At 43.6% G+C, this 57,671-nt stretch carries 53 protein-coding genes and 1 tRNA gene (2 of these 54 running past the window's edge); 47 read left to right on the top strand and 7 right to left on the bottom strand.

Features of this window, described 5'->3' with window-relative positions; genetic code table 11:
* The 13 genes from BN3282_RS13265 to BN3282_RS13210 all read left to right on the top strand — a co-directional run.
* Positions 1–673: the 3' portion of a PucR family transcriptional regulator gene (locus BN3282_RS13265; protein WP_059069872.1), read on the top strand. It extends 506 nt beyond the left edge of the window; the window shows 673 of its 1,179 coding nt (coding positions 507–1,179); the start codon falls outside the window, past its left edge; its stop codon occupies positions 671–673.
* Between the two features lie 211 nt (positions 674–884).
* Complete coding sequence (locus BN3282_RS13260) at positions 885–2,099, top strand: M20 family metallo-hydrolase (protein WP_059069870.1); 1,215 nt, start codon at positions 885–887, stop codon at positions 2,097–2,099.
* On the top strand, positions 2,096–3,367 hold the full coding sequence (locus BN3282_RS13255; RefSeq protein ID WP_118977233.1) for a dihydroorotase: 1,272 nt from the start codon (positions 2,096–2,098) through the stop codon (positions 3,365–3,367). Before BN3282_RS13260 ends, BN3282_RS13255 begins: the two co-directional genes overlap by 4 nt.
* 16 nt (positions 3,368–3,383) lie before the next feature.
* The gene (locus BN3282_RS13250) at positions 3,384–4,094 is read left to right on the top strand and encodes a dihydroorotate dehydrogenase electron transfer subunit (protein ID WP_059069868.1); all 711 of its coding nucleotides are present in this window, start codon (positions 3,384–3,386) and stop codon (positions 4,092–4,094) included.
* Positions 4,095–4,997 (top strand): dihydroorotate dehydrogenase, encoded by a 903-nt coding sequence (locus BN3282_RS13245; protein ID WP_059069866.1) that lies wholly within the window; start codon positions 4,095–4,097, stop codon positions 4,995–4,997.
* Between the two features lie 142 nt (positions 4,998–5,139).
* The gene (locus tag BN3282_RS13240) at positions 5,140–6,321 is read left to right on the top strand and encodes an aminotransferase class I/II-fold pyridoxal phosphate-dependent enzyme (RefSeq protein ID WP_059069864.1); all 1,182 of its coding nucleotides are present in this window, start codon (positions 5,140–5,142) and stop codon (positions 6,319–6,321) included.
* A gap of 150 nt (positions 6,322–6,471) precedes the next feature.
* Complete coding sequence (nrdD, locus tag BN3282_RS13235) at positions 6,472–8,592, top strand: anaerobic ribonucleoside-triphosphate reductase (protein WP_059069862.1); 2,121 nt, start codon at positions 6,472–6,474, stop codon at positions 8,590–8,592.
* A gap of 1 nt (position 8,593) precedes the next feature.
* Complete coding sequence (gene nrdG, locus BN3282_RS13230) at positions 8,594–9,085, top strand: anaerobic ribonucleoside-triphosphate reductase activating protein (RefSeq protein ID WP_059069860.1); 492 nt, start codon at positions 8,594–8,596, stop codon at positions 9,083–9,085.
* Between the two features lie 18 nt (positions 9,086–9,103).
* Positions 9,104–9,619 carry a dCTP deaminase/dUTPase family protein gene (locus BN3282_RS13225; protein ID WP_059069858.1) on the top strand — a complete coding sequence of 172 codons (516 nt, stop codon included), beginning with the start codon at positions 9,104–9,106 and terminating at the stop codon, positions 9,617–9,619.
* 134 nt (positions 9,620–9,753) lie between these two features.
* On the top strand, positions 9,754–10,422 hold the full coding sequence (locus tag BN3282_RS13220) for a transglycosylase domain-containing protein (RefSeq protein ID WP_059069856.1): 669 nt from the start codon (positions 9,754–9,756) through the stop codon (positions 10,420–10,422).
* A gap of 86 nt (positions 10,423–10,508) precedes the next feature.
* Entirely contained in the window at positions 10,509–11,876 is a 1,368-nt protein-coding gene (locus BN3282_RS13215; RefSeq protein WP_059069855.1) for a spore germination protein, read from the top strand.
* A gap of 83 nt (positions 11,877–11,959) precedes the next feature.
* Positions 11,960–12,127, top strand: a complete 168-nt coding sequence (locus tag BN3282_RS15140) for a hypothetical protein (protein WP_162858250.1) — start codon at positions 11,960–11,962, stop codon at positions 12,125–12,127.
* Between the two features lie 19 nt (positions 12,128–12,146).
* On the top strand, positions 12,147–13,010 hold the full coding sequence (locus BN3282_RS13210; protein ID WP_059069852.1) for a DegV family protein: 864 nt from the start codon (positions 12,147–12,149) through the stop codon (positions 13,008–13,010).
* Positions 13,011–13,100: 90 nt separating this feature from the next.
* On the opposite strand, the gene BN3282_RS13205 is transcribed toward BN3282_RS13210, so the two are convergent.
* Positions 13,101–14,456 (bottom strand): sodium-dependent transporter, encoded by a 1,356-nt coding sequence (locus tag BN3282_RS13205; protein ID WP_059069850.1) that lies wholly within the window; start codon positions 14,454–14,456, stop codon positions 13,101–13,103.
* 103 nt (positions 14,457–14,559) lie between these two features.
* Complete coding sequence (locus BN3282_RS13200; RefSeq protein ID WP_059069848.1) at positions 14,560–15,888, bottom strand: sodium-dependent transporter; 1,329 nt, start codon at positions 15,886–15,888, stop codon at positions 14,560–14,562.
* A 474-nt stretch (positions 15,889–16,362) separates the two neighbouring features.
* Between BN3282_RS13200 and infC the strand changes: the two genes are divergently transcribed.
* The 5 genes from infC to BN3282_RS13175 all read left to right on the top strand — a co-directional run bounded on the left by infC (position 16,363) and on the right by BN3282_RS13175 (position 20,136).
* Complete coding sequence (gene infC, locus BN3282_RS13195) at positions 16,363–16,857, top strand: translation initiation factor IF-3 (RefSeq protein WP_059069846.1); 495 nt, start codon at positions 16,363–16,365, stop codon at positions 16,855–16,857.
* Positions 16,858–16,913: 56 nt separating this feature from the next.
* On the top strand, positions 16,914–17,111 hold the full coding sequence (gene rpmI, locus BN3282_RS13190; protein WP_059070503.1) for a 50S ribosomal protein L35: 198 nt from the start codon (positions 16,914–16,916) through the stop codon (positions 17,109–17,111).
* A gap of 30 nt (positions 17,112–17,141) precedes the next feature.
* Entirely contained in the window at positions 17,142–17,498 is a 357-nt protein-coding gene (gene rplT / locus BN3282_RS13185; RefSeq protein ID WP_059069844.1) for a 50S ribosomal protein L20, read from the top strand.
* 232 nt (positions 17,499–17,730) lie between these two features.
* Positions 17,731–18,276 (top strand): nitroreductase family protein, encoded by a 546-nt coding sequence (locus BN3282_RS13180; protein WP_059070501.1) that lies wholly within the window; start codon positions 17,731–17,733, stop codon positions 18,274–18,276.
* A gap of 474 nt (positions 18,277–18,750) precedes the next feature.
* Entirely contained in the window at positions 18,751–20,136 is a 1,386-nt protein-coding gene (locus BN3282_RS13175) for a TrpB-like pyridoxal phosphate-dependent enzyme (protein ID WP_059069842.1), read from the top strand.
* Positions 20,137–20,341: 205 nt separating this feature from the next.
* On the opposite strand, the gene BN3282_RS13170 is transcribed toward BN3282_RS13175, so the two are convergent.
* The 3 genes from BN3282_RS13170 to BN3282_RS13160 all read right to left on the bottom strand — a co-directional run bounded on the left by BN3282_RS13170 (position 20,342) and on the right by BN3282_RS13160 (position 21,585).
* A tRNA-Leu gene (locus BN3282_RS13170) sits at positions 20,342–20,426 on the bottom strand.
* Between the two features lie 224 nt (positions 20,427–20,650).
* Positions 20,651–21,250, bottom strand: a complete 600-nt coding sequence (locus tag BN3282_RS13165; protein WP_205408550.1) for a sugar O-acetyltransferase — start codon at positions 21,248–21,250, stop codon at positions 20,651–20,653.
* 71 nt (positions 21,251–21,321) lie between these two features.
* Positions 21,322–21,585 carry a helix-turn-helix domain-containing protein gene (locus tag BN3282_RS13160; RefSeq protein WP_059069839.1) on the bottom strand — a complete coding sequence of 88 codons (264 nt, stop codon included), beginning with the start codon at positions 21,583–21,585 and terminating at the stop codon, positions 21,322–21,324.
* A gap of 61 nt (positions 21,586–21,646) precedes the next feature.
* Between BN3282_RS13160 and BN3282_RS13155 the strand changes: the two genes are divergently transcribed.
* The 8 genes from BN3282_RS13155 (at position 21,647) to BN3282_RS13120 (ending at position 31,059) form a co-directional block, all read left to right on the top strand.
* A complete protein-coding gene (locus BN3282_RS13155) occupies positions 21,647–22,075 on the top strand; it encodes a helix-turn-helix domain-containing protein (RefSeq protein ID WP_082667547.1) in 429 nt (142 codons plus the stop codon).
* A 137-nt stretch (positions 22,076–22,212) separates the two neighbouring features.
* Positions 22,213–23,775 (top strand): polyphosphate:AMP phosphotransferase, encoded by a 1,563-nt coding sequence (gene pap / locus BN3282_RS13150; protein WP_059069837.1) that lies wholly within the window; start codon positions 22,213–22,215, stop codon positions 23,773–23,775.
* Positions 23,776–23,858: 83 nt separating this feature from the next.
* Positions 23,859–24,860: a deoxyguanosinetriphosphate triphosphohydrolase gene (locus BN3282_RS13145; protein ID WP_059069835.1), complete on the top strand. Its 1,002-nt coding sequence runs from the start codon at positions 23,859–23,861 to the stop codon at positions 24,858–24,860.
* 58 nt (positions 24,861–24,918) lie between these two features.
* Positions 24,919–26,694 carry a DNA primase gene (gene dnaG, locus BN3282_RS13140; RefSeq protein WP_059069833.1) on the top strand — a complete coding sequence of 592 codons (1,776 nt, stop codon included), beginning with the start codon at positions 24,919–24,921 and terminating at the stop codon, positions 26,692–26,694.
* A 54-nt stretch (positions 26,695–26,748) separates the two neighbouring features.
* Positions 26,749–27,867: an RNA polymerase sigma factor RpoD gene (gene rpoD, locus BN3282_RS13135; protein ID WP_059069831.1), complete on the top strand. Its 1,119-nt coding sequence runs from the start codon at positions 26,749–26,751 to the stop codon at positions 27,865–27,867.
* Positions 27,868–27,876: 9 nt separating this feature from the next.
* Positions 27,877–28,581 carry a tRNA (adenine(22)-N(1))-methyltransferase gene (locus BN3282_RS13130; protein ID WP_059069829.1) on the top strand — a complete coding sequence of 235 codons (705 nt, stop codon included), beginning with the start codon at positions 27,877–27,879 and terminating at the stop codon, positions 28,579–28,581.
* Positions 28,571–29,353, top strand: coding sequence for a Nif3-like dinuclear metal center hexameric protein (locus BN3282_RS13125; RefSeq protein ID WP_059069827.1), 783 nt, complete (start codon positions 28,571–28,573; stop codon positions 29,351–29,353). The genes BN3282_RS13130 and BN3282_RS13125 overlap by 11 nt, the downstream gene beginning before the upstream one ends.
* Positions 29,354–29,388: 35 nt before the next feature.
* Complete coding sequence (locus BN3282_RS13120) at positions 29,389–31,059, top strand: nucleoside kinase (RefSeq protein ID WP_059069825.1); 1,671 nt, start codon at positions 29,389–29,391, stop codon at positions 31,057–31,059.
* A 15-nt stretch (positions 31,060–31,074) separates the two neighbouring features.
* On the opposite strand, the gene BN3282_RS13115 is transcribed toward BN3282_RS13120, so the two are convergent.
* Positions 31,075–31,830 (bottom strand): hypothetical protein, encoded by a 756-nt coding sequence (locus BN3282_RS13115; protein ID WP_059070494.1) that lies wholly within the window; start codon positions 31,828–31,830, stop codon positions 31,075–31,077.
* 123 nt (positions 31,831–31,953) lie between these two features.
* Between BN3282_RS13115 and BN3282_RS13110 the strand changes: the two genes are divergently transcribed.
* From BN3282_RS13110 to BN3282_RS13095, 4 genes are all read left to right on the top strand, one after another.
* A complete protein-coding gene (locus tag BN3282_RS13110; protein ID WP_059069823.1) occupies positions 31,954–33,795 on the top strand; it encodes an ABC-F family ATP-binding cassette domain-containing protein in 1,842 nt (613 codons plus the stop codon).
* A gap of 132 nt (positions 33,796–33,927) precedes the next feature.
* A complete protein-coding gene (gene ilvN / locus BN3282_RS13105; RefSeq protein ID WP_059069821.1) occupies positions 33,928–34,428 on the top strand; it encodes an acetolactate synthase small subunit in 501 nt (166 codons plus the stop codon).
* A gap of 102 nt (positions 34,429–34,530) precedes the next feature.
* Positions 34,531–35,550 (top strand): ketol-acid reductoisomerase, encoded by a 1,020-nt coding sequence (gene ilvC, locus BN3282_RS13100; RefSeq protein WP_059069819.1) that lies wholly within the window; start codon positions 34,531–34,533, stop codon positions 35,548–35,550.
* A 153-nt stretch (positions 35,551–35,703) separates the two neighbouring features.
* Positions 35,704–37,062: an MATE family efflux transporter gene (locus BN3282_RS13095; protein WP_059069817.1), complete on the top strand. Its 1,359-nt coding sequence runs from the start codon at positions 35,704–35,706 to the stop codon at positions 37,060–37,062.
* Positions 37,063–37,102: 40 nt separating this feature from the next.
* On the opposite strand, the gene rpsT is transcribed toward BN3282_RS13095, so the two are convergent.
* Positions 37,103–37,366: a 30S ribosomal protein S20 gene (gene rpsT, locus BN3282_RS13090; protein ID WP_059069815.1), complete on the bottom strand. Its 264-nt coding sequence runs from the start codon at positions 37,364–37,366 to the stop codon at positions 37,103–37,105.
* A 221-nt stretch (positions 37,367–37,587) separates the two neighbouring features.
* Here rpsT and gpr point away from each other — a divergent pair, with 221 nt between their 5' ends.
* From gpr to BN3282_RS13005, 17 genes are all read left to right on the top strand, one after another.
* The gene (gene gpr, locus BN3282_RS13085; RefSeq protein WP_059069813.1) at positions 37,588–38,586 is read left to right on the top strand and encodes a GPR endopeptidase; all 999 of its coding nucleotides are present in this window, start codon (positions 37,588–37,590) and stop codon (positions 38,584–38,586) included.
* A gap of 112 nt (positions 38,587–38,698) precedes the next feature.
* Positions 38,699–39,880, top strand: a complete 1,182-nt coding sequence (gene spoIIP, locus BN3282_RS13080; RefSeq protein WP_330382222.1) for a stage II sporulation protein P — start codon at positions 38,699–38,701, stop codon at positions 39,878–39,880.
* A 124-nt stretch (positions 39,881–40,004) separates the two neighbouring features.
* Entirely contained in the window at positions 40,005–41,432 is a 1,428-nt protein-coding gene (locus tag BN3282_RS13075) for an ISLre2 family transposase (RefSeq protein WP_162858255.1), read from the top strand.
* Positions 41,433–41,626: 194 nt separating this feature from the next.
* The gene (locus BN3282_RS13070; protein ID WP_059069811.1) at positions 41,627–43,549 is read left to right on the top strand and encodes a DNA gyrase/topoisomerase IV subunit B; all 1,923 of its coding nucleotides are present in this window, start codon (positions 41,627–41,629) and stop codon (positions 43,547–43,549) included.
* A 29-nt stretch (positions 43,550–43,578) separates the two neighbouring features.
* A complete protein-coding gene (locus tag BN3282_RS13065) occupies positions 43,579–45,822 on the top strand; it encodes a DNA gyrase/topoisomerase IV subunit A (protein ID WP_059069809.1) in 2,244 nt (747 codons plus the stop codon).
* 142 nt (positions 45,823–45,964) lie between these two features.
* Positions 45,965–47,392, top strand: coding sequence for an ISLre2 family transposase (locus tag BN3282_RS13060; protein WP_162858255.1), 1,428 nt, complete (start codon positions 45,965–45,967; stop codon positions 47,390–47,392).
* A 256-nt stretch (positions 47,393–47,648) separates the two neighbouring features.
* Complete coding sequence (gene rimP, locus BN3282_RS13055; RefSeq protein WP_059069805.1) at positions 47,649–48,116, top strand: ribosome maturation factor RimP; 468 nt, start codon at positions 47,649–47,651, stop codon at positions 48,114–48,116.
* 19 nt (positions 48,117–48,135) lie between these two features.
* The gene (nusA, locus tag BN3282_RS13050; protein WP_059069803.1) at positions 48,136–49,335 is read left to right on the top strand and encodes a transcription termination factor NusA; all 1,200 of its coding nucleotides are present in this window, start codon (positions 48,136–48,138) and stop codon (positions 49,333–49,335) included.
* A gap of 22 nt (positions 49,336–49,357) precedes the next feature.
* Positions 49,358–49,636, top strand: a complete 279-nt coding sequence (rnpM, locus tag BN3282_RS13045; protein ID WP_059069801.1) for an RNase P modulator RnpM — start codon at positions 49,358–49,360, stop codon at positions 49,634–49,636.
* Positions 49,623–49,943, top strand: a complete 321-nt coding sequence (locus BN3282_RS13040; RefSeq protein WP_059069800.1) for a L7Ae/L30e/S12e/Gadd45 family ribosomal protein — start codon at positions 49,623–49,625, stop codon at positions 49,941–49,943. Before rnpM ends, BN3282_RS13040 begins: the two co-directional genes overlap by 14 nt.
* A 15-nt stretch (positions 49,944–49,958) precedes the next feature.
* Positions 49,959–52,799, top strand: coding sequence for a translation initiation factor IF-2 (gene infB, locus BN3282_RS13035; protein WP_082667546.1), 2,841 nt, complete (start codon positions 49,959–49,961; stop codon positions 52,797–52,799).
* A 39-nt stretch (positions 52,800–52,838) separates the two neighbouring features.
* Positions 52,839–53,207, top strand: coding sequence for a 30S ribosome-binding factor RbfA (rbfA, locus tag BN3282_RS13030; protein WP_059069798.1), 369 nt, complete (start codon positions 52,839–52,841; stop codon positions 53,205–53,207).
* A gap of 5 nt (positions 53,208–53,212) precedes the next feature.
* Positions 53,213–54,193, top strand: coding sequence for a DHH family phosphoesterase (locus tag BN3282_RS13025; protein WP_059069796.1), 981 nt, complete (start codon positions 53,213–53,215; stop codon positions 54,191–54,193).
* A complete protein-coding gene (gene truB / locus BN3282_RS13020) occupies positions 54,190–55,095 on the top strand; it encodes a tRNA pseudouridine(55) synthase TruB (protein ID WP_059069794.1) in 906 nt (301 codons plus the stop codon). Before BN3282_RS13025 ends, truB begins: the two co-directional genes overlap by 4 nt.
* A gap of 20 nt (positions 55,096–55,115) precedes the next feature.
* Complete coding sequence (locus BN3282_RS13015) at positions 55,116–56,036, top strand: bifunctional riboflavin kinase/FAD synthetase (protein ID WP_059069792.1); 921 nt, start codon at positions 55,116–55,118, stop codon at positions 56,034–56,036.
* 136 nt (positions 56,037–56,172) lie between these two features.
* A complete protein-coding gene (rpsO, locus tag BN3282_RS13010) occupies positions 56,173–56,439 on the top strand; it encodes a 30S ribosomal protein S15 (RefSeq protein WP_059069791.1) in 267 nt (88 codons plus the stop codon).
* Between the two features lie 198 nt (positions 56,440–56,637).
* Positions 56,638–57,671 carry the start of a polyribonucleotide nucleotidyltransferase gene (locus BN3282_RS13005; RefSeq protein ID WP_059069789.1) on the top strand. Its footprint extends 1,054 nt past the window's final position, so the window shows 1,034 of its 2,088 coding nt (coding positions 1–1,034); the start codon lies at positions 56,638–56,640; its stop codon lies beyond the right edge, outside the window.

The raw sequence follows: 57,671 nt of genomic DNA, 5'->3' as shown, positions 1-57,671 counted from the left end.
CCAGGCACTTCTGATCAAAGCAGATACACAGGAGATGTATGAAGGTGGCAGGCGGCGGATGGTACAATTTGCGGCAGACAGACTTTCTGCGTTTGCGGAAAGCTTGTCAGAAGGATTGTACAGCAGTAACTTTGCGTTGGAGAAAGGAATCCTTTTTATACTGTACAGCAGACAGAAAAGTACGTTGAAACGATATCTTCCGTTTATTTTGACAGAAATGCAGGTGACACTAGATGATCTGGCTATACACGGAGGCTATCGGGTGGGAATCGGAACAGCGAACATGAAAGCAGCGGGTATCCGGTGTTCTTATGAAGAAGCTGTGCAGGCGCTTGAGTTGGGGCGGATCGTAGATAAGACAGCGAAGATACACACATTTTCTGATCTGGAATTATATAGCAGCCTGCGCAAGATGCTGCAGAATAGAGCAGAGAGTTTATTTTTACCTGTCTGGGAGAAATTGAAAAATCAAGAGTTAGTAGATACGTTGATCGTTTATTTTGAGTGTGATGGCAATATGGACGAGACAGCGAGTCGTATGCATACACATAAGAATACGATCAAATATCGCTTGCATAAGATAAAAGAACTCACAGGGCTGGATGTGAGATGTCAGGCAGATAATTTTAAATTGTATTTCATGGTATTGGAAAAAAAGCTCTGCGGCAGATAAGCAGATACGAACAAGAGAGTGGCCTTTTTGTCTAAATAAACAAAAAAGGCCGTTCTTTTTTTCTTGTGTGAACATAGCATTGTACGTGCTGTGCGGATATACTGTTTTCATAAAGAATTCGCTGTCGGATGGGACGAGGCATACATCTTTATATAGAAAGAAAAGCCTTTACATCGGTGCTTATGAAATGATAAAGTAGGAGGAGACAGATATGATACACAGCCGTAGAGATATACAGTATTGCGAGGAACTTTTTAAAAGCTTCTATAATATAGGCGCTACCGCGGACGGAGGTGTTACCCGCCTCGGCTATACGCAGACCGAGGACAGAATGCATGAGACTTTGATCGCAGATGGAAAACAGATGGGCTATATGGATGTAACAGACGAAGTGGGAAATACATATATCTGCAACAGCATGGAAGAAAATTACTATCTGATCGGCTCACATCTAGATTCTGTCGTAGAGGGTGGCAGATATGACGGGGTGGCAGGCGTGATCGCCGGAATGATGGTGCTCCGCTGGGCGAAGGAAGACGAGTTAAAAGTTCCTATCCGGGTGGGGGCTTTTCGCTGTGAGGAATCCAGTAATTTCGGATGTTGTACGATCGGAAGCGGACTGATCACAAAAGAAGCCTACAAGCAGGATATTGAAGGACTTTTATCAAAAGATGGAAAGCTTCTTGGGGATATTTTTGCAGAAAGAGGACTGCATATCCGACCGAAAAAGATTGAGGGTGTCAGACAATATTTAGAATTACACATTGAACAGGGAAAGGTATTAAAGGAGTGTCATACGCAACTTGGGATTGTCAGTACAATAGCAGGTCCTATCCGGTATAGTCTGTATTTCCATGGAATGGCAGAACATTCCGGAACAACGCCGATGATGATGCGAAATGATGCATTGTGCGCAGCTGCGGAAGTGATACTGGAAGTGGAACGGATCGGGCAAAGAGAATCTATGTATCAGTCTGTAGCAACCGTTGGGGTATTGTATAACAGACCAAACGCAATGAATGTGATCCCCGGAGAAGTGGAGATTGGGATTGACATAAGAGGAATCGATCCGGCAAGTCTTGACAGGATTGAAAGAGGCGTGTTAGACTCTGCAAGGGCTATATGTAGAAAACGTAAAGTACAGTTGATCGAAGAGAAGTTAAGCAGTATTCCGCCGATAGAGATGACAAAGGATCTTGCACTTAAACTGGAAAAAGCGGCTCGTGAACTTCAGATTTCGAATCGAGTCATGGTCAGTGGAGCCGGTCACGACGCGATGTCATTTGCGTCTGTCTGTGATACAGCAATGGTTTTTATACCATGTGACAAAGGAATCAGCCATAATAAAATGGAATTTGCCACAATTGAAGATATCTGTAACGGTGCGCGGGTAATATATGAACATATTAGGAGGGAGAATCAGTGATTTTAATTAAAAACGGCAGGGTGATCGACCCTAAAAGTGGAACAGATGAAACACTGGATATTTTGATAGAAGAAGGAAAGATTGCGGGGATCGGAAAATATAAACGCAGCAACGAGTATGAGCGTATTATCGAGGCAGAAGGGAAAATCGTGGCGCCGGGTCTGATCGATGTGCATGTGCATTTCCGTGATCCTGGACTGACTTATAAAGAAGATATTGAAAGCGGTGCGAAGGCCGCAGCAGCCGGCGGGTTTACAACTGTAGTGTGCATGGCGAACACAAAGCCGCCGGTGGATAATGCGGACACGCTTTCCTATGTGTTGGAGAAAGGAAAGAAGACGGGGATCCATGTGCTTTCTGTAGCAGCAGTGACAAAAGGAATGAAGGGAAAAGAACTGACAGATTTTGCCGAATTAAAGAAAGCAAAAGCGGTAGGTTTAAGTGACGACGGGATTCCGATCAAAGACAGCCGCCTTATGTACGAAGCTTTAAAAAGGGCGAAAGAAGAAGGTCTTGCAATCAGTCTCCATGAGGAAGATCCTGACTTTGTATTCCAGGCCGGGATCAATAAAGGAGCCGTCTCTGAGTCTCTTGGGATTGGAGGAGCCATGGCGCTTTCCGAGCAGCTTATGGTGGCAAGAGACTGCACGTTGGCACTGGAAACGGGGGCTAGGGTCAGTATTCAGCATGTGAGTTCGAAAATTGCAGTGGAATATATCAGGCTGGCACAGAAACTTGGTGCAGATGTGTGGGCAGAGGCGACGCCCCAGCATTTTTCATTGACAGAAAAGGACGCACTTGAGAAGAAAACTCTCGCAAAAGTGAATCCACCTTTGCGTACAGAAGATGACCGTTATGGGATCATAGAGGGATTAAAGGATGGGACGATACAGATCATCGCAACAGACCATGCGCCTCATTCCGCAGAAGAAAAAGACAGAGAGATCACGAAGGCGCCGAGTGGGATGATCGGATTGGAGACAGCCTTGGCTCTTGGCATAACAAATCTGGTCCGTACAGGAAGCCTGACTATGGAATATTTCCTGAAAAAAATGACGCTGAATCCGGCAGAACTGTATGGACTTGACAGCGGATATATAGCAGAGGGGGCACCGGCGGATCTTGTTATCTTTGATGAATTTGAGAAATGGAAGGTGGAAAAATTCCATTCCAGATCCAATAATTCACCTTTTATTGGAGAAGAACTGTACGGTAAAGTGAAATATACGATCTGCAGCGGCAGAGTCGTATATGAGGATAAAGAATAAAACAAGGAGGCTAAGTATGGGAAAGATACTGGCAAATGAAAAACTGTCGGATGATTTTTATCTGATAGAAGTGGAGGAAAAGAATCAGGTAAAGGCCGGACAATTTTATATGCTGAGAGGATGGGAAGAATATCCGGTACTTTCAAGACCGATCAGTGTATTTGATGCAGATGGAGAAAAAGTATCCTTTTTGTATAAGAAAGTAGGAAAAGGAACAGAATTGATAAGCCGTCTGGAACCCGGAGAAATGCTTACGCTCAACGGACCTTATGGCAATGGATTTCCGGAAGATGTAAAGGGGAAAATCGCCATGGTAGGGGGCGGCGTCGGAATCGCGCCATTTTACTATACGGCAAAGAAATACAGAGAAGCAGGCACATGCAGCCAGATCGATATTTACCTGGGATTCAGCGGACAGCCGGTGTTAGAAACAGACTATCAGAATGTCGCAGATCATGTGACGATCGATGTGGGCGGCTTTATTACAGATTCTGTGGATCCTCTGAAATATGATGTGATTCTGACCTGCGGTCCGGAGATCATGATGAAAGTTTTATATGAAAAATGTGTGAAAGTGGGGGCAAGCGCTCCTCTGTATGTTTCTATGGAAAATCGTATGGCATGTGGGATCGGTATGTGCAAGGTCTGTACCTGTAAGACAAAAAGCGGAAATAAGACGGCCTGCAAAGACGGACCGGTATTTTTAGGAAGCGAGGTGTTTGCATAAATGAGTAGATTAAAGACAGAATTTGCAGGAATTGCTTTTAAAAATCCGGTGGTCCTTGCTTCCGGCACATGCGGATTCGGAAGAGAACTTGCGGAACAATTTGATATAGAGAAGTTGGGTGGATTATCGTCCAAGGGACTTATCGCGCATCCTCATGGGGGAAATGACGGTATCCGTATATGGGAAACACCCAGCGGCATCATGAATAGTGTAGGACTTGAAAATCCGGGGATAGAGGCGTTTATCGAAAAGGATCTGGATTGGGTCAATGAAAAAGACGTCGTTAATATCGTCAACATGGGAGGACACTTCAAAGAAGACTATTTTCGAGGGGCAGAGAGGCTAAATGATGTAGATCTGGATATTCTGGAGCTAAATATTTCTTGTCCAAACGTAAAAGAGGGCGGTATGAATTTTGGGGTCAAGACAGAAGCTGCCAGGGAACTGGTGCGGGAAGTGCGCAGGATCAGCAGACATAAACTGGTCGTAAAGTTGTCTCCGAATGCAGAGGATATTGTTTCTCTCGCCAAGATGTGTGAAGAGGAGGGGGTGGATGGTGTATCACTTGTCAATACATTCCTTGCGATGGCAGTGGACATAAAAAGAAAAAAAATGGTATTTAACAATGGATATGCTGGTCTGTCCGGCCCGGCTATCAAGCCGATCGCTCTGCGGATGGTGCACCAGGTGTGCAAGGCGGTAAAGATACCGGTCATGGGACTTGGTGGGATCACTACCTGGGAGGACGCGATTGAATTTATCATGGCAGGTGCGCAGGTGATACAGGTAGGCACTGCGACTTTCATGAAGCCAGATATTTCCCTGGATATTATCGAGGGCATGGAAAAATATATGGAAGAGAATCATCTGGATTCCTTGGATGAGATACGGGGGATTTTGTAGAACAGATTTGAAAACAACGAGGTTTGTATTCAAGTCTAAAATATGGTATGCTAAATAGGCGGCAGCAGTTTCTACTGTTTCCGCTTATTTTCATATTAAGAAAAATAGACGATAAAGGCAGGCAGCTGCAGAGGAGAAACAGATGAAAAAAATAGAGTTTTCAAATAAGATGAACCAGTTTGAGACAGGGATTTTTGCAGTGTTGAACGAGAAGAAAGAGGCACTGGAAAAGCAGGGGAGGAAGGTGTTTAATCTTTCAGTGGGAACGCCGGATTTTGCGCCGGCTCCCCATGTTATGGAAGCTATGAGAAAGGCCTGTGAAGATCCGCAGAATTATAAATATGCACTTTCAGATCTGCCGGAGCTTCTGAATGCAGTGCAGTACCGGTATAAGAAGCGTTTTGGTGTAGAACTTGAGAAAGAAGAAATCACATCCGTATATGGTACGCAGGAAGGTATGGCGCATATCGGGATGGTGCTCTGCAATCCGGGAGATATGATCCTTGTGCCGGATCCGGGATATCCTTTATTTGAGATGAGTGGGATCATGGCAGGCGCGAGAGTACAGACGTATCCGATTGAGGAAAAGAATGGGTATCTGCCCCAACTTTCTGAAATACCGGAAGATGTGCTGGAACAGGCGAAATATATGATCGTATCCTATCCGCTCAACCCGGTCTGTGTCTGTGCTCCGGATACATTTTACCCGGAACTGATCGCATTTGCAAAGAGGCATGATATTGTCATCCTTCACGATAATGCCTATTCTGATATTATCTTTTCCAGGGAAAAGGGCAGATCCTTCCTTTCTTTTGAGGGAGCTAAAGAGGTGGGGGCAGAATTTTATTCCCTGTCTAAGTCTTACAATCTGACTGGTGCGCGGATTTCCTTTCTAGTGGGGAATAAAGAAATAGTCCAGAAACTGAAGATTTTTCGTTCGCAGATCGATTATGGCATTTTCCTCCCGGTACAATATGCTGCCATAGCGGCTCTTACAGGACCAGACACCTATATTGAAGAACAGAGACAAAAGTATAAAGAACGGAACCAGATATTGTGCGGAGGGCTGCGCAGTATTGGATGGGATGTGCCGGACAGCCAGGGAACGATGTTTGTGTGGGCGAAGATTCCCGAAAATTACGAGACGTCGGTTTCGTTTTGTATGGATCTGATGGAAAAAACAGGAGTGATCGTAACACCGGGAAGCGCATTTGGAAAAGGTGGGGAAAGATATGTCCGCATGGCGTTGGTGGTGGATATACCGGTGATACAGGAAATGATTGGAGTATTGGATGCGTCCGGAATATTTTTAGACAAAAAATAGGGAGAGGGGAAGAAAGAATTTTGTGTAACATTCCAAGTTGACTGGAAAAGGAAGGAATGATAGTATAGGTAGTACTGATACATCATATAGGGAAGAAAATGGGATAAAAACACAAAATATGGTAAAAATAGGCGAAAAGGAGCAGGCGGCATGATCAAGGTTATTAAAAAAGACGGAACGAAGGAAGATTTTAATGTGCAGAAAGTTGTGGTGGCTGTCAATAAATCTGCATACCGCGCTTTGATTAAATTTAAAGAGGAAGAATTGGATTATATCTGCAAATTTGTCGAAGAGAAAGTGAAAGATCTGCAGATTACAGAGATTCCGATTGCAGAAATGCATAATGTGGTGGAGGGCGCTCTTGAGAAGGTAAACCCGGTGGTCGCAAAAAGTTATAGAGATTACCGGAACTATAAACAAGATTTTGTCCAGATGTTGGACGAGGTATATAAAAAGAGCCAGTCTATTATGTATATTGGGGACAAAGAAAACAGCAATACAGACAGTGCGCTTGTTTCAACAAAACGGAGTCTGATCTTTAATGAGTTAAATAAGGAACTGTACAAAAAGTTTTTCCTAACGGTAGAGGAAATACAGGCAATCCGGGAGGGATATATTTATATCCATGATATGTCGGCAAGGCGAGACACGATGAACTGCTGTCTCTTTGATGTGAAAAACGTACTGAGCGGCGGTTTTGAGATGGGGAATTTGTGGTACAATGAACCGAAGACATTAGACACAGCGTTTGACGTGATCGGCGATATTGTTTTGAGCGCCGCAAGTCAGCAGTATGGTGGTTTTACGGTTCCAAGTGTAGACGAGATTCTAGAGCCATACGCAGAAAAATCACATAAACGTCTGCTTGCGAAATATAGAGCTTTAGGATTGTCTGAAGAAAAAGCACAGGAAGTTGCATGGACAGATCTGGAAAAGGAGATGGAGCAGGGGTTTCAAGGGTGGGAATATAAGTTTAACTCAGTATCTTCCAGCCGTGGAGACTATCCGTTCATTACAGTGACAGCCGGAACACGGACGAGCCGGTATGGAAAACTTGCGACGATCAAGATGCTGGAGGTGCGACGGAAAGGACAGGGAAGAGAAGGACACAAAAAGCCGGTATTATTCCCGAAGATTGTATTTTTATATGACGAAGAACTGCATGGACCGGGAAAGCCGCTGGAAGATGTCTTTGAGGCGGGGATTGAGTGCTCAAGAAAAACAATGTATCCGGACTGGTTAAGCCTGACAGGTGAAGGCTATGTGCCAAGTATGTATAAAAAATACGGAAAGATCATCAGCCCGATGGGATGCCGTGCATTTTTATCTCCTTGGTATGAGAGAGGGGGCATGGAGCCGGCTGACGAGCGGGATGTGCCGGTCTTCGTAGGGCGGTTTAATATCGGTGCGATCAGTCTGCACCTTCCCATGATCTATGCAAAATCTATGCAGGAAAGCAAGCCTTTTTATGAGGTGTTGGATTATTATCTGAACCTGATACGTAAACTACATCAGAGGACATACGATTATCTGGGAGAGATGAAGGCTTCTACAAACCCGCTTGCTTACTGTGAAGGAGGGTTCTATGGCGGTAATCTGGGACTGTATGACAAGATCAAGCCGCTTTTAAAGTCTGCTACTGCTTCTTTTGGTATTACAGCATTAAATGAACTGCAGCAGCTGTACAATAAAAAATCACTTGTGGAAGATGGGCAGTTTGCAGTAGATACGCTTCAGTATATCAATGATAAAATAGAAGAATTTAAAAAAGAGGATGGACATCTGTATGCAATTTACGGAACACCGGCGGAGAATCTGTGCGGTGTACAGATACAGCAGTTCCGTAAGAAGTACGGGATCATAGAAAATGTTTCTGACAGAGAATATGTAAGCAATAGTTTTCACTGCCACGTAACAGAAGACATAACACCGATCGAAAAGCAAGATTTGGAAGGTCGTTTCTGGAATCTGAGCAACGGCGGGAAGATCCAGTATGTAAAATATCCGATCAGTTACAATGCAGAAGCAGTAAAATCCCTTGTCAGAAGGGCAATGGCAAAGGGATATTATGAAGGCGTAAATCTGTCTTTGTCCTACTGTGATGACTGTGGACATGAAGAACTGGATATGGACGTGTGCCCGCAGTGCGGCAGCAAAAATTTAACAAAAATCGACAGAATGAATGGGTATCTCTCTTATTCCAGAGTGAAAGGGGATACGCGGCTTAATGACGCTAAAATGGCAGAAATAGCGGAAAGGAAAAGTATGTAAAATGCGGTATCACAATATTACAAAAGACGATATGCTAAATGGAGATGGACTGCGGGTGGTATTGTGGGTGGCAGGATGTTCGCACGGATGCCCCGGCTGCCATAATCCGGTGACATGGGATATACACGGTGGTCTGCCCTTTGATAAGGCGGCAGAAGAAGAATTGGAAGAACAGCTCGATAAAGATTACATAAGCGGTATTACGTACAGCGGAGGCGATCCTCTTCATGCGGCAAACAGAGTGGAAATGACCGCGCTGGCGAAATGGCTCAGGGAAAAATTTCCTGATAAGAGCCAGTGGCTGTATACAGGGTATTGCTGGGAAGAAATCCAGGATGAGGAGATACTGGCATATATAGATGTGGTGGTTGACGGAAGATTTGAAGAAGCCTTAAAAGATACGCAGCTGCACTGGAAAGGTAGTTCTAATCAGAGAGTGATCGATGTGAGAAGAAGTCTGGAAGAAGACAAGATCATTCTGCACAATTCATAACACGGGAAGGGAAGATAAATGAAAAGAATTGCAAAATTTCACAAGGTGAGTTTTGAACAGTTTAAAAAGGACTGGATGGATACATTTGGACAAGGAGAAGCAGAAAAAACAGAAGAGATCTACCAGCAGATAAAGCTTCCAAGGAGAGCGACAGCGGGAAGCGCCGGTTATGATTTCTTTGCGCCGGTATCTTTTAGGCTCTCTCCGGGTGAGACAGTGAAGATTCCTACAGGTATCCGCGTGGAGATGGAACCGGAATGGGTGCTGAAGTGTTATCCGAGAAGCGGTCTGGGATTTAAATATCGCCTGCAGTTGAATAATACAGTCGGGATCATTGACAGTGATTATTTTTATTCAGATAATGAAGGGCATATGTTTGCCAAGATCACGAATGATTCTAAAGAAGAAAAGACAGTGGAGATTGCCGCAGGAGAAGGGTTCATGCAGGGGATTTTTGTGGAATATGGGATCACGGTGGACGACCAAGTTACTGCTGTGCGCAACGGCGGATTTGGCAGTACTTCAAAAAGATAATCTTACAAAAATGTAAGTAAAATTAAAAAAACTGTAAGAAAATATTATGGAAGAATACAGTTGTTTTCGGTATACTGTACCTGTAACTTAACAGAAACGGATAAAAGAGTACGAAAGAAAAGGTGACAGGCAGTATGAAGATCGTGAAACGACTGTGTTCTTTTATTTTATTATGCGGACTTGTCATTGTTGGCTATCTTACATGGCAGGGATATGAAGGATACCGAGGAGCGTTAGAAGTCAAAAGTGTAGAAGAAATGGCGCGCGAAATAGAGGCGAAGGAGAATTATACGACATTGGATGAAATGCCGGAGGCTTATAAGCAGGCTGTGCTTGCTGTAGAAGATAAACGATTTTATAGGCATTCGGGCATGGATCCAATCGCAGTAGGAAGAGCCATATTTCATGATATACAGGCAGGCGCTTATGTCGAGGGAGGCAGCACGATCACCCAACAGCTTGCTAAGAATCAATTTTTCACACAAGATAAAAAGCTGGTGCGCAAGGTTTCAGAGCTATTTATGGCATTTCGTATCGAGAGGACGCTCGACAAGGATAAGATCTTAGAATTGTATCTTAATTCAATTTATTTTGGAAATGGATATTATTGTGTAATGGATGCAAGTTTGGGGTACTTTGGAAAATACCCTTGGGAGATGGATTTTGATGAAAGCACCCTGCTTGCGGGCATTCCGAATGCGCCTAACGACTATAATCCATTGACCAATCCGGAACTTGCCAGACAGAGGCAGGAGCAGGTTCTGGATAAAATGAAGAAAGCAGGCTTTATAGAAGAAAACTAAAATCTGTATAATACAGGAAAAAGTGGGGAATCTAACCATAGAGAAATAAGGCGTGGGCATAGTATGCTCAGAAAGGAAGCGATTCTATGGTGAAGAAGATCACAAAAACAATCAGCAGTTCATTTGAAGAGAATATTGATTTTATGGACCGGGTTCTGCCAGTGGAAGAAAGTTTTGATATCATTCGGAGAAATATGGATATCGGGGGCAGAAGCGCGGTCTTTTATTTTATCGACGGTTTTGTAAAAGATGAGACGATGCTAAAGCTTATGACATCATTTATCGCTCTGACCGAAAAGACAATGCCGGCAGATGCCAGTGCTTTTTGCAAAAAATGCGTGCCTTATGTGGAGGTGGATGTGTTGGGAGATTTTGACAAGGTGATTAGAAATCTCCTGTCAGGGACGGCAGTCTTGTTTATAGAAGGGTATGAGGCATGTGTCTGCATAGACTGCCGGACATATCCGGCACGGAATGTGGATGAACCGGATAAAGATAAATCTATGAGAGGATCCAGAGATGGTTTTGTGGAAACTTTGGTATTTAACACTGCGCTAATGAGAAGGCGGATACGGGATCCTCATCTGGTAATGGAGATGACAGAGGCAGGGCAGGTGTCCAGAACGGATATTGCGGTCTGTTATATGCAGGACAGAGTAGATAAGGAATTGCTCTGCAATGTGAAAACGCGGATCGAGGAATTAAACATACAAGATTTAAGAATGAATCAGCAGAGCCTTGCAGAAGCACTATTTAAGAGGAAGTGGTTCAATCCTTTTCCTAAATTTAAATATACGGAGAGACCGGATACAGCGGCGGCATGCCTGTTGGAAGGAAAAGTCGTGATCCTGGTGGATAATTCTCCGTCGGCGATGATACTGCCAACATCTATTTTGGATATGATCGAGGAAGCCAACGATTATTATTTTCCGACACTGACAGGAATCTACTTAAAAGTGACTCGAACTCTCATTACTATCGCGACGGTTTTTCTGACCCCATTATTTTTACTATTTATGCAGAATTTAGACTGGCTGCCCGAGATATTCTCTTTCATTGCGGTTAGGGATGTAGTGAATATTCCGCTGATCTTCCAGCTCCTGATCCTGGAATTGTCTATAGACGGCTTAAGGCTTGCGGCAATGAATACGCCGAGTATGTTAAGTACTCCACTAAGTGTTATCGCAGGTATTGTGATGGGAGAATTTTCTGTGCAGTCGGGTTGGTTCAACAGCGAAGTGATGCTTTACATGGCATTTGTGGCGGTGGCAAACTATACGCAGCCTAATTTTGAACTGGGGTATGCTCTTAAGTTTATGCGCCTTATGTTGTTGATTTTAACAGGATGTTTTAATTGGGTTGGATTTGCGATAGGCTGCATTTTGGTCTTATGCTTCCTTGTTTTTAATAAGACGCTGTCAGGAAGAAATTATCTGAATGTGAAACAAAACTAACGGCGGCTTCTTTTTATTTACTATACTATCATAAAAAATATACCTGCTCTTTGAAAATTTTTACATTGGCAAAGAGCAGGAAAATGAAAAAAGAAAAACTTGTGGAGATCATGGGGAGTTGCAGGATAGGAGCGATAGTGGATTTTATTTTAGGCACGGCAACGGTGATACTCTTTATCATTACGGTAAAAAAAATTTTGCGAAATACCGGGAAAAATGATATGATAAATAAATCAGATACAAATATATAGGCCATGGAGGAATACAAGAATGAGAGATTATGTGATAACAGTAAACAGTACCGTCGATCTACCAAAAGAATGGCTGGAAGAAAGGAATGTTCCTGTCATTCCTTTGAGATATACAATAGACGGAGAAACTTATACAGATATGTATGGACTGTCAAGTAAGGAATTTTTTGCCAAGATCAGGGAAGGAAAGATGTCTGTTACGTCTCAAGTCAATCCGGACGAGGCGGTAGCAGCGCTGGAACCATTTTTGAAAGAAGGAAAAGACGTGCTGCATCTAGGATTCTCATCCGGGCTTAGCGGCACATACAACAGTATGCGTATTGCAGGGGAAGAACTTTCAGAAAAATATCCGGCTTCAAAGATCATAGTGATCGATACGCTGTGTGCTTGTCTGGGAGAGGGGCTCCTCTTATACCATGCGTTGAAATTAAAAAATAAAGGAAAGAGCATGGAAGAGGTTGCGCAATGGGTAGAAGAAAATAAACTACATGTCTGCCATAATGTGACGGTAGATGATCTACATCATCTTCACAGAGGCGGGAGGGTTTCAAAAACAACAGCTATTGTGGGAACCATGATCCAGATAAAACCGATCATACATATGAATGATGAGGGAAAACTGCAGGTGATCGGAAAAGAGAGAGGGAGAAAGCGTTCACTGAACAAGATCGTAGATATGGCAATAGAGCAGTCTAAGGGATGGGATAACGATATGGTCATGATCACCCATGGAGACTGTATTGAAGAAGCGGAGTATGTTGCGGGTTTGGTGCGTGAAAAGATGGGGGTAGACCAGATTTTGATCAATAATATCGGAACAGTCATTGGAAGTCATACCGGTCCGGGAGTAGTGGCTGTATTTTGTTTGGGAAATAAACGATAAAAAATAAGAGAAAACCGTATTTTGATTGAAAATATGGAACATAAAAAGGTCCGCTCCATCAGATTAGGAGCGGACCTTTTGTGTGATCGACTATAATGTAATGATTCCGAATGCACTCATGACAGAGCTTAAAAGGATCGCAATAAGGCAAATAGGTGCAATCCATTTTATCATAATAGTAAAGAGTGTCTTGCTTTTGAATTTGGCACCTTCTGCACAGGCTTCATCCAAGATTGTCTTTGGTTTGATGAAGAAGCCCACAAAGATACAGGTGATAAGAGCTACGATCGGCATAAGCACGCTGTTGCTCATGAAATCCCATGCATCCAGGATGGACATGCCAAGCGGCTTGATGAAATCCCAAACGCCAAAACCAAGAGAGGATGGAATTCCCATCAATATTACATATACAAAAACGATGATACAAGTCATCTTGCGTCCCCATTTGAACTTATCCATCAAGATAGAGACGATTGTCTCCATCAGTGAAATAGAAGAAGTCAATGCCGCAAAGAAAACAAGCAGGAAGAAAATGGCGCCAAGAATATCTCCGATCGGCATACTGTTAAATACTTTCGGCAGAGTGATGAACATAAGAGAGGGACCTGCTTTTAAGTTTTCTAAATTTCCTTCTGAAAAAATGAAAACAGAAGGCACGATCATCAGACCGGCAAAAAATGCAAAACCTGTATCGAAAAATTCAATCTGTTTGACAGAGGTTTCCAGGTTTGTTTCTTTTTTCATATAGGAACCATAGGTGATCATAATCCCCATTGCCAACGACATGGAGTAGAAAAGCTGTCCCATGGCTGCCAGTAAAGTCTTGATAGAAAAGTCCGACATATGAGGGAGCAGATAATATTTCAGTCCGTCTACAGCGCCATCCTGCATAAGTACGTAGACACATATTCCCAGTGTCAATACAACCAGTATGGGCATTAAAAATTTGCTGACATTTTCAATCCCTTTTTCTACGCCGAAGATGACAACCACCGCGGTAAATATAACAAAGAGAAGGAACCAAAAGATCGGTTCAGAGAGTCCACTGACAAATCCGGTGAAATAAGTATCCTGTGCAGCCGCAGCTGTATGCCCTGTAAGAGAGGTGGCAAAATATTTGATGACCCATCCTCCGATAACGGAATAATAGGGAAGAATGATAATAGGAACGATCGCTGCGAGCACACCAAGAAAACCAAAGCGTTTATCTAAAGATTTAAACGCCCCAATCGCACTTAAACGGGTCTTCCGTCCCAGAGCAATCTCCGCAGTCATTAATGTAAAACCAAAGGTAACAGACAATATGAGATAGCAGATGAGAAATGTCCCGCCACCATATTGTGCCGCAAGATAGGGAAAACGCCACAGGTTTCCCAGACCAACCGCTGAACCGGCAGCCGCTAAGACAAAGCCGACTTTTCCGGTAAAATTACTTCTGTCTTTCATAAAAATCCTCCTCAACCTCATTTGTAACCATAATAGCGATATTATGACATAAATAGCAGAAAAAAACAAGAGAAATTAGTGAATTTTCTAAATTTTTATTGGCCTAGCCGATGCCGCCATAGAAAATGCCTAGTATGTATACGAGCACACAGACTCCACAGAATACATATTTTGTCATAGGTTCAAACCATTTGCCCAGTGTCTTATTTCTTCCGGTCTGGACGGCATTGCGGGCAAATCCTTTTTTGCAGACCCAGAACATAGTAAGCCCGGCAAGCAGGGCTCCCAGTGGGATGACATAGATAGATATAGTATCCATCCAAGGACTTAAAAGTGTGCCTTCTACGAAAATACCGATGCATATAGTGACGATGCCAACAGCCGCTATAGCAAAAATACGGGAACAGCCGAAATGTTTCTGCAGCGCCTCAACAGGACTTTCCAGCAGGTTCATCAGAGAAGTGATGCCTGCAAATAACACAGCAAGGAAAAAGATCACCGCAAATATCTGTCCAAAAGGAATGCTCTGGATTACAGACGGAATCGTGATAAATAAGAGTCCAGGGCCGGAATCGGGCTGCATCCCATAGGCGAAGACAGACGGAATGATGACAAGCCCGGCAAGGAGTGCTGCCAGTGTATCGAATAAAGCGACATATTTAGCGCTGCTGACGATATCGACGTCATATTTTAAATAACTCCCATAGACAACGGTACCGCTTCCTGCCAGAGAGAGGGAGAAAAATGCCTGTCCCATTGCATATACCCATGTTTTGGGATTTGCCATTGCGGACCAGTCCGGTTTGAACAAATACGCATAGCCTTCCTGCGCGCCGGGAAGAAAAGCGACTCTGACGGCAAGAAAGAGAAACAGAATGAAAAAGGCAGGCATCATTACCTTATTGACCTTTTCTATTCCTTTAGAAATGCCAAAAGACATACAGACGAGTACTAATACCAGTCCTAGTATATGCCAGGATATACTGCCGAAATTTTGCGACAATTCTGAAAAAACAAGGACAGGGTCTTTATTACTGACAATGCTTCCTGTGATGGAATCAAATAAGAATTTTAAGATCCAGCCGATGATAACACTGTATCCGATGGCGATGCCAAGAGAACCAATAACGGGGATCAGACCGATGAAAGTTCCGATCCGCGTATTACGCTGCTTGAAAGCCTTGCTGAATGCGCCCAGAGGTCCTGCCTGCATGGCACGTCCAAATGCCATTTCCCCGATAACGCCGGTAAAGCCGATGAGAAGGACAAAAAGGATATAGGGGATCAGAAAGGCCGCACCGCCAAATTCACCGATGCGGTATGGGAAAAGCCAGATATTGGCCATCCCCACAGAACTGCCGATACAGGCAACAATGAATCCCCATTTATTTTGAAACTTGTCGTTTGAATTGGTTTGGTGTATACTTTTCATGTTTGCTCTCTCTTTCATGTAAAATGGCGCCTTGCAGTTGCTTTGACAGATGGCAGTAAGAGGATACTTTGCCAAAACCATGTCAGCTGCATGATGAAATAGGCGCTGTCCACGTTATTGTATCATATTCGGATTGAAATTTATAGAAGATTGTGGTTAGTTACATAAAAAGTTACATAAACTTTATGTCAAGCAGAGAAAATTGTTGACAAGAGGCAGAGAATGTGCTATTTTAGATATTGCGTAAGGCAAAAAACAAAGTAGAGTATCCACTCTCACCATAGCACAAGGGCGTGACTATTGGTCTGATATTGAACAAAGTGTTTTCTGAAGTTTTCTACCGTTATGTATGAGGAGCAGGAAGATTCTTTTGTTGAGAGTCGGGTGGATATTGTGTTCACTCGTTTTTTTGTGTTTTCGCACAGAACCTGAAGGAAATTCATTTGACGGAGGTATACGACAATTAGCGATTTAATGATTAACGAGCAAATCAGAGACAAAGAGGTGCGTCTGATTAGTGAGGATGGGGAACAGTTAGGGATCATGTCATCCAGAGAAGCTATGAAGCTTGCAATGGAAGCTGAACTTGATTTGGTGAAAATTGCACCTACAGCCAAACCGCCGGTCTGCAAGATCATTGATTACGGCAAGTATAAATATGAGCAGACAAGGAAGGAAAAAGAGGCAAAGAAAAAACAGAAAACTGTTGAGATCAAGGAAGTGCGTCTGTCACCGAATATCGATACGAATGATCTGAATACAAAGGTGAATAATGCAAAGAAATTTATCATAAAAGGGAACAAGGTAAAGGTTACACTGCGTTTCCGTGGAAGAGAAATGGCGCATATGCAGCAGAGTAAACATATTCTGGATGATTTTGCCGGTCTGCTTTCAGAAGTAGCGGTTATCGAAAAGCCGGCAAAGCTTGAAGGAAGAAATATGAGCATGGTTTTAACTGAAAAACGTTAAGAGATTGTTCCGGAATGAATATCCGGCAGGGCATCACAATAAAGGAGGAGATCATTATGCCAAAAATTAAGACAAATAGAGCGGCAGCAAAACGTTTCACAAAGACAGGGACAGGAAAACTGAAAAGAAATAAAGCTTATAAAAGCCATATCTTAACAAAGAAGACTACAAAGAGAAAAAGGAATCTTAGACAGTCTGCAATTACAGATGCAACGAATGTAAAGAACATGAAGAAAGTGTTACCGTATCTGTAAGATTCGGTAGTTTAGAAGGAGGATTAAGAAATGGCAAGAATCAAAGGCGGAATGAACGCAAGGAAGAAACATAACAGAACATTGAAACTGGCAAAAGGATACAGAGGAGCCCGTTCCAAGCAGTATAGAGTTGCAAAGCAGTCAGTTATGAGAGCTCTCACATCTGCATATGCGGGAAGAAAGCAGCGCAAACGTCAGATGAGACAGCTTTGGATCGCGCGTATCAACGCAGCGGCAAGAATGAACGGCTTGTCTTACAGCAAATTTATGCACGGACTGAAACTTGCAGAGATTGACATCAACAGAAAAATGCTTGCAGAACTTGCAGTAAATGATAAAGAAGGTTTTGCGGCACTGACAGAGATCGCAAAAGAAAAGATTGCGTAATAAAAGATTAAAAAATACACCCTGTTACAATTTTGATTGGAACAGGGTGTATTTTTGTGGGAAAACATTTTTTATCCTGATAAAAATAAGGATTATATTTTTGTTCCAGCAGTTCTGTCGGATAGTCTGCACATTTGCCTGTCCGGTACTTGTGCCTTTGAAAAGGCTGTGCTATAGTCAGAATAGATGGAAAGGGAAAAGAAAAAAGGATCCCTTCCGGAAAGGAGACGGGATGGATTTTGAAGCATTGCAGCAGATACGTGAGAGTTGTCGTATCTACAGTGACAAAAAGGTAAAAAGAGAACTGCTGATACATCTGGTGGAGATTGCCAGATTATCTCCCAGCGCCTGCAACTCGCAGGCATGGCATTTTATTATTGTAGATGAAGAAGAAGCTCTTGAAAAGATGAGAGATGGTCTGGATGATCATGGACTCACAGGCTGCCCGTGGAAGGAAAACGTACCGGCATTTATTCTTCTGTGCGAGGAAAAGGCACATTTAAGAGAGGCGGTAGAGGAGAAATATGGCTCCCAGCATTTCGCGCAGATGGATATCGGGATGGCAGCGGTGACATTGTGTTATGGGGCAGCGGATATGGGACTTGGCACTTGTATGATCGGTGTTCTGAATCAACAGAAATTAAAGGAAGCATTTCACGTTCCGCCAGAGTGTACGGTACGTCTTGCGATTGCTGTCGGATATCCCCAAAAAGTAGGGAAACCCCGTGAAAAGAGACGAAAAGAGATGGAAAAAATCGTAGGATATAATCATTGGTGAGAAAAATGAATAGGAGAATCCCTTATGAAAATTTACCTATGAAAATTTAATCAAAAAAGAATATTGACAATTTCGTGTAATAGTGATAAAGTTTTTTTAAACCGTTGAAGAAGAGTAAGTACTTTTGCGATATTACCTTACAGAGAGCTGCAGATGGTGGGAATGCGGTAGGCAAAAGCAGAGAGGAATGGGCTTCGGAGGGTGAGCTGAACAAAAAGAAAGAGTAAGTAGGCGAACCGGAGAGAGTACTCCGTTATCAAAGGCAGCATATGTTGGTATGCATGAGTGGATGTAGTGTTGCATCAAGCCGGGTGGCACCGCAGGAGTTTTTAAGTAGATGAATAAACTCTTGTCCCTGCAATGTAAATGTTGTATGGGACAGGAGTTTTTTTGTTGGGAAAGGATGTTCCAAAAAGCTCATGTCCCGGAGATCATGCCGGTTAAAAATATCGGCAATAGGAAAGGAGAAGTAAAATGAGTGAGAAAAAAATTCCTTACAAGATTTATCTGGAAGAAAGTGAGATGCCAAAGGCATGGTATAATGTCCGGGCGGATATGAAAAATAAACCTGCGCCGCTTTTAAATCCGGAGACGTTAAAACCAATGACGGAAGAAGAATTGAGCGTCGTGTTTTGCCAGGAATTGGTAAAACAAGAATTAGATAATGAGAATCCATATATAGAAATCCCTAAAAAAATCAGAGATTTTTATAAAATGTACCGTCCAGCGCCGCTAGTGAGAGCGTACTGTCTGGAAGAAAAATTAGACACGCCAGCTAAGATCTATTATAAATTTGAAGGAAATAACACAAGTGGAAGTCATAAGTTGAATTCCGCGATCGCGCAGGCGTATTATGCAAAGGAACAAGGTTTGAAGGGCGTGACGACAGAGACTGGAGCAGGACAGTGGGGAACAGCATTGTCTATGGCATGCTCTTATCTGGATCTAGACTGTAAAGTATATATGGTAAAATGCTCCTATGAGCAGAAGCCGTTTCGACGGGAAGTGATGAGAACTTATGGGGCCGGCGTGACTCCGTCTCCTTCTGAGACAACAGAGGTGGGAAGAAAAATACTCGCAGCACATCCGGGAACAACGGGAAGTTTAGGATGCGCGATCTCTGAAGCGGTAGAGGTGGCGACACATACACCGGGATACCGGTATGTATTGGGCAGTGTATTAAACCAGGTATTGCTCCATCAGTCTATCATCGGTGTGGAGACAAAGACTGCCATGGATAAATATGGTATCAAACCAGATATCATCATCGGTTGTGCAGGGGGTGGTTCTAATCTGGGTGGACTGATCTCTCCGTTTATGGGCGAGAAATTAAGAGGAGAAGCTGATTATCATTTTATTGCTGTAGAACCATCTTCCTGTCCAAGCTTTACAAGGGGTGTGTACGCATATGATTTCTGTGATACAGGAATGGTCTGCCCGCTGGCGAAAATGTATACACTGGGCAGCGGATTTATTCCATCTGCGAATCATGCAGGAGGTTTGCGTTATCATGGTATGAGTTCGGTTCTGTCTCAGCTATATGAGGATGGTTATATGGAGGCACGTTCTGTGGAACAGACATCTGTATTTACTGCGGCAGAACAGTTCGCGAGAGTGGAAGGGATCCTTCCGGCTCCAGAGAGTAGTCATGCGATCAAAGTAGCAATTGATGAAGCTTTAAAATGTAAAGAGACAGGAGAAGAAAAGACAATCCTCTTTGGCCTGACAGGTACAGGATACTTTGACATGGTGGCATATGAGAAATTCCACAATGGCGAGATGCAGGATTATATACCGACTGACGCAGAACTGCAGGCGGGATTTGACGGTATACCAAAATTTCCGGGAAATATGGAATAGACAGTCCATGTGAACAAGAATAAATGTATCCCCATTTGGCATTCCGGATACATGCCTTGCAGATGGCGTGCTGCATATGATAAGGTATAAAAAGGCGTTGATTCATGTTTATGATTCAACGCCTTTTTAAGCAAAAGTATATGTATGTATAATTTGAAAATTAAAAAGCAGAAAACCTATGTAAGGTCTTCTGCTTTTTGCATACTGCGGAAGATGGGACTTGAACCCACACGAGCGCATTGCTCACAAGATCCTTAGTCTTGCTCGTCTGCCAGTTCCGACACTTCCGCATTTTGCGGCGCTTCTGTGATTCACACGCCACGAATAATATAATACTCGGTATCAGATTAAATGTCAACAATTTTTTTTGCTTTTTTTCATTTTCGTAAATTCTATGCTTTGTCCTGTGAAGCACATTCGCCTGGAAGGCATGTATTGTGGGATGCCCGAATGGGGAAAAAACTGAAGTATAGAATACTATAAGGAGACAATGCGATGGAAAAAGGCAGGAATATTAAAGGGATTTGAGGACTCGGGCGGGAACCCCTGCGACGAGGACATTATCTCCAAAAGATTTTGTGACAACAGTACCGGAAGCTACGACAACATTCCTGCCAAGAGTAACGCCCGGATTGATCACGCTGTGCCCTCCGATCCAACAGTTCTCCCCGATTTCAATCTTTTTTCCGTGTTCTTTTCCGGTCAGCCTTTCGGCAGGATCGAGAGGATGGTTGACTGTATAGATTCCAACTTGAGGACCTATTTTTACATGGTCATGGATCACAACTTTTCCTACGTCGGCAATGACACAGTTGTAATTGATGAACACATGGTTTCCTACATGAATATTTTTTCCATAGTCACACTGAAAGATGGATTTTATATTGACATCTTCCCCTATATCTCCCAGCAGCCTTTTGAGAAGAATATAGCGCTTTTGTTTTTGGCTGTTGTCAATTTGATTTAGATCAAAGATAAGATGATTGCAGAAAATCCGCATTTCTTTGAGTTCAGGAGAAGACGGAAAAATCCATTCACCAGACAGCATTTTTTCATATTCACTCATAAAAATCTCCACTCCGCCGCCAAGTTGCAGCATAAATAGTACTCTCATTTGATGCAATATGGTTCATAAATATATTATATCGGTGAAAGAAAAATAGTACAAGCAGAAGATAAGCATTTTTATGGAGATTCCGAATCCTGAAAAGGAGCAACTGCAGTGTCTGGCTTTTTTTGAAAAGGCCTGCGTCCTACAAGTTCATCTAAGGTCAGACCATAAATATCGGCTAATTGGATCAGAATAAAAATATTTGGAACACTGATGCCGCGTTCATATGCGGAGAGAGTCTGCCTTTGTATACTTAACTTTTTAGAAAGTTCTAACTGGTTTAGATTATGTTGCTTGCGAAGCATTTTTAATCTTTTTCCTAGTGTGTTAGATAACATATCACATCACCAGGAATATTGTACCATTGTAAGTATGAATAAGAATGAGCGTACATAAAATATGAGTATATGTAAAACCTATATTTGGATAGCACTGCGATCGGTATTCGGTACAATAATAGATAGAATATTAAAGGGTGTGAATACAGTGGACAATCGTGTAAAAGAACTCCGGAAAGAAAAAGGACTTAAACAGGAAGAATTAGCTGCTAAAATTAATGTTTCGCAGCAGACGATCAGCAGGATTGAGAACGGCGAGAATTCTCTGCCGGCAGATATTTTGATACAATTGTCAAATTATTTTCATGTTTCAATCGATTATATTTTGAAGGTATCGGATAAAAGACTGACGCAAGAGTATCAGATCGAGCTTTTGCATCTGACGGAAAATCATATGGATATTTGCAGAATGTATAATGCAGTGAGCAGCAGAAAACAGAGTTTGGTTTATGAGTTGCTAAAAGAAATGTATGAGGATGAAAAGGATTAAATAGGAGCGAGTACAAAAAATAGGTGCTCGGTTCTATTTTTTTTGCAGTTTTAATGATACTATTATATTACAGTCTGCAAATAATAAACTAAAAACCCGTCAATACTAACAGAAGAAGTGTCAATCGGAGGAAAACAATGTTAGAAAAAGTGGATTTAACAAAAAAGTTATCAAAAGAAGAGTATAAAGCAAAAATGCCTATGCTTGAAACAAAACTCTCTTATCTGCAGAGACAGTGTAAGGAAATGAACATACCTGTTATGATCGTATTTGAGGGATATGATGCGGCGGGAAAGGGACTGCAGATCGGGAAATTGATACGCGGCATGGATCCAAGGGGGTTTGAAGTGTATACGGTAAAAAAGGAGACGGAAGAAGAAGCTATGCATCCGTTTTTTTGGAGATTTTGGAGAAAAACACCACAAAGAGGCAGAATGGCGATTTTTGATGGAAGCTGGTACCGTAAAGTGCTCATAGACCGTTTCGAGAAGAGGACAAAGGAACGTGAACTGCCTTCTATATATTATTCTATTTGTTCCTTTGAAAAGCAGCTGACAGATGATGGCAACGTATTGATCAAGCTTCTCTTTGATATCGATAAAAAAGAGCAGAAGAGACGATTTAAGAAGCTGAAGAAAAAGAAAGAAACCGCATGGAGAGTAACGCAGGGGGATATAGAAAGGAACGTGCGGTACAGCGAATATGAGCGTATGATGGAAGAAATGCTGCAAAAGACAGATGTCGACTATGCCCCCTGGACGATCATCGAGGCGACGGACCGCAGATTTGCTGCAGTAAAAATGTATTCTACGGTTATTGCATTTTTGGAAGAGGAGATAAAAAAGAGAAAGAACGAACAGGTAAAGACACGGGCGACAGAAGTGCTGCGTGAACTAGAGTCGGAAAAAGAAGAAGCACAGGCGGTCGAAATCCAATCTCCCAAAACGGAAGGAAGCCAGATCAGTAAATTACAAGAATCGATACTGTCCAAAGCAGATCTTGCATGTACACTGACAAAAGAAGAATATAAAAAGAAGCTGAAGAAGTTACAGAAAAAGATAGAAATGCTGCATGGCGAACTGTACCGCAGAAGGATTCCGGTCGTGATCGGTTTTGAAGGATGGGATGCCGCAGGAAAAGGTGGGGCGATCAAGCGTCTGACGGAGAAGATGGATGCGCGGGGATATGTTGTGACGCCGATTGCCGCGCCCAATGATATTGAAAAAGCGCACCATTATCTCTGGAGATTCTGGAGAGCCATGCCAAAGGCGGGACATATTGCGATTTTTGACCGGACATGGTATGGTCGAGTGATGGTGGAACGTATTGAAGGATTCTGTACAAAGGAAGAGTGGCAGAGAGCGTATAAAGAAATGAATGATATGGAGAAAGATCTGGCGGATGCAGGGACGGTCATTTTGAAGTTCTGGATGCATATTGACAAGGAAGAACAAAAAAAGCGTTTTACTGCACGGCAGGAGACGCCTGAAAAGCGATGGAAGATTACGGAAGAAGATTGGAGAAACCGCGAAAAATGGGACAGTTACGAGGAGGCGGTCAATGAGATGCTCCTGCGCACTTCGACGGAATATGCCCCTTGGATCGTTGTGGAGGCGAACAGTAAATACTATGCAAGGATCAAAGTCCTGCAGACAGTAGCAGAAGCAATCGAAAAACGCTTGAAAGAAGAACGGAAATAGAGGAAATACAGAAAAAGTACAGAATATAATTATATAGAAGAACAATATGACGATGGTTTCAGAATGGATTCGAGGTAATGCCAATGACCATAAGAGAACAATTGGAGGAGCGGGAAGTTGCGTATTTAAGTCCTTATGCCACATTAAGCAGAAATTCCAAAGGCAGGGAGAGGGAAGAAGAACAGTGCGATATACGTCCTGTATTTCAAAGGGACAGAGACAGGATCCTGCACTGCAAAGCATTCCGTAGGCTGAAGCAGAAGACACAGGTATTTCTTCTTCCCAAAGGAGATCATTATCGGACGCGGCTGACGCATACGCTGGAGGTTTCGCAGAATGCCAGGACGATCGCCAAAGCATTGAAACTAAATGAAGATCTAGTGGAAGCCATTGCTCTGGGACATGACTTGGGGCATACGCCGTTTGGGCATGCAGGGGAAAGGGCGCTTAACCGGGTGTATCATTTTTCACATCACAGGCAGAGTCTCAGGGTTGTAGAATGTCTGGAAAAACAGGGAAAAGGACTGAATCTTACATGGGAAGTGCGGGATGGGATACTGAATCATCAGACTGCGGGACATCCGCATACGCTGGAAGGACAGGTCCTAAGGCTTTCGGATAAAATCGCTTATATCAATCATGATATGGATGATGCTATCCGTGGAGGGATACTTACAGAGAACGATATTCCTTATTCTATAAGAAAAGTATTAGGATATACGGGGAAAGAGCGTCTTAACACGATGGTGCATGATGTGATCACTCACAGCATGGATAAGCCGGAGATCTGTATGTCGGAAGAAGTAGAGGCTGCCATGACAAAACTGCGGAAATTTATGTTTGAGAATGTATATATGAATCCAAAAGCGAAGGGGGAGGAAGACAAGGCGGTACATATGATAGAGCAGCTGTATGAATATTATATCCGCCATCTGGATACGCTGCCGCGGCAATTTCTGGACGCACTGTCTTATACGGACAGCAGCAGAGAACAGATCGTGTGCGATTATATCGCAGGAATGACGGATCTATATGCTGTAAAAAAGTTTCAGGAATTTTTTGTGCCGGAAGCCTGGAAAAATTAAAGGAAAACGACGGCCTTTGTCGAATATAATAATATAAGGGCATTTTTAGGAGGAAACTATGTATTATTCAGAGGACCTGATAGAAGAAATCAGAATGAAAAACGACATTGTGGATGTCATATCCGGGTATGTCAGGCTTCAGAAGAAAGGGAGTTCCTATTTTGGTCTGTGTCCTTTTCATAACGAAAAGTCTCCCTCCTTTTCGGTCAGCCGGGGAAAGCAGATGTATTATTGTTTTGGGTGCGGAGCAGGAGGAAATGTATTCACATTTTTGATGGAATATGAGAACTTCTCTTTTGTGGAGGCGGTGAAATTCTTGGCGGATCGTGCAGGAGTGGAGCTGCCGGAGATGGAGTATTCCAAAGAGGCAAAAGAAAAAGCCGACTTAAAAGCTTCCATATTAGAAATCAATAAGGCGGCGGCAAAGTATTTTTATGCACAGCTGAAATCGAAAAATGGCATGCAGGCCTATACATATTTGAAGAATAGAGAGTTGTCTGATGAGATGATCACAGGATTTGGGCTTGGATATTCTAATAAATACAGTGACGATCTGTACAAATATCTGCGGAGCAGGGGATGGACAGAAGAACTGATACGAAAAGCAGGACTTATAAATACGGATGAACGTCACGGGGTGTATGATAAGTTTTGGAACCGAGTGATGTTTCCGATCATGGATGTAAACAACCGCGTTATAGGATTTGGCGGCCGTGTTATGGGGGAGGGGAAACCGAAATATTTAAATTCCCCAGAGACAGTTGTTTTTGACAAAAGCCGGAATCTGTATGGATTAAACCGTGCGCGTGTATCAAAGAGATCCTATTTTTTGTTGTGTGAGGGGTATATGGATGTGATCTCGCTCCACCAGGCCGGTTTCACGAATGCAGTCGCTTCACTGGGCACGGCTCTGACATCCGGACATGCCTCTTTGATCAAACGATATGTCCAGGAAGTGTATCTTACGTATGACAGTGATGACGCGGGAACGAGAGCTGCCTTGCGTGCAGTACCGATCTTAAAGGAAGCAGGGATCGCAGCAAGGGTGATACGGATGGATCCGTATAAAGATCCGGATGAATTCATTAAAAATCTGGGCGCCGAGGAATTTGAAAAACGGATCAAGGAGTCAAGAAATGGTTTCTTGTTCAGCCTGGAGATATTGGAGCGAGAGTTTGCCATGGACTCTCCGGAAGGCAAGACAGCATTTTTCCGAGAGGCGGCCAGGCGGCTTTTGACTTTTGAAGAAGAATTGGAACGCAATAACTATATAGAAGCGGTCGCAAAGAAATATAAGGTCAGCGAGGAAAGTCTGAAAAAGATGGTCAGCAAGGCTGCTGTGCAGGAGGGAATGGCAAAGCCTGTGGTAAGACATAAGCAGGCGGCAGGACAGGAAAAGCCAAAGGAAGATGCAATCCTGACTTCGCAGAAAGCGCTTCTTACATGGATGATTGATGAAAAGAAGCTGTTTTCCGTCATCCGCAGATACATAAGCCCGACAGATTTTACAGAAAAACTCTACCAGACAGTTGCGGAATTCCTGTATGATCAGTATGATAAAGGAGAATTAAACCCGGCTAAAATATTGAATCATTTTACAGCGGAGGAAGAACACAGAGAGGCGGCCTCTCTGTTTCATACCAGGATCAAGAAGCTGACGACGAAGGAAGAACAGGAACAGGCGCTCAAAGAAACGATACTGAGGGTAAAGTCGCATAGTATCGATGAACAGACGCTGCAGCTGGAACCGACAGACATGGCCGGCTTACAGCATCTGATGGAAGAAAAGAGGCGGCTGGAGGATTTGAAGAAACTGCATATTTCTATTGATTAAGGATAAAATAAAACAAGACAGCCTGCGCTTTTGCAGGTGGGGAAGGATGGACACATGGAAGAAAACATACAGAAATTTGAAGAAAGATTAAAGGAACTTGTTGCACAGGGAAAGAAGAAAAAAAGTATACTGGAGCTGCAGGAGATCAATGATTTCTTCAATGATATGGAACTGAATGCAGAACATATGGAGAAAGTATATGATTACCTGGAAGCGAATAATATTGATGTCCTGCGTATCAATTCTGATGTAGACGATGATGTGGATGTAGACATCGACGTGATCATTTCAGATGACGATGAGGTGGATATGGAAAATATCGATCTGTCCGTGCCGGAAGGAGTCAGCATTGAGGATCCTGTGCGTATGTATCTGAAAGAGATCGGAAAGGTCCCACTTCTAAGCGCAGAGCGTGAGATCGAACTGGCAAAACGGATGGAGGAAGGCGACGAAGATGCGAAAAAAGAACTGGCAGAGGCAAACTTGCGTCTGGTGGTCAGCATCGCAAAGCGCTATGTGGGCAGGGGTATGCTTTTCCTTGATCTGATCCAGGAGGGGAATTTGGGCTTGATAAAAGCCGTGGAAAAATTTGACTATCACAAAGGGTATAAGTTCAGCACATATGCGACATGGTGGATACGGCAGGCAATTACGAGAGCAATCGCGGATCAGGCAAGGACGATCCGTATTCCCGTGCATATGGTCGAGACGATCAATAAGCTGATCCGGGTATCTCGTCAGCTTTTACAGGAACTGGGCAGAGAACCGCTGCCGGAGGAGATTGCCAAGGAATTGGACATGCCGGTGGAGAGGGTCAGAGAAATACTGAAGATCTCCCAGGAACCGGTTTCTCTGGAGACACCGATCGGCGAGGAGGAAGACAGTCACCTGGGCGATTTTATACAGGACGACAATGTCCCTGTTCCAGCAGAGGCGGCGGCACAGACATTGCTCAAAGAGCAGTTGGACGAGGTGCTGGATACGCTGACAGAGAGAGAACAGAAAGTACTGCGCCTGCGTTTTGGTATGAATGACGGCCGCGCAAGAACTTTAGAGGAAGTAGGACGTGAGTTCGACGTTACAAGAGAACGTATTCGTCAGATTGAAGCGAAAGCTTTAAGAAAACTCCGTCATCCAAGCCGCAGCAGAAAACTGAGAGATTATCTGGATTAAGGGGCAGTCATGGAACTATCAAGAAGATTACAGGCAGTTGCCTCCTTGGTGACTGCCGGATATAAATTGGCGGATATAGGTACAGATCATGCCTATATCCCAATCTATTTAACGGAAAATGGGATCATTCCTTCTGCGGTAGCGATGGATGTCAGACCGGGACCTTTAAAAAGAGCAAAAGACCATGTGCAGGAGCACGCCTTGGAAGATAAAATAGAACTGCGTCTTTCTGACGGACTGGATAAACTGCGGCCGGGCGAAGCGCAGTGTGCAGTGATCGCGGGAATGGGCGGGGGGTTGATGATACATATTTTAGAACAGGCAGGCAATAGCCTGGCTTATTTAAAGGAGTGCATTCTTCAGCCGCAGTCGGAGACCGCAAAAGTGAGAGCCTTTCTGCTACAGGAGGGTTTTTTGTTTATAGAGGAGAAGATGGTGCAGGAGGAAGGAAAATACTATCCTATGATGAAAGTAGTACCGGGGAAAAAAGAGCAGGAACAGAATTGGAGTGAGACAGAACTTCAGTATGGAAGGCTTCTTTTGGAAAAGAAAGATCCGGTGCTGTATGAGTATCTGAAAAGGGAAGGCAATCTAAAGAAGCAGATACTAAAGCATCTGCAAAATGGAGGAACAAAGAGGATAGAAGATAGAAAAGAACAGTTGAGACAGGAACTTCTATGCATAGAGAAAGGAATGAAGTATTATGCTGTGTAAGGAAATCATGAAAGTGATAGAGGCTTCCTATCCGCCGGAAGCCGCCCTTAGTTTTGACAATGTGGGACTTCTGGCAGGGAGAAGTGAAAAAGAAGTGAAGAAAGTATATATCGCCCTGGATGCGACAGAATCTGTGATCGAGCAGGCTAAGAAAGCTGGGGCAGATATGCTGATCACGCATCACCCTCTTATTTTTTCTCCTTTGAAATGCGTGACAGACAGAGATTTTATAAGTAGAAGGGTCGTTGCGTTAATCCAGTCTGACATCGCATACTATGCTATGCATACAAATTATGATGTCCTTGGAATGGCAGCTTTAACGGAAAGGATCCTGCAGTTGAAAAATACCGAAGTACTGGATGTTACAATGGAGAAAGATGGGCGCGAAGAGGGAATTGGAAGAGTAGGTACCCTGCCGCGAAAAATGTCTTTGGAAGAATGTGGCGTCTATGTGAAACATACATTAAAACTAGGAACGGTAAAAATATTTGGGAATATGGAGCAAAGTGTTTCACGGCTTGCCATATCACCGGGAAGTGGGAAAAGCGCTGTTTCAGCGGCGATTCGGAAAAAAGCAGATGTTCTTGTGACTGGAGATATAGGACATCATGATGGGCTGGATGCGGTAGAACAGGGACTTTCTATCATTGACGCGGGACACTATGGGACAGAATATGTCTTTATAGAAGACATGAAACACTTCCTGGAGAAAAAGCTTCCTGGTCTGGAGGTGACGGCAGCTCCGGTCGTTCATCCGTTTCAGGTTGTATAGGGACTCCTGACCACAGCTGAATAAAAGGAGGAAAAATGGAGAAAAAATATTGTAAAGTAAAGATCGAAAATGAGACAAGAATCTATGAAGCAGGCACTACGTACAAAAAAATAGCAGAAGAATTGCAGGAAAAATATGCGCACCAGATTGTCTTAGTCTATGTAAATGAATTCCGCCTTCAAGAACTGTCAAAGACAGTGGAACAGGACTGTGAGATTACTTTTCTTACAACGGCAGATCAGATCGGGCATGCTGCATATAAGAGAAGCATGTGTTTTCTTCTGGTAAAAGCGGTGCATGATGTAGGAGGACATGATACAGTAGAACGTGTGCGTATCCATTTTTCCCTCAGCAAGGGGTATTACTGTACGGTGGAAGGAGATGTTGTACTTGACCAGGAATTTCTTGAGAAAGTAGAGCATAGGATGCGGGAACTTTCCAGAGAGAAGATGCCGATCAAGAAACGTTCTGTCCATACATCGGAAGCAGTGGAGCTGTTTCGGCGGCATGGGATGTATGATAAGGAAAGACTGTTTGAATACAGGCGCGTGTCAAAGGTTAATATTTATAGTATGAATGAATTTGAGGATTATTATTATGGATACATGGTTCCGGACGCCGGCTGTCTGCAGTATTTTTCTCTGCATCTTTATGACAAGGGCTTTGTGATACAGATGCCCGTGAAAGAAAGGCCGGAAGAGGTGCCGCCGTTTGCTCCGAGCCCGAAGCTCTTTGAAGTGCTTAAAACGTCCGTTGAGTGGGGAGACAGTCAGGAGATAGATACAGTAGGGGCACTCAATGACATGGTCACAAAATGTGATATGCGGGAAGTGGTGCTTGTGCAGGAGGCCTATCAAGAGAGGCGTATTGGTGCGATAGCCGAGCAGATCGCCAAAAGAAAGAATGTAAAATTCGTGTTGATCGCAGGTCCTTCTTCCTCAGGAAAGACTACGTTTTCCCATCGTTTATCCATACAGCTTAGAGTAAACGGCATGAAGCCGCACCCGATCGCTGTGGATAATTATTTTGTGAATCGTGAGGATACGCCAAAAGACGAAAATGGGAAGTATAATTTTGAGTGTATTGAAGCAATTGATGTAAGGAAATTTAATGAAGATATGGAGGCACTCCTGGCGGGAAAAGAAGTGTATCTGCCGATCTTTAATTTTAAGAAAGGGGTGCGGACTTATGATACGACACCCAAAAAGCTTGGAGAAAATGATATTCTTGTGATAGAAGGGATCCATTGTTTGAATCCAAAGCTGACAGAAGCACTTTCTGATGAAAACAAATTTAAAATCTATATCAGTGCGTTGACCCAGTTAAATATTGACGAGCATAACCGGATACCATCTACAGACGGACGGCTTATACGCAGGCTCGTGCGGGATGCAAGAACAAGAGGAACATCTGCGAAAAATACGATCGCTATGTGGCAGTCGGTGAGGAGAGGAGAAGAAGAAAATATCTTCCCGTTCCAGGAGGAAGCAGATGTTATGTTCAATTCTTCACTTTTATATGAACTTGCTGTACTGAAACAATATGTGGAACCGCTGCTGTTCGGCGTAGAAAAAAAATCGCCGGAATATGCAGAGGCAAAGCGTCTTTTGAAGTTTTTTGATTATTTTGTGGGAATCGGAAGTGAATACGTGCCGACAAATTCACTGCTGAGAGAATTTATCGGCGGCGGATGTTTTCGTGTATGATCTATATATTTGTGCTCAGCGCCGATGTTTCCGTATAAGGCAGGAAATTACGCCTGCCGTGCACAGGCCGAAGAGGACATTGTACAGAGAACCATAGACATCCAGAGCGCCTTTTAGACCGTATAGGACTTCCAAAGAATCCGGGATAAAACGGTTTAGGAGAAATGCCAGATAGGAGGAGACAAACACGGCGATGAAGGAAAACATCCCTCTGCCGGTATCCTCCTTCCAGGAAGAGAAACCATCGCGCACTTTTGTTCTAGTCATTGCCCAGAAAAGGGAAATAAGTTCAAAGAGCAGGAAAAGGGCAGCTACACTGAAGTATGCTGCCAATACGGGGGTAACCTGCATTGTCCTGCATGCTTCTATGATATCTCCATATAGCGCGCTTCCGCGCCAGAAATTATAAGTTACATAAAATGTAGTTGCCAGGATGAGAAGGAGGGAAAGACGCCGGATCACGGTACTGGAAAATCTGGACAGCGCTTTTCCGCCTTTTCGTATTGGCGCGGCTAAAGGAACAGAACTTTTCCGGCGTTTTTTCCTTTTTTTATATTCCTTTTCATTGGGGAGGTCGTAACAGGTATCGTCATAATTTCTATATCCTGCTCTGTGTTTGTAGTCGTCTTCATCTTCATAGTCTACATCTTCAAAGTATTTCCGTTTTGGAACATCTGTGTGCTGTATGTCAGTGAAGACAGATGGATCATCTTCATATGTGACTTCAAAATCATCATCAAATATAGTAGAGTGCTTTTTGGTTGTACGCATAACAATCCTCGCTTTCATAAAGATAACTCTATATATGGTATAACTTTTTTTGGCAGGACTCAAGCATCGGAAGAAAAATTAAGAAAAATCTTAGATTTTCACTATGGTACGAAAGGAAAATATATGAATATTTTAAATATAGAACATATCAGTAAAGAATTTGGAGAAAAAAGTATTTTTGCTGATGTCTCCTGTGGGATCCAGGAGGGGGACAAGATCGGCATCATTGGGATTAATGGGACGGGAAAAACCACTTTATTAAAAATTATTGCTGGACTGGAAGCGGCAGATGCAGGGCAAGTGATTATAAAAAATGGTATACGTCTTGCTTATCTCCCGCAGGATCCGCTTTTTACAAAAGAGGAGACAGTGCTGTCCTATGTAATGAGAGGGAAAATGCAAAAGGAGGACTGGGAGACAGATAACGAGGCAAAAACGATTCTAAACAGGCTGGGATTGTTTGACCATGAGGCGAATGTACAATACCTTTCCGGCGGACAGAAAAAGCGTGCGGCTCTAGCCAGGACACTGCTTGAACCGGCGCAGATCCTAATCTTAGATGAGCCGACGAATCATTTGGATAATGAAATGGCAGCCTGGCTGGAAGCATTTTTGAATCGGTTTAAAGGATGTGTCATCATGGTTACCCATGACCGCTATTTCCTGGACAGAGTAACGAACCGGATTTGGGAGATCGATCATGGGAAAATTTATGAGTATGAGGCGAACTATACAAAGTTTTTGGAAATGAAAGCAGCAAGAGAGGAAATGGAACTCGCCTCTCTGCGAAAGAGAAACAGTGTGTTAAGAGCAGAGCTAGAATGGGCAAAGCGAGGGTGCCGTGCCAGAAGTACAAAGCAAAAGGCAAGACTGCTCCGTCTGGAAGAACTGAAAAATCAGGCGGCGCCTATACAAGATATGACGGTAGAACTGGAATCTGTAGAAAGCAGAATGGGGAAAAAGACGATAGAAGTATCTCATATATGTAAAATGTATGGGGAAAAAACAATTCTTGCAGATTTTAGTTATATCGTACTGAAGAATCAAAGACTTGGGATCATAGGAGAGAATGGATGCGGTAAATCTACGTTGATGAAGATCCTGGCAGGGGAATTAAGACCGGATAGTGGGCATGTGGAAATCGGCGAGACGATCAGGATAGGGCATTTTGCACAGGAGACGCCCCAGATGGACACGGAGCAAAGAGTGATTGACTACATTCGTGAGGTGGGGGAGTATCTTCCGACGAAAGAGGGAAGGATATCGGCTTCCCAGATGCTGGAACGATTTCTGTTCAATGCTTCTATGCAGTATACGCCGGTTTCAAAGCTGTCAGGAGGAGAAAAAAGAAGGCTCTATCTTTTGAGAGTACTGATGGGAGCCCCGAATGTTCTTTTGTTAGATGAACCGACCAATGACTTGGATATTCCTACACTTCACATATTAGAAGATTATTTGGAATCTTTTGCAGGGATCGTGATTGCTGTTTCCCATGACCGGTATTTTCTGGATACGATCGCAGATCGTATATTTGCTTTTGAGGGTGAGGGCAGATTTGTACAATATGAGGGCGGATATACGGATTATATGGAGAAAAAAAGAAAAAAGACGGAAAATACAGAAACGAGGAAAACAGCTGCAAAAGTGAAAAATCAGGCATATACGGACGAGAAAGAAGAAATGGGGAAAAAGCGTTCATGGAAGCAAGACCATCAGACAAATCTAAAATTTTCGTATAAAGAACAAAGGGAATATGAGAGAATCGACGAGGAAATCGCACAATTGGAAGAAAAACTAGAAAAAGCAGAACAAGAAATAGAGAAAAACGCGACGAATTCCGTGCGTTTGTCTGAACTTATGCAGGAGAAAGAAAAGACGGAGAAAGAACTGGAGGAAAAGACGGAACGCTGGGTATATTTAAATGATCTGGCAGAACAGATTGAGCGGCAGCAGCAGGAAAAATAAGGAATAAGTAACATCAAGAATTAATGAACGGATTCTCTTGACAAAAGCAGACATAGTTGCTAATATTATAGAAAACAGAACGCACTCTGTTTTTTCTGCAAGGTCAATGAAACCGGGAAAGTGAGGAAATACATGAGAAAACAGGTCTATTCATTGTTGGTCGACAATAATCCGGGAGTACTCAGCCGGATCGCAGGTTTATTCAGCAGAAGAGGATACAGCATAGACAGTATCACCGCAGGTATGACGGCAGATCCAAGATTTACAAGGATCACAGTTGTTGCTTCCGGAGATGAACTGATCCTTTCACAGATTGAAAAGCAGGTCAGAAAACTGGAAGATGTGATTGAGATCAAAGTTTTAAAAGATGAAGAATCTGTCTATCGGGAACTGATCATGGTAAAATTGCGCGCGAATGCCGCACAGAGAGGAGAGATCATCTCTGTGGCAGATATTTTCCGTGCGAAGATCGTAGATGTGGAAGAAGAATCTTTGATGATCGAATTAACGGGGAATCAGTCTAAGTTGGAAGCATTCTTAAATCTGCTCAAAGACTATGAGATATTAGAACTGGCACGGACAGGGATCACAGGACTCGCCAGGGGAAGCAAGGATATTACATATATTGACTAAAACAGGTGCATAAAAGAAAGCTAAGGGCAGGAGCCTTTAACTATAAATTTTCAGAAAACACAGCATAGCCATGCTGGAATGTAAATTTAGGAGGAATGAAAAATGGCAGCTAAAATTTATTATCAGGAAGACTGTAATCTTTCTCTGTTAGAAGGGAAAACTATCGCGATCATTGGTTACGGCAGCCAGGGACACGCACATGCGCTGAACTTAAAAGAATCCGGATGTAATGTGATCATCGGACTTTATGAAGGAAGCCGTTCTTGGAAAAGAGCAGAAGAACAGGGATTTGAAGTATTTACCGCAGCAGAAGCTGCAAAGAAGGCAGATATTATCATGATTCTGATCAATGATGAGAAACAGGCTGCGCTTTATAAGAAGGATATTGAGCCGAATCTGGAAGAAGGCAATATGCTGATGTTTGCGCATGGTTTTAACATCCATTTTGGGCAGATCGTACCGCCGGCAAATGTAGATGTGACTATGATCGCGCCAAAGGCTCCGGGACACACTGTAAGAAGCGAATATCAGGCAGGAAAAGGAACGCCTTGTCTGGTAGCAGTGCATCAGGATGCCACAGGAAAAGCACTTGATAAAGCGCTTGCGTATGGGCTTGCGATCGGTGGCGCAAGAGCAGGTATCCTGGAGACAACATTTAGAACAGAGACAGAGACAGATCTCTTTGGCGAGCAGGCTGTATTGTGCGGCGGTGTATGTGCGCTGATGCAGGCGGGATTTGAGACACTGACTGAGGCGGGATATGACCCAAGAAACGCTTATTTTGAATGTATCCATGAGATGAAGCTGATCGTAGATTTGATTTATCAGTCTGGTTTTGCAGGTATGAGATATTCTATCTCCAATACGGCAGAATATGGTGATTATATTACAGGTCCAAAGATCATCACAGAAGAGACGAAGAAAGCGATGAAACAGATTTTAAAGGATATTCAGGATGGTTCCTTTGCAAAAGAATTTTTGCTGGATATGTCAGAAGCAGGAGGACAGGCACACTTCAGAGCAATGAGAAAACTTGCTTCCGAGCATCCGGCAGAGAAGGTTGGGGAAGAGATTAGAAAGCTCTATAGCTGGAGTGACGAGGACAAACTGATCAATAACTAATTTTGCGGCAGGATCCGTGAGCAGGAACTAAGAAATCAGCCGGAAGCGGCAAGTAAAAAAAGTACGCATATCAAACTCGTGTTTGATATGTGTACTTTTTTTGGCGACGGGTATATAATAGAGTTTGAGTCACACAGGAAGGGGAGAGGATGAGTGGAAAGCAGAAATGATTTCAGTAAAGGGAGCATTGCCAGAAATATCTTAAGTCTGGCCCTGCCTATGACATTAGCACAGTTGATCAATGTACTTTACAGTATCGTGGACCGTATTTATATAGGGCATATTCCGCACACTTCTGCGGAAGCACTGACAGGGATCGGACTGGCGCTTCCTATTATTACGATCATCACAGCATTTGCCAATCTGTTCGGGATGGGCGGTGCACCGTTGTGTTCGATCGCCAGAGGCGGGCATGAAGAAAGAAAAGCACAGTGTATCATGGGCAACTCTTTTTCTATGCTGCTTGTGTGCGGCGGTATTTTGATGGTATCCGGTCTATTGTTCAAAAGACCGCTTTTGTATCTGTTCGGTGCCAGTGATGCTACGTTTCCCTATGCAGATGCATATCTGACGATTTATTTGCTGGGGACGATCTTTGTCATGATCAGTTTGGGGATGAACAATTTTATCAATTCCCAGGGATTTGGAAAGACGGGGATGTTTACTGTCTTGCTGGGAGCTGTGTTCAACATTATTTTAGATCCGGTTTTGATCTTCGGCTTTCATATGGGAGTCAGAGGCGCCGCAGTGGCCACCGTTATTTCTCAGGGAGCATCGGCATTGTGGGTGCTTAAATTCCTGACAGGAAAAAAAGCGATTCTAAAACTGAGCAGGGACGCTATGCGTATAGATGTAAAGTTGGTGAAGGAAATCGTGCTGCTCGGGGCAGCAGGATTTATCATGTATATTACGAACGGAACTGTGCAGATCGTCTGTAATGCGATGCTTTCCAGATATGGAGGAGACGTATATGTGGGAATCATGACAGTCATCAATTCAGTGAGGGAGATCATCACAATGCCAGTGACAGGACTGACATCCGGTGCACAGCCGGTGATCGGCTATAATTATGGGGCAGAATGTTATACACGTGTAAAATCTGCGATCAAATTTATGGCAGGAAGCTGTATGGTATTTACGGTACTGATGTGGGCAGTTTTATTTTTTGAGCCACGTTTTTTCCTGCATCTGTTTACAAATGAACCAGAGCTGATACAAAAAGGAATCCCTGCAATGCGGCTGTATTTTTGCGGGATTTTTATGATGGCACTTCAATTTTCCGGGCAGTCTACATACCAAGCACTGAATCTGCCTAAACCTGCGATCTTCTTTTCTTTATTCCGCAAGATCATCATTGTAGTTCCTCTGACGCTTTTGCTTCCGATGGTGGCAGGGCTGGGAACAGACGGGGTGTTTTTGGCAGAACCCATATCGAATGCCATCGGTGGTACAGCGTCTTTTGTTACGATGCTCATCACTGTCTGGCCTACATTAAAAAAGACATCCGCCTGACGGCAGCGGATGTCTTTTTGTTTTCTCTATATCAGATCAATTAAGCAATCGTATTTACAGCTTTTGATAAGCGAGAAATCTTTCTGGAAACAGTTCTTTTGTGGTAAACACCTTTGCTTCCAGCTTTTGAGATCTCAACGATAGCCGCATGTAAAGCAGTCTTTGCAGCCTCTGCATCTTTTGCAGCGATCGCAGCTTCTACCTTTTTCACAGCAGTTTTTACCTTTGATTTGATTGCTTTGTTTCTTGCAGCTTTTGTCTCGTTCACTAAAATTCTTTTCTTAGCAGATTTAATGTTAGCCAATCTGTACACCTCCAAATATGCGAAATTTCAAATGTAATTTATCATTTCACTGGATTCGGACACGGACGTTCCAATGAAACATACCCATTTATTTTATGCCAAGTATGGAGGCTTGTCAATACATATTTATGAAAAATACGGTAAAACTAAACAACATCGGGCGAAGTTTGCCGGCATGAGAGGGCATGAGCTGCGAAACAAGAATAAAGTGAGGATGGAGTATGTTGGATAAGTATAGTATTCGTACAGACCTTGCGCTGGAAGAAAAGGAGCGGTTTGAATCGGATCATGTAGAAGTACAGGGTGTCGTACTGGAGGAACATTATGATGAGGAAAAAGAAATTCGTGTAACGAGAGTGCGGATAGAGACGGAAAAAGGAGCTAAAGCAATGGGGAAACCAGTGGGCACCTACTTGACTTTAGAGGCGCCTAATCTGTCTGTGCCGGATGAGGATTATCACAGGGAGATAGCAGAAGAACTGGCAAAATATGTGCAGGAATTGATCCGGGGAAATACGATCGAGAAAGAAGATGTATCTATACTGGTAGTCGGGCTTGGGAATCGACAGGTGACGCCGGATGCGCTGGGACCCAATGTGGTCGATCATCTGACAGTGACAAGACATATTGTAAAAGAATATGGAAAGTATGCGATGGGGATGGAAAATGCCAATATGATTAGTGCGATCGTGCCGGGTGTGATGGGACAGACGGGTATGGAAACTGTCGAGATCATACGAGGTGTGATTAAAGAGACAAAGCCGGATCTGGTGATTGCAGTGGACGCATTAGCCGCGCGAAACAGCAAAAGGCTGCACCGGACGATCCAGATCGCAGATACAGGGATACATCCGGGAACAGGTGTGGGAAATAACAGGAGTGGACTGAATAAAGAATCTCTGGGAGTCCCGGTGATCGGTATCGGAGTCCCAACCGTGGTAGACGCGGCGACGATCGTAAACGATACGATGGAGAATTTCATAGCAGCTCTGGAAACTTCCGACACGCTGAAAAAAGCGGGAGAAGTTTTGCGTTCTTATACTGCAGGAGAAAAATATGAATTGGTAAAAGAACTGATCGCGCCACATTTAAACGGAATGTTTGTCACGCCAAAGGATGTAGATGAAATGGTAGATCAGATCAGTTATACGATCTCGGAAGCACTGAACGTATTATTTATGAGAAAAGGCATAATAGGGGAACCTAAGCATACAATGTAAGAAAGAGTCCGGAAGAAAATAGCCGGTGCATCTTAAAGAAAAAAGAAAAGTGTGCGCTCAAAGGCATCTTTTGAAAAGAGGGAGAAGCACACTTTTTGCAGAGGTGGACAGATTGAATAACGGAAAGCAAAAACAGTTAAAAGGACTGCTTTTTATTCTGTGTTTCGCAGGCGTCTGGGCTGCAGGAGCCGTTGGAAAAACAGCGGCCAGAGATTTTGGCTATGAACTGCAGGGAGATCTGCTGTATAAAGCGGAAGAAATGTATATGCCGGGCCTTGCCTATCTGCATAAAAAACCAGAACAGGGCATGGGGGCATGGATTACAAAGAAAGTGTATGCATGGCTGCCGGTGGTACAATATGTGGAAGAGAAAAAGACATATGAAGCGCCTATGGAAGATGAAGAGACAATCGCAAAAATATTAGAAAGCCAGGCAAACGACGAGAATGCGGTAGACGAAAACGGGAAATTGATCGGAGAGGAAGATGCAGCACAATCACAGGAAACACAGCCGGTATCTTCTTCTGTAGATATGTCGATAGAAAAGCTGCGGGATTTTGATTATCTGCTGAGCAATTTTTATACGGTAGACAGTTCCACTATGATAGGACCGGATCAGCTCAATGCAGACGATCTGCTTGGACGAAGCATGAAGATCGATACTACTGCAGACGGTCCGAAAGTACTGATCTTTCATACCCATTCCCAAGAAGAATTTGTGGATTCTACGCCGGGTGATCCCAGCACCAGCATTGTAGGTGTCGGAGAGTATCTGACAAAGCTTTTAAATGAGAAAGGGATCGAGACAATCCATGATACCGGGGTCTATGATATTATCAATGGACAGCTTGACAGGAGCAATGCCTATGAGAATGCGGAAGCGTCTATCCGCCCGATCCTGGAGGCGAATCCTACGATAGAAGTGGTCATCGACCTGCATCGGGACGGAGTAGGCGACGACACACATTTGGTGACGGAAGTAAACGGGAAGCAGACGGCAAAGATCATGTTCTTTAACGGATTGAGTAGAACGCGTACAAATGGGGATATAGCATATCTTTATAATCCATATATACAGGATAACCTTGCCTTTTCATTACAGATGCAGCTTGCCTGTGAAAGTACATATCCAGGTTTTGCAAGGCACATTTACCTGCGAGGCTATCGCTATAATCTGCATCTGGTGCCGAAATCTCTTCTGATTGAAGCCGGAGCGCAGACGAATACAGTAGAAGAGATGATGAATGCAATGGAAGTGTTGGCAGATACATTACAGCAGGTTCTTACACAATAAAGGAGCGGTCTTAGAGTATAATTATCATTGGCAAAAATAAAGGGAAGAGATCGAAACCTCTTCCCAATCATACAGATTTATCTTATTGTTTAATTGACGAGAAAAAACATAAGGAGTCTGTATGATGAATTCAATGATAAAGGAAAACGGCGTAACATTCAAGCAGTTAGAGAAAAATATTTATGCGTGGGTCTGCCAGATCGGCAGGGAGTTCCCAAAAGAGTTCCTGGAACGGTATGACCGGATGCTGATGGAGGACAGAGACAAAAAGAAGTACCGGAATAAAGGGGGCAGACAGACAACTGTGAAGACCGTATATGGTGAGGTGACCTATCAGAGAAATGTTTATGAAGTGACAGAGGAGGACGGAAGAAAGCGTTTTGTATATCTGCTGAACGAAACACTGGATCTGGATCACGTGGGTTTGCTCTCAACGAATATGGCGGAACTGTTGGTAAACGGGATCACAGAACTATCTTACAGAGAATGTGCCCGTCAGGTCAGTGAGATGACTGGACAGACGATCAGTGCGATGGGAGTATGGAACGTCATTCAGGCGTTAGGGGAAAAAGTCTGTGAGGATGAAGCGGAGCTGACAGAAGAATATAAGAAAGGGCATGTGAAAGGAAAAAGAGAGGTTCCCGTCCTGTTTGAAGAAGCGGATGGAGTTTATATCAGGCTGCAGGGAAAAGACCGGAAAGAGGAAAAACAGGATAAATCAGAGATTAAGATCGGGATTGCTTATGAAGGATGGCGAAAAACCGGTTCGGATCGTTATGCGCTGGAAAATAAAGTAGTCGTTGCCGGATTTTCCAAAGCAAAGGAGTTTCAGGAATATCGGGAAGCAGCAATCGCGCAGGAGTTTAACCTGGATGAAGTGGATCAAAGAATCTTAAACGCAGACGGAGCATCCTGGATCAAGAAAGTGAAAGATAAAAGCACCTGTTTTCAGTTAGACCCGTTCCACCGGAATAAGGCTGCGAAAGAGAAAATCCATGAACAGGCTGCGAGGGATGCTGTTTTAGAGCTGATAAAAGCTGAAGAGATTGAAGAAGTATTCCGGTATCTGGAAATCTATCGAAACAGCTTAAGTGATGAGGCAGAGATTGAAGATGTAGAAGACCTGATTCGTTATTATGAAAACAACCGGGAAGGACTCGTGCCTTACCAGTCTCAAAATCTCAATCTTCCAGAGCCACCGGAAGGGTTGGCATATCGGAATATGGGAACGATGGAAAACCATGTATGGAGCGTGATCGCAAAGCGAATGAAGCATGGACATAGGAGTTGGAGCAAACAGGGAGGAAATCATCTGGCGAAGATCCTGGCAAAAAAGTGCAGTGGAAAGCTGTATGAAGTGACCGAACGTCTGCGTCGGCCGGTATTTGAAGAAGAAAAAGTAGAAGAATTGTATGGAGAGATTCTGATGTCAGCGAAAGCGCCAAGGAAAGACGGAAAAGGATATGAATATCCGGTGATTGGACATATGGTTGGATTAAATGGAAAGATACAGGGGGAGAGAAAACGACTGTTGTACATGGCTGGATATTAGACTGGGACAAAACATGCTATTTCAACAAAAAGATAAATCAAAAAGAAAGTTGCCAACGATTACTTGACAGTAACAGGAGCGGTTGAAAAGGAAAAATTATTTGAAAACCCCTATCGTATGTGCTAGAATTAACCAATAGTGCAGGGAGAGGCAACCCCTGGCAAGAGGTGTAAAAGAAGTAGGAGAGAGTAAATATGGGAAAGCAGAATACATATGATGCGGACAGTATTTCCGTATTGGAGGGGCTGGAAGCAGTCCGAAAAAGACCGGGAATGTATATCGGAAGCGTATCGACCAAGGGATTGAACCACTTGATATATGAGATCGTAGACAATGCAGTGGATGAGCATTTGGCAGGGTTTTGTTCAAAAATCGAAGTGACGCTGGAAAAAGACGGCTCCGCGACTATTGCTGACAATGGACGCGGAGTTCCTGTTGATATGCATCAAAAGGGTGTATCCGCTGCTCGCCTTGTCTATACAACACTGCATGCAGGCGGAAAGTTTGATGACTCGGCTTATAAGACCAGTGGGGGACTGCACGGAGTTGGCTCCTCGGTCGTAAACGCATTGTCTGTATATATGGATGTAAAGATCAGCAGGGACGGCTATGTGCATCATGACCGGTATGAACGAGGGATCCCCGTCATAGAGCTGGAAAATGGACTGCTTCCCAAAATAGGAAAGACGCGAAAGACGGGAACAGAAGTAAATTTTCTGCCGGATGGTGAGATATTTGAAAAGACAAGGTTTAAGGCTGACGAGGTAAAGAGCCGTCTGCATGAGACAGCCTATCTGAATCCGGAGCTGACGATCGTGTTTGAAGACAAGCGCGGTGAAAAAGCGGAAAAAGAAATCTATCATGAACCGGAAGGAATCATAGGATATATCCAGGATTTAAATAAGAAAAAAGAAGCGCTGCACGCACCAATCTATTTCAAAGGAGAGTCGGAAGGAATCGAGGTAGAGGCGGCTATACAGTATGTCAATGAATTCCATGAAAATGTACTTGGTTTCTGTAATAATATATATAATGCCGAGGGAGGCACACATCTGACTGGTTTTAAGACAACGTTTACATCGGTTATGAATCAGTACGCCAGAGAACTTGGGATCCTGAAGGAGAAGGATGCCAACTTTACCGGAGCGGATATACGAAATGGCATGACGGCGATCATCTCGATCAAACATCCGGATCCACGGTTTGAAGGGCAGACGAAGACAAAACTGGACAATCCGGATGCAGCGAGAGCGGCAGGTAAGGTGACGGGAGATGAGATCGTATTGTACTTTGACCGTAATCTTGAGGTGCTTAAAAAAGTACTTTCCAGTGCGGAGAAAGCGGCGAAGATACGAAAGACAGAAGAAAAAGCAAAGACGAATCTTTTGACGAAGCAGAAATATTCTTTTGACAGTAATGGGAAATTGGCAAACTGCGAGAGCCGAGATCCGAGTAAATGTGAGATTTTTATCGTGGAGGGAGATTCTGCGGGCGGCTCGGCGAAGACGGCGCGGGACAGAAATTTCCAGGCGATCCTCCCGATCCGAGGGAAAATTTTAAATGTAGAGAAAGCAAGTATTGATAAGATCCTTGCCAATGCAGAGATCAAGACGATGATCAATGCGTTTGGCTGCGGCTTTTCGGAAGGATACGGCAATGATTTTGATATCAGCAAGCTGCGTTATGATAAGATCATCATCATGGCAGATGCAGATGTAGACGGCGCTCATATCTCTACACTGCTTTTGACGCTGTTTTATAGATTCATGCCGGAGTTGATCTATGAAGGGCATGTGTATATTGCCATGCCGCCGCTGTACAAGACTATGCCGAAAAAAGGAGAAGAAGAGTATCTGTATGATGATAAGGCATTGGAGAGATACAGAAAGACTCATGACGGCGGTTTTACGCTGCAAAGATATAAAGGACTTGGAGAAATGGACGCACAGCAGCTCTGGGAGACAACGCTGGATCCTGAAAGGAGACTCTTGAAGCTGGTGGAGATCGAAGATGCCCGTATGGCATCCAGTGTGACGGAGATGCTGATGGGAACTGAGGTGCCTCCTAGAAAAGCGTTTATTTATGAAAACGCCACAGAGGCAGAACTGGATATATAATGTGTCTGAAAGGACGAGGAGATAAGGAAATGAACAGTGAATCACAGATAATAAGAACAGAGTATTCAGATCTTATGAAAAAAGCATACATCGATTATGCCATGAGTGTCATCATCGCACGGGCGTTGCCAGACGTGCGTGACGGCTTAAAACCTGTACAGAGAAGGACGCTCTATGATATGCATGAGCTGGGAATACGCTATGACAGGCCATATCGTAAATGTGCGCGTATTGTGGGAGATACAATGGGTAAATATCATCCTCATGGAGATAGCTCTATCTATGAATCTCTGGTCGTTATGGCGCAGGAATTCAAAAAGGGTATGGTGTTAGTAGACGGACATGGCAATTTTGGTTCCATAGAGGGAGACGGTGCGGCGGCAATGCGGTACACAGAAGCAAGACTTACGAAATTTACGCAGGAAGTCTACCTGTCTGATCTGGATAAAAATGTGATCGATTTTGGACCAAATTTTGACGAGACAGAAAAAGAGCCTGTCGTTCTTCCTGTGCGCATACCAAATCTGCTTGTCAATGGGGCTGAAGGAATTGCGGTCGGGATGGCGACCAGCATCCCGACCCATAATTTAGGCGAAGTGATCGAAGCCGTGAAGGCATATATGAAAAATGATGAGATCAGTACGAAGCAGCTGATGAAATATATCAAAGGACCGGATTTCCCTACAGGCGGAATCGTAGTCAATAAAGATGATCTGCTGCAGATTTATGAGACGGGACAAGGAAAAATCAAAATCCGAGGCAAGGTAGAAGTAGAAGAGTTAAAGGGCGGCAAGAAACAGCTTGTTATCACAGAGATCCCCTATACGATGATCGGAAGCGGGATCGGCAAGTTCTTAAATGATGTTGCTGGGCTGGTAGAGGCCAAAAAGACAACAGATATTACAGATATTTCCAACCAGTCTTCCAAAGAAGGAATTCGTATCGTATTAGAGCTCAAAAAAGGAGCGGACGCTGAAAATCTAAAAAACATGCTTTATAAAAAGACACGACTGGAAGATACGTTCGGCGTCAATATGCTTGCTGTGGCGGACGGAAGACCGGAGACTTTGGGCTTAAAGGCAGTGATCGAGCACCATGTGGATTTTCAGTTTGAATTGACGACGAGAAAATATAAGACATTGCTTAAAAGAGAGGAAGAGAGGCGGGAAGTACAAGAAGGGCTGATCAAGGCGTGCGATGTGATCGATCTGATCATTGAGATCCTGCGGGGAAGTACGTCTGTAAAAGATGCAAAAGCCTGCTTGGTCAACGGCGTAACAGACAATATCAAATTTAAATCTAGCATTTCTAAAAAAATGGCAGCACTCCTTCGGTTTACCGAGAGGCAGGCGACTGCAATACTAGAAATGCGTTTGTATAAATTGATCGGATTAGAGATCGAGGCACTGCAAAAAGAGCATGATCAGACGTTGAAAAATATTGCCAGATATGAGGATATTTTAAATAACTATGATTCTATGGCGAATCTGATCATGGAAGAATTGGATTCTTATAAAAATGAATATGGAAGAAAACGCAGGACAGTCGTAGAAAATGCGGAAGAAGCAGTCTTTGAGGAGAAAAAGATCGAGGAACAGGAAGTCATATTTTTGATGGATAGGTTCGGCTATGCAAAGACAGTGGATGTTTCTGTATATGAGAGGAACAAAGAAGCGGCAGACGCCGAGAATAAATATATTGTCCGCTGTATGAATACAGGTAAAATCTGCCTCTTTACAGATACCGGGAAAATGCATCAGATCAAAGTGTTAGACCTGCCCTATGGAAAATTCAGAGACAAAGGGATCCCGATCGATAATGTAAGTAATTATGTGAGCAGTGAAGAACAGATCATCACCGTATATGATGCCGAGCAAATGCGTTTCGCCAGATTATTGTTTGCTACCAGTCAGGGAATGTTAAAGAGGGTAGAGGGCAGTGAATTTCAGGTGTCGAAACGGACCATTGCGGCAACGAAGTTAAACGAGGAGGACAGGCTGCTCGCCGTCTGTGTGGTCAATGAAAACCAGAATCTCGTATTGCAGACAAAGGGTGGGTATTTCCTGCGGTTTATGGCAGCGGAAGTTCCGGAAAAGAAGAAAGGCGCTGTGGGAGTGCGAGGAATGAAACTTCAGAAGAAAGATGAGTTGGAGCAGGTATATTTGTTTGAAGAAGGTATGGAAGCAAAGGCGCTGTATAAAGAAAAAGAAGTGGTATTAAACAGACTGCGCCTGGCAAAGCGGGATGGTACCGGGACAAAGGCACGTGTATGATCAGTACTTGAAATGGTTATAGGCAAACTTAGAGTATAATTATCATTGGCAAAAATAAAGGGAAGAGATCGAAACCTCTTCCCAATCATACAGATTTATCTTATTGTTTAATTGACGAGAAAAAACATAAGGAGTCTGTATGATGAATTCAATGATAAAGGAAAACGGCGTAACATTCAAGCAGTTAGAGAAAAATATTTATGCGTGGGTCTGCCAGATCGGCAGGGAGTTCCCAAAAGAGTTCCTGGAACGGTATGACCGGATGCTGATGGAGGACAGAGACAAAAAGAAGTACCGGAATAAAGGGGGCAGACAGACAACTGTGAAGACCGTATATGGTGAGGTGACCTATCAGAGAAATGTTTATGAAGTGACAGAGGAGGACGGAAGAAAGCGTTTTGTATATCTGCTGAACGAAACACTGGATCTGGATCACGTGGGTTTGCTCTCAACGAATATGGCGGAACTGTTGGTAAACGGGATCACAGAACTATCTTACAGAGAATGTGCCCGTCAGGTCAGTGAGATGACTGGACAGACGATCAGTGCGATGGGAGTATGGAACGTCATTCAGGCGTTAGGGGAAAAAGTCTGTGAGGATGAAGCGGAGCTGACAGAAGAATATAAGAAAGGGCATGTGAAAGGAAAAAGAGAGGTTCCCGTCCTGTTTGAAGAAGCGGATGGAGTTTATATCAGGCTGCAGGGAAAAGACCGGAAAGAGGAAAAACAGGATAAATCAGAGATTAAGATCGGGATTGCTTATGAAGGATGGCGAAAAACCGGTTCGGATCGTTATGCGCTGGAAAATAAAGTAGTCGTTGCCGGATTTTCCAAAGCAAAGGAGTTTCAGGAATATCGGGAAGCAGCAATCGCGCAGGAGTTTAACCTGGATGAAGTGGATCAAAGAATCTTAAACGCAGACGGAGCATCCTGGATCAAGAAAGTGAAAGATAAAAGCACCTGTTTTCAGTTAGACCCGTTCCACCGGAATAAGGCTGCGAAAGAGAAAATCCATGAACAGGCTGCGAGGGATGCTGTTTTAGAGCTGATAAAAGCTGAAGAGATTGAAGAAGTATTCCGGTATCTGGAAATCTATCGAAACAGCTTAAGTGATGAGGCAGAGATTGAAGATGTAGAAGACCTGATTCGTTATTATGAAAACAACCGGGAAGGACTCGTGCCTTACCAGTCTCAAAATCTCAATCTTCCAGAGCCACCGGAAGGGTTGGCATATCGGAATATGGGAACGATGGAAAACCATGTATGGAGCGTGATCGCAAAGCGAATGAAGCATGGACATAGGAGTTGGAGCAAACAGGGAGGAAATCATCTGGCGAAGATCCTGGCAAAAAAGTGCAGTGGAAAGCTGTATGAAGTGACCGAACGTCTGCGTCGGCCGGTATTTGAAGAAGAAAAAGTAGAAGAATTGTATGGAGAGATTCTGATGTCAGCGAAAGCGCCAAGGAAAGACGGAAAAGGATATGAATATCCGGTGATTGGACATATGGTTGGATTAAATGGAAAGATACAGGGGGAGAGAAAACGACTGTTGTACATGGCTGGATATTAGACTGGGACAAAACATGCTATTTCAACAAAAAGATAAATCAAAAAGAAAGTTGCCAACGATTACTTGACAGTAACATAGGCAAAGTAAGAAAAGAATTTCCTTGCAATTTGTGTGAAACAGTGCTACACTATTATACAGTTACATAGGAAGCCGGCAGAAGAGTGAACGAAAGTTCACTCTTATTTATTGCCGGAGGTTTTTCCGGCAGAGCTCTCCTTTGAACGAGTAAGTCTATACCAGAGAAAGGAAGTTTGTCGTGTCAAGAAGAGAAGAATATGAGCAGAAGACAGAGGAACTCTTAGAGCCAATCGTGAAAGAAAATGGGTTTGAACTGGTGGATGTGGAGTATGTAAAAGAGGCAGGTACTTGGTATCTGCGTGCCTACATCGACAAGCCCGGAGGGATCACAGTAGATGACTGTGAAACAGTCAGCAGGAGATTTTCCGACATTTTAGATGAAAAAGATTATATTGAAGATTCTTATATCTTTGAGGTAAGTTCACCGGGGCTTGGCAGACCTTTGAAAAAAGAAAAAGATTTTCAGAGAAGTCTTGGAGAAGAAGTGGAGATACGGACATACAAGGCCATTGACAGACAGAAAGAGTTTGTCGGTATTTTAAAGGAATATGACAAAGAATCTGTGACTATCACCTATGAGGATGCGTCCACACAGACATTTCAGAAAAGTGAGATCGCGCTGATTCGTTTAGCTTTGGATTTTTAAATTTAGGAGGAAATAAAAAATGAATACAGAATTACTGGAAGCATTGACGATTCTTGAGCAGGAAAAAAATATCAGTAAGGAAACAATGATGGATGCCATAGAAAACTCTTTGATCAGCGCCTGCAAAAATCATTTTGGAACAGCAGACAATATCAAAGTGATCATGGACAGAGAAACTTGCGATTATGCAGTATATGCGGAGAAAGAAGTGGTAGAGGAAGTGCTGGATCCGGCATTGGAGATCAGTCTGGAAGATGCAGAAAAGCTGGATTCTTCACTGCAGTTGGGAGATGTGGCACAGGTTTCGATACAGTCAAAGGAATTTGGACGTATCGCTACACAGAACGCAAAGAATCTGATACTCCAAAAAATAAGAGAAGAAGAACGGAAGGTTGTGTTCGACCAGTATTTTGAAAAAGAGAAAGATATCGTGACAGGTATCGTACAGCGTTATGTAGGCAAGAATATCAGTATCAATCTGGGCAGAGCAGACGCTATGCTGACAGAGAATGAACAGGTAAAGGGAGAGACGTTTAAGCCGACAGAGCGGATCAAGTTATACGTGGTAGAAGTGAAAAATACGCCGAAGGGACCGAAAATCTTGGTGTCCCGTACACATCCGGAATTGGTAAAACGGCTCTTTGAGGCGGAAGTGGCAGAAGTAAGGGATGGTACCGTAGAGATCAAGAGCATTGCCCGTGAAGCCGGATCCCGTACGAAAATGGCTGTTTGGTCTAATGATGAAAATGTAGATCCGGTAGGCGCCTGTGTTGGGATGAATGGTGCCAGAGTCAATGCGGTAGTGCAGGAACTGCGTGGAGAGAAGATCGATATCATCAACTGGGATGAAAATCCGGCGCTTCTGATCGAAAATGCATTAAGTCCGGCAAAAGTAATTTCTGTTATGGCGGATCCGGAGGAGAAAGTGGCAAGTGTGATCGTACCGGACTACCAGCTTTCGCTGGCAATCGGCAAGGAAGGGCAGAATGCAAGACTTGCGGCAAGGCTTACAGGCTATAAGATCGATATTAAGAGTGAGACGCAGGCAATCGAAGCAGGAGAACTTCCGGAAGACTATATGGAACAGATGGGCTTGATGGGAGAAGAAGGCTATACCGGCGACTATGAGGAGTATGAGGAAGACTATGAGGAAACCTATGAAGATACGGCAGAAGAGGAAGAATACGAATTCATAGAGACAGATGACGGTGAAGTATAAGATGTAGACAGAGGTGACTTGTTTGGGAAATAAAAAGAAGATTCCTATGCGTAAATGTGTGGGATGTCAAGAGATGAAACCAAAGAAAGAATTGATGCGGGTGCTGCGCGATGAGACCGGGGCATTTTCCTTGGATACGACAGGAAGAAAAAATGGAAGGGGCGCTTACATGTGTCTGTCACGGCAGTGCTTTGAAAAGGCAGTCAAAACGAAAGGGCTGGAACGTTCCTTTGGGCAGGCAATTCCCGGGGAAGTTTATGAAAAGCTGGAAAGGGAGATGGAGGAGATTGAGGCAAGATAAGATATTATCCCTGATCGGACTCGCAACGAAAGCGGGAAAAACAGCGAGCGGAGAATTCCTGACAGAAAGAGAGACAAAGTCGGGAAAGGCCTTTCTGGTCATTGTGGCGGCGGATGCATCTGACAATACAAAGAAAAAATTTCGGGAAATGTGTAAATTTTACAAGGTTCCAATTTATTTTTACGGAGATAAAGATACCTTAGGGCATGCAATGGGAAAAGAATTCCGTGCATCTCTGGCGATATTGGACGAAGGATTTGCAAAGGGAATTCAGAAGGAATTTAAGACGAGAGAGGATATTGCATAAAGGAGGTAGTGATATATGTCAAAAATGAGAGTGCATGAACTGGCAAAAGAGTTGGGGATGGACAATAAAGAACTGATGGATATTCTGGGAAAAAAGAATGTGGAGGTAAAAAGTCACATGAGTTCTCTGGAGGAAAATGTAGTGGAAGAAATTAGAAATGAAGCGGGTAAACCAGAAAAGAAAAAGGAAGAAGAGGCAGCTCCGAAGAAAAAGAATCTTGCCTTTGTGATCCGTCCGCAGAATTCTAAGAATGTAAACAGAATACAGGGAAACAGACCTGCGGCTAGAGGGCAAAGACCAGCAGGGACGGCACGTCCGGCGCAAGGCGCAGCGGGCAGCCGTCCTGCAAGACCGGCACAGGCAGGACGTCCGGCGGGAAAGACAACCCAAACTATGGGGCGTCCGACAGGAGCGCAGACGCAGGGGAATTCTGCGCAGCAGACAGGCACTTCATCTCAGGGAAGTGCCCGCCCGGCAGGAGCGTCATCTCAGGGAAGTACCCGCCCGGCAGGAGTGTCATCTTCGGGAAATACCCGCCCGGCAGGAGTGTCATCTTCGGGAAATACCCGTCCGGTGGGAGTGTCATCCCAGGGGAATGCCCGTCCGGCAGAAAATACATCTTCAGAGAGCAGGCGTCAGGGTGGCATAAATACCCAGGGACAGAATCGTCCAAAAGGATATGGAACGGGAACAAATCGCAACGGTGGTGAAGCACAGCAGGGAGGTCGTCCATCCGGAAATACATCACGCAGGGATACAAGACAGGGGAATTTCGGACAGGAAAACAGCCGTCCGTCCAGACCGGGAAGAGATGGCAGAGATGGCAGAAATACTGGTGGGAACCGGCGCTTTGATAACCAGGGACAGCGTCCGATAAAAGGCGATTCCAGAAGAGAAGACAGAGATTCTCTTTCTATGCCGATGATGGAACAGCAGCAGAAGAATCAGCGCAGCAAAGTAAAAGATAAAGAAAAAGACTACAAGAAAAAAGAGCTGAGAGATGAGGCATTTGAGAGTAAAGGCAAGAAAAGCAAAAAACAAAAAGTTGTTGCTGAAGTGAAAAAACCACAGCCAAAACCGGCAGAGAAAAAAGAAGAACAGATTAAACAGATTGTTATTCCGGAAGTACTTACGATCAAGGAACTGGCTGATAAAATGAAGATCGTCCCTTCAGTTATTGTAAAGAAGCTGTTTTTACAGGGGAAAGTCGTTACAGTAAACCAGGAAATCGATTTTGAGACAGCGGAAGAAATAGCAATGGAATTTGAAGTGCTCTGCGAGAAAGAAGAAGTAGTAGATGTGATCGAAGAGCTGCTTAAAGAAGAGGAAGAGGACGAAAGTACAATGGTGAAACGCCCTCCGGTAGTTTGTGTCATGGGGCATGTCGATCATGGGAAAACTTCTTTGCTCGATGCGATTCGTCATACAAATGTCATCGGCCGTGAGGCAGGGGGAATCACACAGCATATCGGTGCTTATGTCGTAGAGGCAAACGGAGAAAAGATTACCTTTTTAGATACGCCGGGACATGAAGCCTTTACTGCGATGCGTATGCGTGGGGCGAATTCTACAGATATTGCTATTCTGGTCGTTGCTGCAGATGATGGAGTGATGCCGCAGACAGTGGAAGCAATCAATCATGCAAAAGCAGCCGGAATAGAAATTATTGTGGCAATCAATAAGATTGATAAACCAAGCGCAAATATAGAACGTGTAAAACAGGAATTAACAGAATACGAATTAATTCCTGAAGATTGGGGCGGAAGCACGATTTTTGTTCCTGTATCCGCACACACCAAAGAAGGAATCCCAGAGCTGTTGGAGATGATTCTTCTGACAGCGGAAGTAATGGAATTAAAGGCAAATCCGAATCGATTCGCACGTGGTCTGGTGATCGAAGCGGAATTGGATAAGGGAAAAGGTTCTGTAGCTACAGTCCTTGTACAGAAAGGAACACTCCATGTAGGAGATGCGATCGCAGCGGGAAGTGCACACGGAAGAGTCCGCGCCATGATGGATGATAAGGGAAGACGTGTCAAAGAAGCAGGACCGTCTCAGCCGGTTGAGATCCTGGGGCTTAACGATGTGCCCAATGCAGGAGAAGTGTTTGTAGGCTGTGAGTCTGAAAAAGAAGCAAGAAGCTTTGCAGAGACATTTATCGCGCATAATAAAGTAAAACTGTTGGATGATACAAAATCGAAGATGTCATTGGATGATCTGTTTACACAGATCCAGGAAGGAAACTTAAAAGAACTGAATATTGTAGTGAAAGCAGATGTGCAAGGGTCTGTAGAGGCGATCAAGCAGAGTCTTCTGAAACTTTCTAATGATGAAGTTGTCATTAAGATCATCCATGGAGGGGTTGGTGCGATCAACGAATCCGATGTGATCCTGGCATCTGCCTCCAATGCGATCATTATAGGATTTAATGTGCGTCCAGATGCGACAGCAAAAGAAATCGCAGACCGTGAGGGCGTGGACCTAAGACTTTACAGAGTTATCTATAATGCGATCGAAGACGTAGAAGCGGCTATGAAGGGAATGTTGGATCCTGTGTTCGAAGAGAAAACATTAGGACACGCAGAAGTACGGCAGACATTCAAAGCATCCGGAGTAGGTACAATCGCAGGCGCCTATGTAAAAGATGGGATATTTGAAAGAAATTGTTCTGTGCGTCTGATTCGGGATGGAATCGTAGTGTTCGACGGTCCGCTTGCATCTCTTAAGAGATTTAAAGATGATGTGAAAGAGGTAAAAGCAGGATACGAGTGTGGATTTGTATTTGAAAATTATAATGATATTAAGGAAGGCGACGAAGTGGAAGCCTATAAGATGGTAGAGACAGAAAGAAAGTAAAGCCGGGAAAAGTCCCGGCGGTGAAAAGGGGAGCTTAGTATGAGAAAAAATAGTATCAAAAATACAAGGGTAAATGCGGAGGTACAAAGAGAATTAAGTCATATCATCCGCGGTGGGATCAAAGATCCCAGAGTGGCTCCAATGACTTCCGTTGTGGCAGTAGAGGTGGCACCCGACTTAAAAACCTGCAGGGCGTACATCAGTGTATTAGGAGATGAAAAAGCGCAGGAAGATACAATAAAGGGTCTGCAGAGTGCGGAAGGATATATCCGGCGGGAACTTGCCAGGACCATCAATATGAGAAATACGCCAGAAATCAAATTTATTGCAGATCAGTCTATCGAATATGGTGTGAATATCAGTCATAAAATAGACGAGGTGACAAAGAATATAAAAGATGAGGCATAGGTGGAATGAATATGGTATTGACTGATTTGCTAAATGGAAAGAAACGAGTAGCTCTGGGAGGTCACGTCCGCCCGGACGGAGATTGTGTGGGCTCCACGCTTGGCTTGTATCTGTATTTGAAAGAACAGTATCCAGAGATTGAGACAGAGGTATATCTGGAGGGAGTGCCAAAGGCATTCCAGATCCTTTGCGGTACAGAAGAAGTGAAGACAGAAATACATCCGTGTAAACCTTATGATTTGTTTATCTGTCTGGATTGTGGCGATATAAAACGTCTTGGCTTTGCAAGTGTGCTCTTTGAGCAGGCAGAAGAAACAGCGTGCATAGACCATCACATCAGTAATGAGGCGTTTGCAGACAGCAACTATATTGTACCGGATGCAAGTTCTACAGCAGAACTTGTTTTCACCTTGCTTGACAAGGGAAAAATCAGTAAGGCATGTGCAGAGGCACTTTATATGGGAATCGCCCATGATACAGGAGTATTCCAGTATTCTTGTACATCGCCGGAGACAATGGAAGCTGCTGCGGAATTGCTGCGCAAAGGTATCGACGGAAATGCGATCATAGATAAGACGTATTATGAAAAAACATATGTACAGAATCAGATATTGGGAAAGGCTCTGCTGGAGAGTATGCTGATTTTGGATAAACGCTGTATCGTGTCAGTTGTCACAAGAAAAGATATGGAATTTTTTAGAGCCGTTCCTTCCGATCTGGAAGGAATTGTAAGCCAGCTTCGCCAGACAAAGGGGTGTGAAGTGGCGATATTCCTGCATGAAACAGAGCTGCATACTTTTAAAGTAAGCTTGCGTTCAAAGGAGTGGGTGGATGTAAGCAGGATCGCTCGGTATTTCGGAGGAGGCGGTCATGTCCGCGCAGCGGGCTGTATCCTAAAAGGAACAGCACATGATGTGATCAATAATATCAGCAGGCAGATCCTGCATCAGTTGGGACAGAAGAAAGGGCAGGATGAAAAAGCATGATAAATGGGATCCTGAATGTATATAAGGAAAAAGGCTATACTTCCCATGACGTAGTGGCAAAGTTAAGAGGAATCACAAAACAGAAAAAGATTGGGCATACGGGAACATTGGATCCGGATGCCCAGGGAGTTCTTCCGGTCTGTCTTGGGAGAGCGACCAAACTGTGCAGTCTGCTTACAGAGAAAGATAAGATATATGAGTGTACCCTGCTTCTTGGAAAGGAGACAGATACGCAGGATATTTCCGGAACAATCCTTGAGGAAAAGGAAACGGAACATCTGACAGAAGAAACTGTAAAAAAATGTATACAGGGATACATTGGGGCATATGAGCAGATTCCGCCAATGTATTCGGCCCTTAAAGTAAATGGAAAGAAATTGTATGAACTCGCTAGGGAAGGGAAGGAAGTGACGCGGATGCCGCGTCAGGTACAGATTTATCAGATTGATATTCTTGCGATGGATCTCCCCAGAGTCAGGATGCGTATCCATTGTTCAAAAGGGACGTACATACGTACATTATGTCATGATATAGGTGTACAGCTCGGTACAGGAGGCTGTATGGAAGAACTTCTGCGCACAAAGGTAAGCTGTTTTGCGGCAGAAGACAGTCGGCGGTTGGAAGAAATCGAAATGTATATGAAAAAAGGTGAGCTTGACAAAATTCTCATTCCAACAGATCGTATGTTTTCAGATTTAAGAAGGATTACGGTAGGCAAAAAAGAGGCAAGGCTTGCGTATAATGGAAATACGTTTCCGGCTCAAAAACAGGCGGATGACATGTGCTGCCATGCAGATGAGGAAGTAAGGGTCTATGATGAACAACAGCAGTTTATTGGGATTTTTTATTACGATGAAAAAAAGAAAAGTTTTAAGGTAAGAAAAATGTTTTTGAGCCAGTAGGAAGTGAAAGGATAAAAGACATGCAATACATTACAGACATCCAATCCTATCAGGGAAAGAAGCGGACAGCTGTAACTTTGGGAAAGTTTGACGGCATGCACAGAGGACATCAGAAATTACTTGCTAAAATAAAAGAACATACAGATGAAAACTGTGAAAGTGTCGTATTTACGTTTGATATGGGCAGAGAGTGCCTGATGACAAATGAAGAACGTAAGACAAAGCTCACAGGGCAGGCAGACTGGCTGATCACCTGTCCGTTTACGGAAGAACTGCGAACTATGAAGGCAGAGACATTTATCCAAGAAATTCTTGTAAAAAAACTTCACGCAGAGTATATTGCTGTCGGAGCAGATTTCCATTTTGGATATGGAACACAAGGGGATGTGAAGATGCTGGCAGAGTTTGCTTCAGAATATGGATATAAACTGGATGTGATCGAGAAGGAAAAATATAAAGGAAAGGTGATCAGCAGTACGTATATCAAAGAAGCACTTTCGCAGGGAGCGATAGAACTTGCCAATACTCTTTTGGGATACCGCTACGGCATGACAGGTGTAGTAGAACATGGCAAACAACTTGGACGAACCTTAGGGTTCCCGACGATGAATGTGGCGCCGGAGAAAGAAAAAATACTGCCTCGGTTCGGGGTGTATGCCTGCCGGATAAAAGTGGATGGGACTTGGTATGAAGGGATTGGGAATGTAGGAGTAAAACCTACTGTGTCCGATGAACAGAAACGGCTGACAGAAGTATTCGCCTTTGCATATAATGCGGATGCCTATGGAAAACAGACAGAGATTGAATTCTATACGTTTGAACGGCCGGAGACAACCTTTTCTTCTTTGGAAGAACTAAAAAAACATGTAGAACAGGATATCTCTTATGGAAAGGCATATTTCCGGGATGCTTTGTCTGACTGCGCCGGAAGTAGTAAGTAGTAAAATTAAGCTTTACACAAGATACTTCCTGTGGTATACTTAGCAAGTATGAAATCAGCCGATGTTCGGTAACAGGATAACTCCAACCGTTACTTAATATCTGGCGGTTAAATAAAGAATATAAGGAGGAGTAACAATGATTGCAAAAGAAAAGAAACAGGCGATTATCGCAGAATATGGCAGAAGTGAAGGAGATACAGGTTCTCCGGAAGTACAGATAGCGATTCTGACAGCAAGAATCAATGAGCTGACTGAGCACTTTAAGGCAAATCCAAAAGATCATCATTCAAGAAGAGGTCTTTTGAAAATGGTAGGACAGAGACGTGGTCTGCTCGCATACCTGAAAAAAGTAGATATTGAAAGATATCGTAGTTTGATCGAAAGACTTGGATTAAGAAAATAAGGTATACTACAAAAAGGAAGCTTGTTTGGCTTCCTTTTTGATTTGCTTAACTATATAGAATGTGATATAATATAAAAGATTGCGGACTAAAAGCATAAAGCCGAGACCACTGAAAAGGATATTGCTGGTGTACAATATGTTTTTCAGTAGTTTCGGGGCTTTGGTCTGAAAATGTTTGAGTATAAAAAGGAGAAAAACATGTACAAGAAATTTGAAATGGAACTTGCCGGCAGGACTCTTCGTGTAGACGTTGACAGAGTGGCGAAACAGGCGAATGGAGCGGTTCTTATGCATTATGGAGATACGACCGTTCTTTGTACAGCAACGGCATCAGAAAAGCCAAGAGATGGGATCGATTTCTTCCCGCTGAGCGTAGAGTATAATGAAAGGCAGTATGCAGTAGGAAAGATTCCAGGGGGATTTAATAAAAGAGAGGGAAAGGCATCTGAAAATGCGATTTTAACATGTCGTGTGATCGATCGTCCTATGCGTCCGCTTTTTCCAAAGGATTACAGAAATGATGTCACATTGGAAAATCTGGTCATGTCAGTAGATCAGGACTGCAGCCCAGAATTGACGGCAATGCTTGGTGCGGCGATCGCGACAAGTATTTCTGATATTCCATTTGACGGACCGATTTCTACTACACAGGTAGGCCTGGTAGATGGAGAATTCGTATTTAACCCGACAGCCGCACAGAAAGAAGTATCTGATCTTGCTCTTACAGTCGCTTCTACAAAAGAGAAGGTGATCATGATCGAGGCGGGGGCAAACGAGGTACCTGAAGACAAGATGATCGAGGCAATTTTTGCTGCACATGAAGTGAATCAAAAAGTTATTGCTTTTATTGATACGATCGTTGCAGAATGTGGAAAACCAAAACACGCATATACAAGCTGTGCAGTGCCGGAAGAATTGTTTGTCGCTATCAAAGAAATCGTTCCTCCTACAGAGATGGAAGAGGCCGTATTTACAGATGATAAACAGACAAGAGAAGAAAATATCCGTGTGATCACAGAGAAACTGGAAGAAGCATTTGCAGAAAAGGAAGAATGGCTGGAAGTTCTGGGAGAGGCAATCTACCAGTATCAGAAAAAAACAGTCAGAAAGATGATCTTAAAAGACCACAAACGTCCGGATGGACGTGCCATTGACCAGATACGTCCGCTTGCCGCAGAAGTAGATCTGATACCAAGAGTACATGGATCTGCTATGTTTACAAGAGGGCAGAC

Origin of the sequence: Mediterraneibacter massiliensis (assembly GCF_001487105.1) — a bacterium.
GTDB lineage: Bacteria > Bacillota > Clostridia > Lachnospirales > Lachnospiraceae > Mediterraneibacter > Mediterraneibacter massiliensis.
This window is presented reverse-complemented; position numbering and strand designations above follow the sequence as displayed.

Coding starts and splice junctions, on each gene's coding strand:
- BN3282_RS13260 (WP_059069870.1), top strand. CDS start 885: ATGATACACAGCCGTAGAGATATACAGTATTGCGAGGAACTTTTTAAA.
- BN3282_RS13250 (WP_059069868.1), top strand. CDS start 3,384: ATGGGAAAGATACTGGCAAATGAAAAACTGTCGGATGATTTTTATCTG.
- BN3282_RS13245 (WP_059069866.1), top strand. CDS start 4,095: ATGAGTAGATTAAAGACAGAATTTGCAGGAATTGCTTTTAAAAATCCG.
- BN3282_RS13240 (WP_059069864.1), top strand. CDS start 5,140: ATGAAAAAAATAGAGTTTTCAAATAAGATGAACCAGTTTGAGACAGGG.
- nrdD (WP_059069862.1), top strand. CDS start 6,472: ATGATCAAGGTTATTAAAAAAGACGGAACGAAGGAAGATTTTAATGTG.
- nrdG (WP_059069860.1), top strand. CDS start 8,594: ATGCGGTATCACAATATTACAAAAGACGATATGCTAAATGGAGATGGA.
- BN3282_RS13225 (WP_059069858.1), top strand. CDS start 9,104: ATGAAAAGAATTGCAAAATTTCACAAGGTGAGTTTTGAACAGTTTAAA.
- BN3282_RS13220 (WP_059069856.1), top strand. CDS start 9,754: ATGAAGATCGTGAAACGACTGTGTTCTTTTATTTTATTATGCGGACTT.
- BN3282_RS13215 (WP_059069855.1), top strand. CDS start 10,509: ATGGTGAAGAAGATCACAAAAACAATCAGCAGTTCATTTGAAGAGAAT.
- BN3282_RS15140 (WP_162858250.1), top strand. CDS start 11,960: ATGAAAAAAGAAAAACTTGTGGAGATCATGGGGAGTTGCAGGATAGGA.
- BN3282_RS13210 (WP_059069852.1), top strand. CDS start 12,147: ATGAGAGATTATGTGATAACAGTAAACAGTACCGTCGATCTACCAAAA.
- BN3282_RS13205 (WP_059069850.1), bottom strand. CDS start 14,456: ATGAAAGACAGAAGTAATTTTACCGGAAAAGTCGGCTTTGTCTTAGCG.
- BN3282_RS13200 (WP_059069848.1), bottom strand. CDS start 15,888: ATGAAAAGTATACACCAAACCAATTCAAACGACAAGTTTCAAAATAAA.
- infC (WP_059069846.1), top strand. CDS start 16,363: ATGATTAACGAGCAAATCAGAGACAAAGAGGTGCGTCTGATTAGTGAG.
- rpmI (WP_059070503.1), top strand. CDS start 16,914: ATGCCAAAAATTAAGACAAATAGAGCGGCAGCAAAACGTTTCACAAAG.
- rplT (WP_059069844.1), top strand. CDS start 17,142: ATGGCAAGAATCAAAGGCGGAATGAACGCAAGGAAGAAACATAACAGA.
- BN3282_RS13180 (WP_059070501.1), top strand. CDS start 17,731: ATGGATTTTGAAGCATTGCAGCAGATACGTGAGAGTTGTCGTATCTAC.
- BN3282_RS13175 (WP_059069842.1), top strand. CDS start 18,751: ATGAGTGAGAAAAAAATTCCTTACAAGATTTATCTGGAAGAAAGTGAG.
- BN3282_RS13165 (WP_205408550.1), bottom strand. CDS start 21,250: ATGAGAGTACTATTTATGCTGCAACTTGGCGGCGGAGTGGAGATTTTT.
- BN3282_RS13160 (WP_059069839.1), bottom strand. CDS start 21,585: ATGTTATCTAACACACTAGGAAAAAGATTAAAAATGCTTCGCAAGCAA.
- BN3282_RS13155 (WP_082667547.1), top strand. CDS start 21,647: ATGAGTATATGTAAAACCTATATTTGGATAGCACTGCGATCGGTATTC.
- pap (WP_059069837.1), top strand. CDS start 22,213: ATGTTAGAAAAAGTGGATTTAACAAAAAAGTTATCAAAAGAAGAGTAT.
- BN3282_RS13145 (WP_059069835.1), top strand. CDS start 23,859: ATGACCATAAGAGAACAATTGGAGGAGCGGGAAGTTGCGTATTTAAGT.
- dnaG (WP_059069833.1), top strand. CDS start 24,919: ATGTATTATTCAGAGGACCTGATAGAAGAAATCAGAATGAAAAACGAC.
- rpoD (WP_059069831.1), top strand. CDS start 26,749: ATGGAAGAAAACATACAGAAATTTGAAGAAAGATTAAAGGAACTTGTT.
- BN3282_RS13130 (WP_059069829.1), top strand. CDS start 27,877: ATGGAACTATCAAGAAGATTACAGGCAGTTGCCTCCTTGGTGACTGCC.
- BN3282_RS13125 (WP_059069827.1), top strand. CDS start 28,571: ATGCTGTGTAAGGAAATCATGAAAGTGATAGAGGCTTCCTATCCGCCG.
- BN3282_RS13120 (WP_059069825.1), top strand. CDS start 29,389: ATGGAGAAAAAATATTGTAAAGTAAAGATCGAAAATGAGACAAGAATC.
- BN3282_RS13115 (WP_059070494.1), bottom strand. CDS start 31,830: ATGCGTACAACCAAAAAGCACTCTACTATATTTGATGATGATTTTGAA.
- BN3282_RS13110 (WP_059069823.1), top strand. CDS start 31,954: ATGAATATTTTAAATATAGAACATATCAGTAAAGAATTTGGAGAAAAA.
- ilvN (WP_059069821.1), top strand. CDS start 33,928: ATGAGAAAACAGGTCTATTCATTGTTGGTCGACAATAATCCGGGAGTA.
- ilvC (WP_059069819.1), top strand. CDS start 34,531: ATGGCAGCTAAAATTTATTATCAGGAAGACTGTAATCTTTCTCTGTTA.
- gpr (WP_059069813.1), top strand. CDS start 37,588: ATGTTGGATAAGTATAGTATTCGTACAGACCTTGCGCTGGAAGAAAAG.
- BN3282_RS13075 (WP_162858255.1), top strand. CDS start 40,005: ATGAATTCAATGATAAAGGAAAACGGCGTAACATTCAAGCAGTTAGAG.
- BN3282_RS13070 (WP_059069811.1), top strand. CDS start 41,627: ATGGGAAAGCAGAATACATATGATGCGGACAGTATTTCCGTATTGGAG.
- BN3282_RS13065 (WP_059069809.1), top strand. CDS start 43,579: ATGAACAGTGAATCACAGATAATAAGAACAGAGTATTCAGATCTTATG.
- BN3282_RS13060 (WP_162858255.1), top strand. CDS start 45,965: ATGAATTCAATGATAAAGGAAAACGGCGTAACATTCAAGCAGTTAGAG.
- nusA (WP_059069803.1), top strand. CDS start 48,136: ATGAATACAGAATTACTGGAAGCATTGACGATTCTTGAGCAGGAAAAA.
- infB (WP_082667546.1), top strand. CDS start 49,959: ATGTCAAAAATGAGAGTGCATGAACTGGCAAAAGAGTTGGGGATGGAC.
- rbfA (WP_059069798.1), top strand. CDS start 52,839: ATGAGAAAAAATAGTATCAAAAATACAAGGGTAAATGCGGAGGTACAA.
- BN3282_RS13025 (WP_059069796.1), top strand. CDS start 53,213: ATGAATATGGTATTGACTGATTTGCTAAATGGAAAGAAACGAGTAGCT.
- truB (WP_059069794.1), top strand. CDS start 54,190: ATGATAAATGGGATCCTGAATGTATATAAGGAAAAAGGCTATACTTCC.
- BN3282_RS13015 (WP_059069792.1), top strand. CDS start 55,116: ATGCAATACATTACAGACATCCAATCCTATCAGGGAAAGAAGCGGACA.
- rpsO (WP_059069791.1), top strand. CDS start 56,173: ATGATTGCAAAAGAAAAGAAACAGGCGATTATCGCAGAATATGGCAGA.